This window comes from Nonomuraea monospora, from assembly GCF_039531895.1.
GTDB lineage: Bacteria > Actinomycetota > Actinomycetes > Streptosporangiales > Streptosporangiaceae > Nonomuraea > Nonomuraea monospora.
This window is the reverse complement of the sequence record NZ_BAAAQX010000002.1, coordinates 568395-625507: the sequence shown is the minus strand read 5'-3', so window position 1 is coordinate 625507 and position 57113 is coordinate 568395. Positions and strand designations below refer to the sequence as shown.

The 57113-nt window shown below is 71.6% G+C and carries 54 protein-coding genes (2 of these 54 cut by a window edge); 30 read left to right on the top strand and 24 right to left on the bottom strand.

Translation table 11 applies throughout. The features are described 5' to 3' along the window. A protein-coding gene (gene miaB, locus ABD331_RS06180; RefSeq protein ID WP_344471396.1) for a tRNA (N6-isopentenyl adenosine(37)-C2)-methylthiotransferase MiaB crosses the window boundary here: on the top strand, window positions 1–120 show its 3' portion. 1377 nt of this gene lie to the left of the window's left edge; the window shows 120 of its 1497 coding nt (coding positions 1378–1497); the start codon falls outside the window, past its left edge; it ends in the stop codon at window positions 118–120. Window positions 121–216: 96 nt separating this feature from the next. Here the strand turns inward: miaB and ABD331_RS06175 are convergent, their stop codons facing one another. Next, window positions 217–663: a hypothetical protein gene (locus ABD331_RS06175; RefSeq protein ID WP_344471394.1), complete on the bottom strand. Its 447-nt coding sequence runs from the start codon at window positions 661–663 to the stop codon at window positions 217–219. Between the two features lie 385 nt (window positions 664–1048). On the opposite strand from ABD331_RS06175, the gene ABD331_RS06170 reads away from it, so the two are divergent. The 3 genes from ABD331_RS06170 (at window position 1049) to ABD331_RS06160 (ending at window position 3223) form a co-directional block, all read left to right on the top strand. Continuing rightward, entirely contained in the window at window positions 1049–1633 is a 585-nt protein-coding gene (locus tag ABD331_RS06170) for a hypothetical protein (RefSeq protein WP_344471392.1), read from the top strand. Window positions 1634–1746: 113 nt separating this feature from the next. Continuing rightward, the gene (locus ABD331_RS06165; protein WP_344471390.1) at window positions 1747–2490 is read left to right on the top strand and encodes an isocitrate lyase/PEP mutase family protein; all 744 of its coding nucleotides are present in this window, start codon (window positions 1747–1749) and stop codon (window positions 2488–2490) included. A gap of 79 nt (window positions 2491–2569) precedes the next feature. Beyond that, window positions 2570–3223, top strand: coding sequence for a class III extradiol ring-cleavage dioxygenase family protein (locus ABD331_RS06160; protein ID WP_344471388.1), 654 nt, complete (start codon window positions 2570–2572; stop codon window positions 3221–3223). On the opposite strand, the gene ABD331_RS06155 is transcribed toward ABD331_RS06160, so the two are convergent. Next, window positions 3196–4113 carry a ribonuclease Z gene (locus ABD331_RS06155; protein ID WP_344471386.1) on the bottom strand — a complete coding sequence of 306 codons (918 nt, stop codon included), beginning with the start codon at window positions 4111–4113 and terminating at the stop codon, window positions 3196–3198. The genes ABD331_RS06160 and ABD331_RS06155 overlap by 28 nt on opposite strands. A gap of 1 nt (window position 4114) precedes the next feature. Between ABD331_RS06155 and ABD331_RS06150 the strand changes: the two genes are divergently transcribed. From ABD331_RS06150 to ABD331_RS06125, 6 genes are all read left to right on the top strand, one after another. Continuing rightward, window positions 4115–4633, top strand: coding sequence for a methylated-DNA--[protein]-cysteine S-methyltransferase (locus ABD331_RS06150; RefSeq protein ID WP_344471384.1), 519 nt, complete (start codon window positions 4115–4117; stop codon window positions 4631–4633). A gap of 12 nt (window positions 4634–4645) precedes the next feature. Further along, window positions 4646–5551 carry a tRNA (adenosine(37)-N6)-dimethylallyltransferase MiaA gene (gene miaA / locus ABD331_RS06145; protein ID WP_344471382.1) on the top strand — a complete coding sequence of 302 codons (906 nt, stop codon included), beginning with the start codon at window positions 4646–4648 and terminating at the stop codon, window positions 5549–5551. 9 nt (window positions 5552–5560) lie between these two features. Continuing rightward, window positions 5561–6373 carry a diaminopimelate epimerase gene (dapF, locus tag ABD331_RS06140; protein ID WP_344471380.1) on the top strand — a complete coding sequence of 271 codons (813 nt, stop codon included), beginning with the start codon at window positions 5561–5563 and terminating at the stop codon, window positions 6371–6373. 48 nt (window positions 6374–6421) lie between these two features. After that, on the top strand, window positions 6422–7183 hold the full coding sequence (locus ABD331_RS06135; protein ID WP_344471378.1) for an SCO6745 family protein: 762 nt from the start codon (window positions 6422–6424) through the stop codon (window positions 7181–7183). A 19-nt stretch (window positions 7184–7202) separates the two neighbouring features. Further along, complete coding sequence (locus ABD331_RS06130; RefSeq protein ID WP_344471376.1) at window positions 7203–9479, top strand: tetratricopeptide repeat protein; 2277 nt, start codon at window positions 7203–7205, stop codon at window positions 9477–9479. Window positions 9480–9650: 171 nt separating this feature from the next. Continuing rightward, window positions 9651–10439 carry an SDR family NAD(P)-dependent oxidoreductase gene (locus tag ABD331_RS06125; RefSeq protein ID WP_344471374.1) on the top strand — a complete coding sequence of 263 codons (789 nt, stop codon included), beginning with the start codon at window positions 9651–9653 and terminating at the stop codon, window positions 10437–10439. Window positions 10440–10443: 4 nt separating this feature from the next. Here ABD331_RS06125 and ABD331_RS06120 read toward each other — a convergent pair whose 3' ends face one another. From ABD331_RS06120 to ABD331_RS06110, 3 genes are all read right to left on the bottom strand, one after another. Further along, on the bottom strand, window positions 10444–10821 hold the full coding sequence (locus ABD331_RS06120) for a hypothetical protein (protein ID WP_344471372.1): 378 nt from the start codon (window positions 10819–10821) through the stop codon (window positions 10444–10446). Further along, on the bottom strand, window positions 10818–11060 hold the full coding sequence (locus ABD331_RS06115; protein ID WP_344471371.1) for a hypothetical protein: 243 nt from the start codon (window positions 11058–11060) through the stop codon (window positions 10818–10820). The genes ABD331_RS06120 and ABD331_RS06115 overlap by 4 nt, the downstream gene beginning before the upstream one ends. Before the next feature lie 72 nt (window positions 11061–11132). Continuing rightward, on the bottom strand, window positions 11133–12146 hold the full coding sequence (locus ABD331_RS06110) for a helix-turn-helix domain-containing protein (protein ID WP_344471369.1): 1014 nt from the start codon (window positions 12144–12146) through the stop codon (window positions 11133–11135). 31 nt (window positions 12147–12177) lie between these two features. Here ABD331_RS06110 and ABD331_RS06105 point away from each other — a divergent pair, with 31 nt between their 5' ends. The 7 genes from ABD331_RS06105 to ABD331_RS06075 all read left to right on the top strand — a co-directional run bounded on the left by ABD331_RS06105 (window position 12178) and on the right by ABD331_RS06075 (window position 21442). Continuing rightward, complete coding sequence (locus tag ABD331_RS06105; protein WP_344471367.1) at window positions 12178–12795, top strand: GNAT family N-acetyltransferase; 618 nt, start codon at window positions 12178–12180, stop codon at window positions 12793–12795. Window positions 12796–12877: 82 nt separating this feature from the next. Next, window positions 12878–15310, top strand: a complete 2433-nt coding sequence (locus ABD331_RS06100) for a GcvT family protein (RefSeq protein ID WP_344471365.1) — start codon at window positions 12878–12880, stop codon at window positions 15308–15310. Next, window positions 15307–16509, top strand: coding sequence for a sarcosine oxidase subunit beta family protein (locus ABD331_RS06095; protein WP_344471363.1), 1203 nt, complete (start codon window positions 15307–15309; stop codon window positions 16507–16509). Before ABD331_RS06100 ends, ABD331_RS06095 begins: the two co-directional genes overlap by 4 nt. After that, window positions 16509–16751, top strand: a complete 243-nt coding sequence (locus ABD331_RS06090) for a sarcosine oxidase subunit delta (RefSeq protein WP_344471361.1) — start codon at window positions 16509–16511, stop codon at window positions 16749–16751. Before ABD331_RS06095 ends, ABD331_RS06090 begins: the two co-directional genes overlap by 1 nt. Next, on the top strand, window positions 16748–19903 hold the full coding sequence (locus ABD331_RS06085; protein WP_344471359.1) for a 2Fe-2S iron-sulfur cluster-binding protein: 3156 nt from the start codon (window positions 16748–16750) through the stop codon (window positions 19901–19903). The genes ABD331_RS06090 and ABD331_RS06085 overlap by 4 nt, the downstream gene beginning before the upstream one ends. Window positions 19904–19960: 57 nt before the next feature. Then, window positions 19961–20638 carry an HNH endonuclease family protein gene (locus ABD331_RS06080; protein WP_344471358.1) on the top strand — a complete coding sequence of 226 codons (678 nt, stop codon included), beginning with the start codon at window positions 19961–19963 and terminating at the stop codon, window positions 20636–20638. 33 nt (window positions 20639–20671) lie between these two features. Continuing rightward, a complete protein-coding gene (locus tag ABD331_RS06075; RefSeq protein WP_344471356.1) occupies window positions 20672–21442 on the top strand; it encodes an endonuclease/exonuclease/phosphatase family protein in 771 nt (256 codons plus the stop codon). Window positions 21443–21477: 35 nt separating this feature from the next. Here ABD331_RS06075 and ABD331_RS06070 read toward each other — a convergent pair whose 3' ends face one another. From ABD331_RS06070 to ABD331_RS06060, 3 genes are all read right to left on the bottom strand, one after another. Then, the gene (locus ABD331_RS06070; protein WP_344471354.1) at window positions 21478–21840 is read right to left on the bottom strand and encodes a PepSY domain-containing protein; all 363 of its coding nucleotides are present in this window, start codon (window positions 21838–21840) and stop codon (window positions 21478–21480) included. Window positions 21841–21991: 151 nt separating this feature from the next. Further along, the gene (locus tag ABD331_RS06065) at window positions 21992–23230 is read right to left on the bottom strand and encodes a sensor histidine kinase (RefSeq protein ID WP_344471352.1); all 1239 of its coding nucleotides are present in this window, start codon (window positions 23228–23230) and stop codon (window positions 21992–21994) included. Beyond that, window positions 23227–23907, bottom strand: coding sequence for a response regulator transcription factor (locus ABD331_RS06060; RefSeq protein WP_344471350.1), 681 nt, complete (start codon window positions 23905–23907; stop codon window positions 23227–23229). Before ABD331_RS06060 ends, ABD331_RS06065 begins: the two co-directional genes overlap by 4 nt. 93 nt (window positions 23908–24000) lie before the next feature. On the opposite strand from ABD331_RS06060, the gene ABD331_RS06055 reads away from it, so the two are divergent. Both ABD331_RS06055 and ABD331_RS06050 read left to right on the top strand, forming a co-directional pair. Further along, complete coding sequence (locus ABD331_RS06055; protein ID WP_344471348.1) at window positions 24001–24420, top strand: hypothetical protein; 420 nt, start codon at window positions 24001–24003, stop codon at window positions 24418–24420. A 34-nt stretch (window positions 24421–24454) separates the two neighbouring features. Beyond that, window positions 24455–24895: an outer membrane protein assembly factor BamD gene (locus ABD331_RS06050; RefSeq protein ID WP_344471346.1), complete on the top strand. Its 441-nt coding sequence runs from the start codon at window positions 24455–24457 to the stop codon at window positions 24893–24895. A gap of 16 nt (window positions 24896–24911) precedes the next feature. Here ABD331_RS06050 and ABD331_RS06045 read toward each other — a convergent pair whose 3' ends face one another. From ABD331_RS06045 to ABD331_RS06035, 3 genes are read right to left on the bottom strand one after another with little or no spacing between them, the layout of a single operon-like run. Beyond that, window positions 24912–25712 carry an endonuclease/exonuclease/phosphatase family protein gene (locus ABD331_RS06045; RefSeq protein WP_344471345.1) on the bottom strand — a complete coding sequence of 267 codons (801 nt, stop codon included), beginning with the start codon at window positions 25710–25712 and terminating at the stop codon, window positions 24912–24914. A 15-nt stretch (window positions 25713–25727) separates the two neighbouring features. Next, window positions 25728–26165: a GNAT family N-acetyltransferase gene (locus tag ABD331_RS06040; RefSeq protein ID WP_344471344.1), complete on the bottom strand. Its 438-nt coding sequence runs from the start codon at window positions 26163–26165 to the stop codon at window positions 25728–25730. A gap of 8 nt (window positions 26166–26173) precedes the next feature. Then, window positions 26174–26923, bottom strand: coding sequence for a GntR family transcriptional regulator (locus ABD331_RS06035; RefSeq protein WP_344471343.1), 750 nt, complete (start codon window positions 26921–26923; stop codon window positions 26174–26176). An 83-nt stretch (window positions 26924–27006) separates the two neighbouring features. On the opposite strand from ABD331_RS06035, the gene ABD331_RS06030 reads away from it, so the two are divergent. Continuing rightward, window positions 27007–27372 carry a hypothetical protein gene (locus ABD331_RS06030; RefSeq protein WP_344471342.1) on the top strand — a complete coding sequence of 122 codons (366 nt, stop codon included), beginning with the start codon at window positions 27007–27009 and terminating at the stop codon, window positions 27370–27372. Continuing rightward, on the top strand, window positions 27369–27596 hold the full coding sequence (locus ABD331_RS06025) for a hypothetical protein (RefSeq protein WP_344471340.1): 228 nt from the start codon (window positions 27369–27371) through the stop codon (window positions 27594–27596). The genes ABD331_RS06030 and ABD331_RS06025 overlap by 4 nt, the downstream gene beginning before the upstream one ends. Here the strand turns inward: ABD331_RS06025 and ABD331_RS06020 are convergent. The 8 genes from ABD331_RS06020 to aceB form a co-directional block, all read right to left on the bottom strand. Continuing rightward, on the bottom strand, window positions 27591–29495 hold the full coding sequence (locus ABD331_RS06020; RefSeq protein WP_344471338.1) for a hypothetical protein: 1905 nt from the start codon (window positions 29493–29495) through the stop codon (window positions 27591–27593). The two genes, ABD331_RS06025 and ABD331_RS06020, sit on opposite strands and share 6 nt — an antisense overlap. Before the next feature lie 63 nt (window positions 29496–29558). Then, entirely contained in the window at window positions 29559–29771 is a 213-nt protein-coding gene (locus ABD331_RS06015; protein ID WP_344471336.1) for a DUF2277 domain-containing protein, read from the bottom strand. A 3-nt stretch (window positions 29772–29774) separates the two neighbouring features. Next, window positions 29775–30515: an IclR family transcriptional regulator gene (locus ABD331_RS06010; protein WP_344471334.1), complete on the bottom strand. Its 741-nt coding sequence runs from the start codon at window positions 30513–30515 to the stop codon at window positions 29775–29777. An 81-nt stretch (window positions 30516–30596) separates the two neighbouring features. Then, complete coding sequence (locus tag ABD331_RS06005; RefSeq protein ID WP_344471332.1) at window positions 30597–31337, bottom strand: IclR family transcriptional regulator; 741 nt, start codon at window positions 31335–31337, stop codon at window positions 30597–30599. Between the two features lie 79 nt (window positions 31338–31416). Next, on the bottom strand, window positions 31417–32619 hold the full coding sequence (locus ABD331_RS06000; protein ID WP_344471330.1) for a (Fe-S)-binding protein: 1203 nt from the start codon (window positions 32617–32619) through the stop codon (window positions 31417–31419). Then, complete coding sequence (locus ABD331_RS05995) at window positions 32619–33779, bottom strand: FAD-binding oxidoreductase (protein ID WP_344471327.1); 1161 nt, start codon at window positions 33777–33779, stop codon at window positions 32619–32621. The genes ABD331_RS06000 and ABD331_RS05995 overlap by 1 nt, the downstream gene beginning before the upstream one ends. After that, a complete protein-coding gene (locus ABD331_RS05990) occupies window positions 33776–35212 on the bottom strand; it encodes an FAD-linked oxidase C-terminal domain-containing protein (protein ID WP_344471325.1) in 1437 nt (478 codons plus the stop codon). The genes ABD331_RS05995 and ABD331_RS05990 overlap by 4 nt, the downstream gene beginning before the upstream one ends. 14 nt (window positions 35213–35226) lie before the next feature. Continuing rightward, entirely contained in the window at window positions 35227–36804 is a 1578-nt protein-coding gene (gene aceB, locus ABD331_RS05985; protein WP_344471322.1) for a malate synthase A, read from the bottom strand. 142 nt (window positions 36805–36946) lie between these two features. Between aceB and ABD331_RS05980 the strand changes: the two genes are divergently transcribed. The 7 genes from ABD331_RS05980 (at window position 36947) to holA (ending at window position 47965) form a co-directional block, all read left to right on the top strand. Then, the gene (locus ABD331_RS05980) at window positions 36947–37642 is read left to right on the top strand and encodes a DUF4097 family beta strand repeat-containing protein (protein WP_344471321.1); all 696 of its coding nucleotides are present in this window, start codon (window positions 36947–36949) and stop codon (window positions 37640–37642) included. A gap of 88 nt (window positions 37643–37730) precedes the next feature. Next, window positions 37731–39143 (top strand): GTPase HflX, encoded by a 1413-nt coding sequence (gene hflX, locus ABD331_RS05975; protein ID WP_344471319.1) that lies wholly within the window; start codon window positions 37731–37733, stop codon window positions 39141–39143. A gap of 480 nt (window positions 39144–39623) precedes the next feature. Next, window positions 39624–40832, top strand: coding sequence for an imidazolonepropionase (gene hutI / locus ABD331_RS05970; protein ID WP_148439280.1), 1209 nt, complete (start codon window positions 39624–39626; stop codon window positions 40830–40832). A gap of 82 nt (window positions 40833–40914) precedes the next feature. Then, a complete protein-coding gene (locus tag ABD331_RS05965; protein ID WP_344471314.1) occupies window positions 40915–42057 on the top strand; it encodes a DegV family protein in 1143 nt (380 codons plus the stop codon). 364 nt (window positions 42058–42421) lie between these two features. Beyond that, entirely contained in the window at window positions 42422–43753 is a 1332-nt protein-coding gene (locus ABD331_RS05960) for a ComEA family DNA-binding protein (protein ID WP_344471311.1), read from the top strand. Window position 43754: 1 nt separating this feature from the next. After that, the gene (locus ABD331_RS05955; RefSeq protein ID WP_344471309.1) at window positions 43755–46682 is read left to right on the top strand and encodes a ComEC/Rec2 family competence protein; all 2928 of its coding nucleotides are present in this window, start codon (window positions 43755–43757) and stop codon (window positions 46680–46682) included. A gap of 299 nt (window positions 46683–46981) precedes the next feature. Beyond that, complete coding sequence (gene holA, locus ABD331_RS05950; RefSeq protein WP_344471307.1) at window positions 46982–47965, top strand: DNA polymerase III subunit delta; 984 nt, start codon at window positions 46982–46984, stop codon at window positions 47963–47965. Window positions 47966–48380: 415 nt separating this feature from the next. Here the strand turns inward: holA and ABD331_RS05945 are convergent, their stop codons facing one another. Further along, window positions 48381–48866 (bottom strand): MarR family winged helix-turn-helix transcriptional regulator, encoded by a 486-nt coding sequence (locus ABD331_RS05945; protein ID WP_344471304.1) that lies wholly within the window; start codon window positions 48864–48866, stop codon window positions 48381–48383. Window positions 48867–48933: 67 nt separating this feature from the next. On the opposite strand from ABD331_RS05945, the gene ABD331_RS05940 reads away from it, so the two are divergent. Beyond that, complete coding sequence (locus ABD331_RS05940; protein ID WP_344471301.1) at window positions 48934–50187, top strand: MFS transporter; 1254 nt, start codon at window positions 48934–48936, stop codon at window positions 50185–50187. 174 nt (window positions 50188–50361) lie between these two features. Next, window positions 50362–50577, top strand: coding sequence for a hypothetical protein (locus ABD331_RS05935; protein ID WP_344471298.1), 216 nt, complete (start codon window positions 50362–50364; stop codon window positions 50575–50577). 291 nt (window positions 50578–50868) lie between these two features. Here ABD331_RS05935 and ABD331_RS05930 read toward each other — a convergent pair whose 3' ends face one another. The 4 genes in view from ABD331_RS05930 to ABD331_RS05915 are tightly spaced (each overlapping or abutting the next) and all read right to left on the bottom strand, a layout consistent with a single transcriptional unit that may run on beyond the window. Next, window positions 50869–51561: an ABC transporter ATP-binding protein gene (locus ABD331_RS05930; protein WP_344471295.1), complete on the bottom strand. Its 693-nt coding sequence runs from the start codon at window positions 51559–51561 to the stop codon at window positions 50869–50871. Beyond that, window positions 51554–52636 (bottom strand): ABC transporter ATP-binding protein, encoded by a 1083-nt coding sequence (locus ABD331_RS05925; RefSeq protein ID WP_344471292.1) that lies wholly within the window; start codon window positions 52634–52636, stop codon window positions 51554–51556. The genes ABD331_RS05930 and ABD331_RS05925 overlap by 8 nt, the downstream gene beginning before the upstream one ends. After that, entirely contained in the window at window positions 52633–55209 is a 2577-nt protein-coding gene (locus ABD331_RS05920) for an FtsX-like permease family protein (RefSeq protein ID WP_344471289.1), read from the bottom strand. Before ABD331_RS05920 ends, ABD331_RS05925 begins: the two co-directional genes overlap by 4 nt. After that, window positions 55206–57113 carry the 3' portion of an FtsX-like permease family protein gene (locus ABD331_RS05915; RefSeq protein ID WP_344471287.1) on the bottom strand. It continues 1146 nt past the right edge of the window, so only the last 1908 of its 3054 coding nucleotides appear in the window; the start codon falls outside the window, past its right edge; its stop codon occupies window positions 55206–55208. Before ABD331_RS05915 ends, ABD331_RS05920 begins: the two co-directional genes overlap by 4 nt.

The following is a 57113-nucleotide window of genomic DNA, read 5'->3' as shown; positions in this document are numbered from 1 at the left end:
GCCTGGGAGGCCAGGCAGGGCGGTTCGCCCGCGTCCGGGGCCGGGGTCCTGCTGGGGATGCCTTCCATCGGACGGCCCGCGCCGCTTCCCGCGGCCACCGGGGGATGCTCGGCGCACTGAGCGGTCCGCCCCCGCCAGGCGGCGGGGCGAGTCCGGTGGTCAGTGGAGGAGCTGGTCGGGTCCGCCCTCGCCAGGCGGCGAGGGCGGGCCCGATGGTCAGCGGAGGAGCTGGTCGCGGAGCTGCTCGCAGGGTTGCCGGCGGAAGTCGTTCATGGTGGCGCAGGGGTTCGGCAGCCCGCGCGCGGGCGGCGGGTCGGCGCGCCGCGTCGCGGAGCCGCCGATCGGACGGCTCGGCGCGGGCGCCTGAGGAGACACCTGCGGGGACGACCGGGGCGTCGGTGAGCCCGGCGCCCGATCAGCGCGATCCCGGGGCGGGACCAGCGGACGCCCCGGGTTCTTGGCGTGCCCGGGGGCGTGAGGCGAGCGCGCGGGGCGGTGCGAACCGGTGACGGCGGGGACGCCGAGGTCCACCGGAGGCACGAGGCCGGCCAGGGGCGGCATGGGCGAGAGCGGCAGCCCGTCCGAAGGCGAGGGGGTTGCCGCGTTCCACGGCGGAACGGCCTCGATCCACGGCGGTGACAGCGGCCCCAGTGCCAGGCCCATCGGCTGGGCCGACGGAAATCGGAGCGTTCCAGAGTTGGTCGCTGTTTGTGTCCTGGCCGATGCCGAGAGTGCCTTTGATCTTGCGGAAAGCGGAGTTTCCTGATCAATAACGCCGCGTCTTTGCGGGGCCGCATCTGTCGAGTTAGTGAATGCCAGGAATATTCCCAGCCCCGCCGTGGCGAGCACGCCCACCGCTCCCGCCAGCGGTCCGAGCGGCAGGCGACTACCTGGGGAAATGGTACGAAGGGGGGACAAGTCGTGATTCCTTTGTGATTGGTGTGCGAGCATTCAGCTGTTGCGGCTAGTGTGGTCCATCACCCGCGGAAGCCGGCGAGCTTTCCCCGATACGACCGCAGGGAGCTGTAACCCCATGCATGATCCGAACGTGACGGATCGTCAGGAGATCCTCTCCGGGCCGGGAGACACCCGCCTGGCATCGAGAAATAGACGTCCGAGAAAAGCGACGAACAGCAAGCCGCTCATCATCGCCGCGTCGGTGCTCGTCGCCCTGCTCGCGGCGGGCGGCGCGGGCTACCTGCTCGCCGCGAACCCCGGCGAGAGCGCCCAGCAGGGCGGCGGCCGTCCCGCGCCCGCGCAGACCACCGGCGGGACCGACGACCTCGGCGGCGACGACGCCACGACGGGCGACGTCACCGCGGAGTCGCCCGAGGACGGCGACCTGTCCACCAGCGCCCCCGAAGACGGCAGCATGGGCGACGTCGCCGACGCCCCCGGCACCGGCGACAGCGGCGACACGGGCAACACAGGCGACACGGGCAACACAGGCGACACCGGCTCGCGGCCCGCCACCCAGGCCAGCGGCGGCACCGGCAAGAAGCCGGCCACCACGTCGCCCACCAAGGCGCCCACCAAGGCGCCGCAGTCGTCCGGCAGCGACACCCCCGCCGACACCCCGGCCAACGGCCCCGCGGGCGAGGTCGCCGGCCAGTGCGCGACGAGCGGCTGCTAGGGGTCCGCCGGCGAATGATCCCGTAGGACCCGGCGGGCCCCGAAGGAGTGGCTTGCCGGTTATGTGGCGGACTGGCTCTACAGACGGTCGGCACCGCCTCCTAACGTCGAGGCATGACGAACGCCCCCGCCCTGCGCGCGCTGCACGTCCCCGGCACCCCGCTGGTGCTTCCCAACGTCTGGGACGCCGCCTCCTCCCGCGCCGTACGGCAGGCGGGCTTCCCTGCCATCGCCACCAGCAGCGCCGCCGTGGCGCACGCCCTCGGCTACGACGACGGTGAACGCACCCCGGTGGCCGAGATGATGGCGGCCGTCGCCCGCGTGTCCAGAGCCGCCGAGGGCCTGCCCGTGACGGCCGACGTCGAGCGCGGTTACGGCCTCAAGCCCGCCGAGCTCGTCGAGCGCCTGGCCGAGGCCGGAGCCTCCGGCTGCAACCTGGAGGACTCCCTGCCCGGCAGCGGCGACCTGGTGGACCCGGCGGCGCAGGCGGACTTCCTGGCCGAGGTGCGGGCCGCCGCCGGTGACGCGCTGGTGATCAACGCGCGGGTGGACGTCTACCTGCACGCGCGGGGCGGGGATCTCCGGCGGGAGGCCGTGGCCCGGGGCCGCAGGTACCTGGAGGCCGGGGCCGACTGCGTGTATCCCATCCTGCTGGCGGCCGAGGACGAGATCGCGGCGCTGGTGAGCGAGCTGGACGCGCCGGTCAACGTGTACTTCGGCGCGGGCGGCCCGAGCGTCCAGCGGCTGGCCGAGCTGGGGGTGGCGAGGATCAGCTTCGGGAGCGGCCTGCACCAGGCGTCCCAAGCCTTCACCGAGCGCCTGATCGCCGAGGTCCGCGAGGGCCGCGACCCCTTCTGAACGTGGACCGCGAGGTTCTGGGCCTGGCCCGTGAGGGGCGCGATCGCTGGTGGGCCTCCGGCCACGTACGCTTGCGCTCGTGCTTGTCGCCGCCGCCGTCTGCCCCTCGACCCCGCTGGTCGTGCTCGGGATGCCCGAGCTGCACGCCGCCTGCCGCGCCGCGATCGCCGCGCTGCGCGAGGCCCGTCCCGACGCGCTGGTCGTGGTGGGAGGAGGCGAGGCGACCCGTTCGTACGAGGCGGGCGCGGCGGGCACCCTGCGCCCGTGGGGCGTGGACCGGACGGCGGGCGACGGAAAGCCCGTGCTGCCGCTGTCGCTGACCGTCGCCCGCCTGCTCCTCGGCGACGACGCGCCGCAGGGCCTGCAGTCGGTGGCGTTCGACGCGGCGACGCGCGACTGCCTGGCGCTGGGGGAGCGGCTGGGCGGGAGCGGCGACCGGGTGGCGCTGCTGGTCATGGCCGACGGTTCCGCGTGCCTGAGCCCCAGGGCGCCGGGCAGGCACGACGAGGCCGCGGGCCCGTACCAGGAGGGGATCGCCAAGGCTGTCGCGACCGGCGAGCCCGCCGCGCTGGCCGCGCTCGACCCGGCGGAGGCCGACAGGCTGTGGGTGAGCGGGCGAGCGGCCCTCCAGGTGCTGGCGGGGGCGGCGGGCGGGAGGACGTTCCAGGGGCGCCTGCTGGCGGAGACGGCGCCCTACGGCGTCGGCTACCTCGCCGGGGCGTGGCTCTCCTGACGCTTCGGCACCGGGATCCGCATCAGGTCGCGGGCCGTCACCACCTCGCCGTCGAAGCTGCGCCGCACCTCCTCGACGAAGTACGGCTCGTCGGCGAAGCCGTACCGCTCGGAGAAGTGGGTGAGCACCAGCCTGCGCACGCCCGCGTCGGCCGCCACCACGCCCGTCTCGAACGCGGTCAGATGCCCGTACTCCTTGGCCAGCGCGCTCTCGGCGGACAGGAACGTGGCCTCGATCACCAGCAGGTCCACCCCTGAGGCCAGCTCGAAGACGGAGTCGCAGAGCCGGGTGTCCATCACGAACGCCGCGCTCTGGCCGGGCTTGGGCACGCTGCACTCCTCCAGCGTGATCCCGCGCACGGAGCCGGTGCGCTGCAGCTCGCTGATCTCGGGGCCGCGGATGCCGCGGGCGGCCAGCTTCTCGGGCAGCATGCGGCGGCCGGACGGCTCCTGGAGGCGGTAGCCGTACGACTCGACGGGGTGCGACAGGCGGCGCGCGAGGATCGGCCCGACGCTCGCCAGGTCGCCGGAGAGCGGATGCTCGGCGATGACGTCCGTGTCGGCGAACGCGGCGGCGTGCCGCAGCCGCCGCCAGTACGTCTCGCCCGAGCCGGGGTAGAGCGCGCGCACGGGGTGCCGCACCCGGTCGCGGGCGATGCGCTGCACGACGCCGGGCACGCCCAGGCAGTGGTCGCCGTGGAAGTGCGTCAGGCAGAGCCAGTGGACGTCGTTCGCGCTCAGCCCGGCGTGCACCATCTGCCGCTGCGTGCCCTCGCCCGGGTCGAACAGGAAGCCTTGACCGTCCCAGCGCAGGAGGTAGCCGTTGTGGTTACGGTGTCGGGTAGGAACGGCGCTGGACGTGCCCAGCACCACGAGCTCACGTGAGGACACGATGACCACCACGACGACGGTCTGCTACGCCGAGGTGCCCACGCCGGTGGGCACGTTCGTGCTGGCCGTCACCGAGACCGGCCTCGTCGCGTCGGGCTGGGGCTCCCGCGACGGGCTGGCTGCCCGGCTCGACCTGGCTGAGGTTCATGATGCGGATCGTACGGCCTCCGTCGTCGCCGAGCTGAATGCTTATTTCGCCGGTGAGCTGAAGACGTTCGGGACGCCGATCGACTGGCGGCTCATGTCGGGCTCGCGGCTGCGCGTGCTCCAGGCGCTGCACGAGGTCCCGTACGGCAAGACCGTCACCTACGGCGAGCTGGCCAGGCTCAGCAGCTCCGGCGTGCCCGCCCGCGGCATCGGCTCGATCATGGGCTCCAACCCGATCCCGATCTTCGTGCCCTGTCACCGGGTGATCTCGGGCAGCGGTCTCGGCGGGTTCAGCGGCGGCGAGGGCGTGGAGACCAAGCGGTGGTTGCTGACCCATGAGGGATATCTGCAGCCGACGCTGCTCGATCTCTAGCAAACTTGTCGTGTGCCTCAGCAGCAAGTCATCGCCGTCGTGGGCCCCACGGCCGCAGGAAAGTCCGATCTCGCCGTGGACCTCGCCCTCAGGCTGGGCGGCGAGTGCGTCAACGCCGACTCCATGCAGCTTTATCGCGGCATGGACATCGGCACGGCCAAGCTGACGGAGGAGGAACAGCGGGGGGTGCCGCACCACCTGCTCGACGTCTGGGACGTGACGGTCACCGCCAGCGTGGCCGAGTACCAGAAGCTGGCCAGGGCCGTCATCGACGCCGTCGAGGTGCCCGTGCTGGTCGGCGGCAGCGGCCTGTACGTGCGGGCGGCCATCGACGAGCTGGAGTTCCCCGGCACCGAGCCGGCGATCAGGGCCCGGCTGGAGTCCGAGCTGGCCGAGCGCGGCCCCGCCCCGCTCTACGAGCGGCTGCGCGAGCTCGACCCGGCCGCCGCCGCGGCGATCCTGCCGAGCAACGGCCGCCGCATCGTGCGGGCGCTGGAGGTGATCGAGCTGTCGGGCCGCCCGTTCTCGGCCACGATGCCGTCGTACGACGCCGTCTACCCGAGCGTCCAGATCGGGCTGGAGGTGCCCAGGCCGGAGCTGGACGCGCGGATCGAGCTGCGGGTCGGCCGCATGTGGGAGGCGGGCCTGGTGGACGAGGTGCGCACGCTGCTCGACCAGGGGCTGGCGGAGGGACGCACGGCGGGCCGCGCCCTCGGCTACGCGCAGGTGATCCGCTTCCTTGCGGGCGAGTGGAGCGAGGAGCAGGCGATGGCCGAGACGGTCAGGCTGACCAGGCGGTTCGCCCGGCGGCAGGAGTCGTGGTTCCGGCGGGATCCGCGGGTCTGCTGGCTGCCGTACGACGCTCCTGACCTGCTTGAGAGGTCCCTGGCGCGAATCGCCGGACAGCCGTGCGAATAAACTTCCACAATGCGCTTTCTCAAGGGGCACGGCACCGAGAACGATTTCGTCATCCTGCCCGATCCCGACGGCGTGGTCGACGTGTCGGCCGCGCTCGTCGCCAAGATCTGTGACAGGAGGGCGGGCATCGGCGCCGACGGCGTGCTCCGCGTGGCCCGTACCGAGCACAGCCACGAGGTGAGCGACCAGGCCGCCGAGGCCGAGTGGTTCATGGACTACCGCAACTCCGACGGCAGCGTGGCCGAGATGTGCGGCAACGGCGTGCGCGTGTTCGCCCGCTACCTGCTCGACTCCAAGCTGGTGGACGGCTCGGAGTTCGCGCTGGCGACCAGGGGCGGCCTGCGCAGGGTGCGGGTCGAGCCGAACGGCGACCTCACGGTGGACATGGGCAGGCCCGTCGTCCACGGGGAGAGCGCGGCCAGCGTGGGCGGTCACGAGTACCACGGGATCTGCGTCGACATGGGCAACCCCCATCTGGCCTGCGCGATCGGCGACCCGGTCGCCCAGCTCGACCTCTCGCACCAGCCGGGCTTCGACACGGTCGTCTTCCCGGCGGGGGTCAACATCGAGCTGTTCAACCCGGTGGGCACCAGCCGCGCCGTCATGCGGGTCTTCGAGCGCGGCTCGGGCGAGACGCGCTCCTGCGGCACGGGCGCGGTGGCCACCGCCGTCGCGGCGGCGCACCTGTCGGGCGACAAGACCGGCACGTGGACGATCGAGGTGGTGGGCGGCACGCTGACCGTCATCCTGGACGAGGACACCAGCTACCTGTCCGGCCCGGCGGTGATCGTGGCCAGCGGCGAACTGACGCTTGCAGAATGAAGTTCTAATGGGAGATGCTGGGTTCACTTCGCGAACTGAGAGGTGGACATGGCAGACCCACGCACCACCGCTGTACAGGTGAAGGGCCCGATCGGCCAGTTCGGCGGCGGCTTCATGATCTCCCGGGAGGTCAAGGCCGTCTGCGACGAGTACGGCCTCGGCGCCCGCGACGTCTACTTCAGGGGCCGCTGCGGCGTACTGGGCGAGTGCGACGCCGCGGTGGTCACCGCCGTCGCCGTCTTCTTCCCCGCCGCGCACGTCGAGGAGTGCTGGAACGCCGGCCGCAAGCTCCCCGTCGACAAGGCCGTCGAGCTCTACGCCGAGGCCTGCCAAGCCTGGGGCCGGCGCAAGCTGGGCGGCCAGCAGGGCTGCGCCAGGCTCGCCGAGCTGCTGGAGCCGGTCGTCGAGCAGGCCTCGCCCGTCGGGGCGCCGCTCTTCGCGGGCTGGCGGGCCGTGCCGCTGCCCGACGACCCGCCCGCCAGGGCCACGCAGCTCATGCACGTCGTCCGCGAGCTGCGCGGCGGCCTGCACGCCAACGCCGTGCTCGCCGCCGGGCTGCACCCGCTGGAGGCGACGCTGGCCGCCGACCACGCAGGAGCGCCGGTCGGGCTCGGGCAGGCGCGGGGCGAGGACGTCGCCCGGTTCTTCACCTGGCCGGAGCCGTACGAGAAGCCGGGCCCCGACGTGGTCGCGCGGCGCGCGGCCGTCGAGGAGACCACTGACGACCTCATGGCGCCGGTCTTTTCGGTCCTGACGGACAGCGAATCGGACGAGCTGATCGAGCTTCTGCGTTTTGGGCACGCTCGTTGACCTGGCAGACTGACTCCTCATGGACGTGGACATCTGGGCCTGGGTCGGCGAAACCCAGCAGCAGCTTTCCGAGGCGGGCAACGTTGGCCTCGCCATGGCGCTGGGAGACCTCCCCGCACAGGCCTATGAGGGCCGCTATCCGCAGCTCGACGTCATGGCTCCGGCCATCGCACAGCAGGCCGAAGCCCTGGAGCTGCCCTGGCTCGAGTTCTACGCCCGCTACTGGCACCTGATCGGCCGCATCGGCGACCGCGCCCAGGGCGCGGTCGCCATCGACGACGCCCAGCAGATTCTCGCGTTCGCCCAGCGCGAAGACGTGCGTGAGTGCCCCGCCGTACCGGCCGCCGTCGAGGCGCTGGCCATCGTCTGGGCCAACACCGACGGCCCCGGCTACGCCGGCGAGCGGCTGGAGACCCTCGGCGCCTACCTCGAGAGCACCACGCCGGAGAAGCCGGCCTTCTCCGGCCTCGTCACCCAGTACGTCGCGGCCCTCATCGACGCGGGCAAGCCCGGCGAGGCCGTGACCTACGCCGAGTCCGCCGTCGAGCGGCTGCGCACCGCCGGGCGCGAGGCGAGCTGGGAGCTGGGCGCCGAGAGCGCCCGCGCGCTGCTGGCCGCCGGCCGCGCCGAGGACGCGCTCAACGCGCTGCAGGCCGCCGCCGAGTTCCAGGCCGACGACCCGGTCGCCAAGGAGCACCGCGACGGCGTGCGCCGCGCGCTGATCCTGGCCACCCTCGGCCGGATCGCCGAGGCCGTCGACGCGCTGCCCGACCTCGACGTGGTCGGCGAGCACCCCCGGGTGTGGGTCGAGTGGGCGCAGGCCGTCAACAAGCTGGCCGGCTCCGCGCAGATCACCAACACCTGGCAGCTCGGCCGCGTGGTGCGTCAGTGGATGGACTACTTCGGCATGATGGGCGGCTACCGCTCCCGCGTCGAGCTCGCGCTCGTCGCCGGCGAGCTGGCCATCGGCAGGCAGGGCGTGTGGCAGGCCAGGCTGCTGGCCGACCTCGCCGAGTCCGGCAGCGCCGAGCTGCGCGACGCGGGCGACCTGAGTGAGCGCATCGCCGCGCTGCGGGCCACCGCCGACACCACCGCCGAGCCCGAGGCCCCCGGCCCCGTCGAAGAGCGCGTCGGCCTGTTCGACGCCGCCGACGGCTTCAACGCCGACCCGGAGCGGTGGGTCGGCTGGCTCTCCCCCCTGTCCGGCCAGGACATCGAGGCCACCCGCCGGCACACCACCACCCTCGGCTTCCTCGGCTACCCGGCCACCGGCGCCGACATCTACTGGAAGCTGCTCGTCGACAGCGACGACATCGCCACCGCCGACTCCGACGACATCGCCTACCTCACCACGCTGCTCATCGAGGCCCGCCAGGACGAGCGCCTGGAGCAGATGGCCGCGCTGCTGCCGCACGCCGCCCAGCACCTCACGCTGGCCAGGCTGCACAGCGCCCGCGAGCGCTGGCAGGAGACGGTCGACGCGGCCGAGCACGCCATCCACGCCGGCGCCGGCATCGAGGCCCGCCGCCTGCTGTCCGGCGCCGCCCAGCAGCTCGACGCCAACTCCAGGGCCGCCGAGGTGCTGCTGGAGGTGCTCGACGAGCTCACCGACGAGGACGTCTGGCGCATGATCGTCATGGCCACCTCGGCGGAGGACTGGGAGACCGTGCGCAAGGGCGCCGCCAAGATCGGCATGCCGATCAAGTCGGCGGAGGGCCCGATCGAGGAGGAGATGGGCCTCATCCGGCTCATCCTGCCCGCCCCCGACGGCGGCCAGCGCCAGGTCCTGTCCATCCGCACCGGCCCCGCCACCGCCCGGCTGGCCCTGCCGCAGCCGCGCGGCATGGAGTACAACGCCGGCGACCTGGTCGTCTTCGACCCGCAGCTCCTCGAGCCCGTCCCCGACGACCCGCAGGAGCAGCAGAACTTCGTGCCGCCGTTCGCCGCCGTGCGCATCCTGCGGCCCGGCGGCTACACCAGCTACTTCTTCGACGGCGCCGCGCCGAGCGAGGAGGACTGGGCCGAGTTCACCGAGGTCATGGCCGAGCGCGGCTGGCCGATGTGGGTCTACAGCGACGAGAACTACACCGTCACCCACCCGACCAGCAGCGAGCCGCTGCCGGGCGTGTTCGGGTGGGTCGCGGTGCCGCCGGACGTGTCGCCCTCCGAGGTCGACGCGCTGCTCGACGACGCGACCGAGCGGTGGGTGCATCCGCTGGCCTGGCTGGATCTGGCGCGTGAGATCGACGTCGAGGTCGAGCGGCACGAGCGGATCGTGAAGGAGTACGGCCTGTAGGTCGGCTCTGCTGGAAGGGGGCGGTTCGCCGATGGCGGGCCGCCCTTTCGCATGGGGAGCAGGGCGGCTCAGGCACGCATGTGGCGTGAGGGAGACCCGGCGGTGCGGAGCAAGCCCTTGGTGTGCCATTCTCCCCCAGAAGACCAACACCGGCGGGAAGGAGCGCGGTCAGTGGGCGACGTGCGAGGTACGGATCCAGGCGTGCTGGAGCGGTTCCGGCTCGACGGCAAGGTGGCGATCGTCACCGGCGCGTCCGCCGGGCTGGGGGTGGCGTTCGCGCGCGGCCTGGCCGAGGCGGGCGCCGACGTGGTGATCTGCGCCCGCCGCAAGGAGCGGCTGGAGGAGACGCGCAAGCTGGTCGAGGAGGCCGGCCGCCGCTGCCTGGCCGTGCCCGCCGACGTATCACGGCCCGAGGACTGCGAGGCGGTCGTGGCCGCCGCCGTCGAGGCCATGGGCGCGGTGGACGTGCTGGTCAACAACGCCGGGGTCGGCACGGCCGTGCCCGCGCTGCGCGAGACCCCGGAGGCGTTCCGCCAGGTCGTGGAGATCAACCTGCACGGGACGTACTGGATGGCGCAGGCGTGCGCCCGCGTGATGCGGCCGGGCTCGTCCATCGTGAACATCGGCAGCATCCTCGGCGAGACCACCGCGGGCCTGCCGCAGGCCGCCTACAGCGCGTCCAAGGCGGGCGTGGTCGGCCTGACGCGCGACCTGGCCCAGCAGTGGACCGGCCGGCGCGGCATCCGGGTCAACTGCCTGGAGCCCGGCTTCTTCGCCTCGGAGATGACCGAGCAGTACAAGCCGGGCTACCTGGAGCAGATGATGGAGGCGCGGGTGGTCATGAAGCGGGCGGGCGATCCGGCCGAGCTGGTCGCGGCGGCGGTGTTCCTGGCGAGCGACGCGGCCTCGTACATCACCGGGGTGGCCCTGCCGGTGGACGGCGGGATCCTGATCACGTAGGCCGTCAGGCGCTGACCTTGAGCTGGTGGACGCGCTGCTTGGACAGGCCCATCACGCGCGCCGTGTCGGGCTCCGACCAATGGTCGGTCAGGGTCTTCGCGACTCTGACGGCCAGCTCGGCGGCGCGCTTGGTGTGCGCCTCGGCCAGCTCCTTCTCGTGGTAGTACTCGGCGACCATGCCCGCCACCTCCTCGGGCAGGTCGAACACGAACTTCACGCCGGGGGTGTCTTCGGGCCAGGCCCACGCGTGGACCTCCGTCAGGTCCCTCTCCAGTTGCGACAGCGAGCCGGCCACGCCCACGCCCTCGGTCTCGCCGGTGGGGCAACGCGACACCCATCGGCCGTGCTCGTAGGTGATGACATAGGTGATCGTCTTGCTCATCGGCTCATCCTCTCAATGACTGTCTTCAGGCGCTTGAGCGCCTCACGGAACAGCTCGGGGTCGCGATCCGGGCTCGCGGGGATCATGACAGGAACCGAGACGATGCCCTCTTTGATCACGCGCAGTGCGCACATATCGCCCCTGAGGTGGTAAAGCCAGTCAGCAGTGGCGCCTGCCGCTGCCACGATCACCGCGACCTCGGCGAGCTGTCGCATGTGCGGAGGAAGATCCTCGGTCATGCATCGAGGATACTCGGATAGGAGGGGCCCTCCTAGCAAGATAGGAAGTCGCGTGGCTTACTCCGCCCGCGATCACTTGGGCAGCAGGTCGTTGTGAGCGGCCAGGAAGCCGGCGTGGAAGCGGGTCCTGGCGCCGAGTTGCTCGCACAGCACCTGCACGCGCCGCTGCACCGTGCGCGGGCTGAGCCCGAGCTGGCGGGCGATGGCGTCGTCCTTCATGCCGGCCGCCAGCAGCGCCAGCACCTCCTCGTCCGGCCCGTGCCGCTCCTGTTCCAGCCCGTCGGGGGTCAGGCGGAGGGGGACGGCGGCCCGCCACAGCGTCTCGAACAGCCCCACCAGGGCGTCGAGGAGCGCCGACGGGTGGACGACGAGGGCGCTCTCCACGGCGCTGTCCACGGCGCGGTCCTCGTCGGAGACCAGGGGGAGGATGGCGGTGCGGGCGTCGGCGATGGCGAGTTTGACGGGGACGGAGCCGAGCCTGGCGTGCTCGCCGTCGGCGATGGCGCGGCGGGTGTGGGCGAGCATGCCCGGCTGTTCGAAGGCGAGCGGGCTGTAGATGCCGCGCGTGACGGGGGCGCCCTGGCGGGCGGCGCGGCGGCGGTTCTCGCGGTCGTCGCTGATGTCCACCGCGTACGGCGGATGCACCAGCACCAGCATCTCCTGGGTGGCGTTGCGTTCGAGCTGGAGGTAGCGCCTGGCCACGGCGTCGCGGCCGGTCACCACTTCCAGGACCTCCTCGGGGTGCGGCCCGCCGCGGTCGGCGACCTCGGTGGCCAGGAGGGCGGCGGCGGCGCGGCTGTGGGTGAGCTCCTCCTGGCGGCGCGCGACGAGGATGTCGATGGCGATGTTCGGGGGCGTGGAGACGAGGCGGAGGGGGCGGCCGGCCACGCGGGAGATCAGGCCGAGGTCCTCCAGCCTGGGCAGCATGCGGCGGATGGCGGCGGCGGACGAGCCGGTCTCGGCGGCCAGCTCGCTCAGCGTCGCGGGGCCGTGCCTGAGCAGGGCACGGTAAGCCGTCTCCTCGGCGACGGTGACGCCGAGGCCTTCGAGTAAGCGCCGCTGTTGCGCCATGTGTCCCTTTCCCACGCCAGCTCAGCGTACTGGTACGTTGTCGCGAATGATCTCCCCTTATGTGCGTTCGTACCAGTCCCAGGATCTGGACGCCGTCTACGACATCTGCGTGCGCACCGCTGACGCCGGAGGCGACGCCCGCGGCCACTACGCCTCCGACCGGCTGATGGGTGACCTGTTCGCCGCCCCGTACGTGATCCTCGAACCAGAGCACGCGCACGTGGTGGACGACGGTGCGGGCAACGCCGTCGGCTACATCGTAGGCACCGCCGACACGGAGCGGTTCGTGCGGCGTTACCGCGAGGAGTGGATCCCGCGCGCGGCGCTTCCCGCGCTCGCCGATCCGCCCGTGACGCCGGACGACGCGATGCTGGCCCTGCACAACCGGCCGGAGCGGATGATCCTGCCCGAGCTGGCCGAGCACCCGGCGCACCTGCACATCGACCTGCTGCCGGAGTGGCAGGGCAAGGGGTGGGGGCGCAGGCTGATGGGCGCTTTCGTGGCCGGGCTGCGCGAGGCGGGGGTGGCCGGCCTGCATCTGAGCATGCTGACCAGCAACGTGGCGGCGCGGGCCTTCTACGACCGGCTGGGGTTCGAGGAGCTGGCGGTGCCGGACGCGGGTGTGGTCACGTATCTCATAAGGGACACCTCGCCGGTGCGGTAGCTCTTGTTCCGGCGGGTTCTGGAATCTATGGTCGTTGCGTAGTCCGGTGCGTGTTGCGTATTAAGGAACAACCGGAGGCGCCATGAGCCGACCTCGTCTGGTGATCGTGGGAGCCGGGATCGTGGGCTGTGCCCTGGCCGACGAGCTCACCGAGCGGGGGTGGACGGACGTCACGGTCGTGGACCAGGGCCCGCTCTTCGCCGCCGGAGGATCCAGCTCCCACGCCCCCGGCCTGGTCTTCCAGACCAACCCGTCCAAGACCATGACCGAGTTCGCCGCCTACACCGTGGCCAAGTACACGGCGCTGGGCGGCGACTGCTTCAGGCAGGTCGGCGGGCTGGAGGTGGCCACCACCCCGCAGCGCTGGGCCGACCTGCACCGCAAGCTCGGCTGGGCCGAGTCGTGGGGCGTCGAGGCGCGGCTGCTCGACGCCGCCGAGTGCGCGGAGCTGTGGCCGATGCTCGACAGGGACCGGGTGCTCGGCGGGCTCCACGTGCCGAGTGACGGACTGGCCGCGGCGGTGGCGTGCGGCAGGGCGCAGGCGGAGCGGGCGGTCGAGCGCGGGGCCAGGTTCCTGCCGGGGCACACCGTGGTCGGCGTCGAGCAGCGGGGCGGCCGGGTCACGGGCGTGTCCGTCGTGGTGTCGGGGAAGCATCGGACGACCCCGGCGGACACGAACGAGTCGGGGGAGTACCGGACGATTCCGGCGGACGTGGTGGTGTGCGCGGCCGGGTTCTGGGGACCGTCGGTCGGGAAGCTGGCCGGGCTGACCGTGCCGCTGCTGCCCCTGGCCCACCAGTACGCCAAGTCCGGGCCGCTGGGCGAGCTGAGCCCCGGCCCGATCCTCCGCCACCAGGACCGCGACCTGTACTTCAGGCAGCACGGCGACCGCATCGGCATCGGCTCCTACTCCCACCGCCCCATGCCGGTCGCCCAGCACGAGATCGGCCCCAGGTCCACCACGATGCCGTCGGTGCAGGCGTTCACCGAGGAGGACTTCGACCCCGCCTGGCGCGACGCGGTCGAGCTGCTGCCCGCCCTGGCCGAGTCCAAGTACGAGGACGGCATCAACGGGATCTTCTCCTTCACCCCCGACGGCTTCCCGCTGATCGGCGAGGCCCCGCACCTGGACGGGTTCTGGCTGGCGGAGGCCGTCTGGGTGACGCACTCGGCGGGGGTGGCGCGGGCGCTGGCCGAGGTGCTGGTGGACGGGCGTTCGACGATCGACCTGCACGAGTGCGAGCTGAGCCGCTTCGAGCGCACGCAGCTCTCGCCCGCCTTCGTCGAGGAGCGCGGCAAGCAGAACTTCGTCGAGGTCTACGACATCATCCACCCGCTGCAGCCGATGGAGTCGCCGCGGCCGTTGCGCACCAGCCCGTTCCACCCCCGGCAGCGGGAGCTGGGCGCGTTCTTCCTGGAGGCGGCGGGGTGGGAGCGGCCGCACTGGTTCGAGGCGAACGCGCCGCTGCTGGCGGAGCTGCCACGGGACGCCGCGGGCGCGGAGCGGCGGGACGAGTGGGCGGGCCGCTACTGGTCGCCGATCGCCGCGGCCGAGTCGCACGCCGCCAGGGAGGGGGTGGCGCTGTTCGACATGACCCCGCTGAAGCGGATCGAGGTCAGCGGGCCCGGCTCGGCGGCGTTCCTGCAGCGGATGACCACCAACAACGTGGACAAGAAGCCGGGCTCCGTGACGTACACGCTGCTGCTGGACGTCAGGGGCGGCATCAGGTCCGACCTGACGGTGGCGCGGCTGGACGAGGAGACCTTCCAGGTCGGCGCGAACGGCAACCTCGACCTCGACTGGCTCACCAGGCACGCGCCCGGCGGGGTGCGGGTGCGCGACCTGACGCCGGGGACGTGCTGCGTCGGCGTGTGGGGACCGCAAGCCAGGGAGCTGGTGCAGGGGCTGACCGACCTGGACCTGTCGCACGAGAACTTCCGCTACTTCGGCTGCAAGTCCGGATATGTCGGGCAGGTGCCGGTGCTCGCGATGCGCGTCTCGTACGTGGGCGAGCTGGGCTGGGAGCTGTACACCACGGCCGACCTGGGCCTCAAGCTCTGGGACACGCTGTGGGCGCCGGGGCTGGCGGTCGCCGGGGGCCGGGCCGCGTTCAACAGCCTGCGGCTGGAGAAGGGCTACCGGCTCTGGGGCGTGGACATGACGACCGAGCACACCCCGTACGAGGCGGGGCTGGGCTTCGCCGTCAGGGACGACAAGGACTTCATCGGCCGTGACGCGCTCACCAAGAACGTCACCCGCAAGCTGGTGCCGCTGCTCAGCGCCGAGGTCGTGATGGGCAAGGAGCCGGTCGGGCACGGCGGCCGGACGGTCGGGTACGTCACCAGCGCCGCCTACGGGCACACCATCGGCGCCCCCATCGCCTACGCCTGGCTGCCGGCCGAGCTGACCGAGCCCGGGACGAACGTCGATATTTCCTACTTCGGCCGCCGCGTGCCCGCGGAGGTCGCCGCCGAGCCGCTGTTCGACCCAGGGATGGAGAAGATCAGGCGTTGACCCACCCCGACTTCCTCTGGCGCAACCCCGACCCCAGGCCCGCCTACGACGTCGTCATCGTCGGCGGCGGCGGTCACGGCCTGGCCACCGCCTACTACCTGGCGAAAAATCATGGCATCACGAACGTGGCCGTCCTGGAGCGCGGCTGGCTGGCCGGCGGCAACATGGCCCGCAACACCACGGTCATCCGCTCCAACTACCTGTGGGACGAGAGCGCCGCGATCTACGAGCACTCGCTCAAGCTGTGGGAGGGGCTCAGCGCGGAGCTGGACTACGACCTGCAGTTCAGCCAGCGCGGCGTGCTCAACCTGGCGCACAACCTGAGCGACGTGCGCGAGGGCAGGCGCCGGGTCAACGCCAACCGGCTCAACGGCGTGGACGCCGAGTGGCTCGACCCTGACGAGGTCAGGAAGTTCTGCCCGATCATCAACGTGTCGAGCCGGGCCCGCTACCCGGTGATGGGCGCCACGCTGCAGCGGCGCGGCGGCATCGCCAAGCACGACCACGTGGCCTGGGCGCTGGCGCGCGGGGCCGACGCGTACGGGGTGGACCTGATCCAGGGATGCGAGGTCACAGGCTTCGAGATCACGGACAACCGGGTCGTCGCCGTGGAGACCTCGCGCGGCAGGATCGCCGCGGGGAAGGTCGCGCTCGCGGCGGCCGGGCACACCTCGGTGCTGGCCGCGCGGGCCGGGATCCGGCTGCCGCTGCAGTCGCACCCGCTCCAGGCGCTGGTGTCGGAGCTGCTGGAGCCGGTGCTCGACTGCGTGGTCATGTCGAACGCCGTGCACGTGTACGTCAGCCAGGCGCACAAGGGCGAGCTGGTCATGGGGGCGGGCATCGACGCGTACAACTCCTACGGCCAGCGGGGCGGGATCCAGGTGATCGAGGCGCAGATGGCGGCGGCGCTGGAGCTGTTCCCCGTCTTCAGCCGCGTCCGCGTGCTGCGGACGTGGGCGGGCATCGTGGACGTCTCGCCCGACGCCTCGCCGATCATCGGCCGCACGCCGGTGGACGGCCTCTACATCAACGCGGGCTGGGGCACCGGCGGCTTCAAGGCCACCCCCGGCTCCGGCTGGGTGTACGCCGACACGATCGCCCACGGCCGGCCGCACCCGCTGGCGGAGCCGTTCGCGCTGGAGAGGTTCACCACGGGGGCGCTCATCGACGAGCACGGCGCGGCGGCGGTGGCGCACTGATGATGCTCCTCGACTGCCCGCACTGCGGCCCCCGCGACGAGAACGAGTTCCACTACGGCGGCCAGGCCGGGATCTCCTACCCGGACGGCGAGACCACCGACGCGCAGTGGGCCGCCTACCTCTTCCTGCGCGACAACCCCAAGGGCTGGTTCCACGAGCGCTGGTTCCACGCGCACGGCTGCCGGGCCTGGTTCACCGTCGAGCGGCACACGGTCACCCACGAGGTCAGGAAACCCGCATGAGATTCACGTTCGACGGCGTCGAACTGCGCGGCGAGCCGGGCGACACGCTGGCCGCCGCGCTGCTGCGCAACGACGTCAGGGTGGTGGGCCGCAGCGCCGGGCTGGGCCGGCCGCGCGGCGTCTTCACCGCCGGCCCCGAGGAGCCGAACGCGCTGGTCAGGGTGGGCGCGGACCCGATGCTGGCGGCCACCGTGGTGGAGCTGTACGACGGGCTGGAGGCGTGGAGCCTGCGCGGCAAGGGGCGGGTGGACCTCGACGCCGCCGACGAGCGCCGCTGCGACAAGGGGTACCTGCACTGCGACGTGCTGGTGGTCGGCGGCGGGCCCGCCGGGCTGGCCGCCGCGGCGGCGGCGGGCCGCTCGGGCGCGCGGGTGATCCTCGTGGACGAGCAGCCCCGGCTCGGCGGCGACCTGCTGAACTCGCGGCTGCTGCTCGACGGCGCGCCCGCGCTCGACTGGGTGGCGGGCCTCGACCTGCCGGGACGCGTGCTCACCCGCACCACCGCCGTCGGCTACCACGACCACAACTACGTGGTGGCCGTGGAGCGGAGGGCGCGCGGGGAGCGGCTGTGGCACATCAGGGCGCGCGAGGTGGTGCTGGCGACGGGGGCGCACGAGCGCTCGCTCGCCTTCCCCGGCAACGACCGGCCCGGCGTGATGCTGGCCGCCGCCGCCCGCTCCTACGCCAACCGGTACGGGGTCGCGCCGTGGCGGCGGGCCGTCGTCCTCGCCTGCGCAGACTCCGGGTACGAGGCGGCCAGGGACCTGGCGGCGGCCGGGGTGGAGATCGCCGCCGTGGTGGACCCGCGCGTCGCGGGCGAGGTCGTCACCGGCACGACGGGCGACGCGGACGGCGTGCTGAACGGCGTCCAGGTGGGCGCGCGGCACGTCGAGGCCGACCTGCTGGCCGTCGCGGGCGGCTGGAACCCGGCCGTGCACCTGTTCAGCCAGTCGCAGGGCCGGGTGCGCTTCGACGACACGCTGCAGGCGTTCGTCCCGGGCGACTCAGCGCAGGCCGAGCGGTCGGCCGGGGCCTGCCGGGGACTGTACGGCACCCGCGAGGCCATCGCCGACGGCTACACGGCCGGCACGGAGGCCGCCGCACGCGCCCTCGCCTCCTCTGAAGGACCCCAGCCGGAGTACGGCGGGGAAGGGGCGGCCGGAGCCCGGCACGTCAACGGGTTGCGCGTCCCGGAGTGCGACGAGCAGCCGCTGCGCCCGCCCGCCGCCCTGTGGCTGGTCGAGGGCGACCTGGCGTTCGCGGACCTGCACAGGGACGTGACCGTGGCCGACCTCGCCAGGGCCGCCGGGACGGGGATGCGCTCGGTCGAGCACGTCAAGCGCTACACCACCGCCGGGACCGGCGCCGACCAGGGCAAGACCTCGGGAGCGGTGGTCGCCGGCGTCATGTCCGCCCTGCTCGGCGCGGCGCCCGGCCAGGTCGGCACCACCACGTTCCGCCCCCCGTACGTGCCGGTGTCGTTCGCCACCATGGCCGGGCGCGACAGGGGCGAGCTGTCCGACCCCGTCAGGACCACCGCCATGCACGACGCCCACGTGGCCAGGGGCGCGGTGTTCGAGGACGTCGGCCAGTGGAAACGCCCCTGGTACTTCCCGCACGACGGCGAGCCGATGGAGGAGGCCGTGCTGCGCGAGTGCCGCGCGGCCCGCACCGGCGTGGCCGCCATGGACGCCTCCACCCTCGGCAAGATCGACATCAGGGGCGCGGACGCCGGCGCGTTCCTCGACCGCGTCTACACGAACCTGTACTCCACGCTCGCCGTCGGCGCCTGCCGCTACGGCCTGATGTGCGGGGCCGACGGGATGGTGCTCGACGACGGCACCACGACCAGGCTCGCCGAGGACCACTTCCTGATGACCACGACCACGGGCAACGCCGCCGCGGTGCTCGACTGGCTGGAGGAGTGGCACCAGACGGAGTGGCCCGGCCTCGACGTGTCGTTCACGTCCGTCACCGACCACTGGGCGACCGTCGTGGTGGCCGGGCCGCACGCCAGGCGGGTCGTCTCGGCCGTCGCGCCGGGCGCGGCCGAGCTGGCGTTCATGCGGTACGCGGCCACCGACGTGATGGGCGTGGCCGGGAGGGTGTTCAGGATCAGCTTCTCCGGGGAGCTGGCCTACGAGGTGAACGTCCCGTGGGCGTACGGGCGGGCGCTGTGGGAGGCGGTGCTGGAGCTGGGGGCGGTGCCGTACGGGACGGAGGCCATGCACGTGCTGCGGGCCGAGAAGGGGTTCGCGATCGTCGGCCAGGAGACCGACGGGACCGTCACCCCGCAGGACCTGGGCATGTCGTGGATCGTCTCCCGGCGCAAGCCCGACTACGTCGGCAAGCGCTCGCACGCCCGGCCGGACACCGCGAGGAGCGATCGCAAGCGCCTGGTGGGGCTGCTACCGGACGATCCGGCGGCGCTGGTCGAGGAGGGTGCCCAGCTCGTCGCCCCGGACGGCGGGGTCGCGGACGGCGTGGTGCAGGATGGCGTGGCGCCGATGCTGGGCCACGTGACCTCCAGCTATCGCAGTGCCGCGCTCGGCCGCACGTTCTGCCTGGCGCTGGCCAGGCAGGTGGAGCCGGGGGACCGGCTGACGGCCGTGTCCGGGGCCGTGGCGCGCCCGGTGACCGTCGTGGAGCCCGTCTTCTACGACCCGGACAACGCCCGTCGCGACGGCGAGCCGCTGACCGGAGCGCCCGTCACCCGGGTCGCCGAGGCGTATGCCGAGAGCCCCGCCGCCGCGTTCGCGGGCCGGTTCGCGGCGGTGAGCGGTGAGCGGGTGCGGCTGCGCGAGGTGCCGTTCGAGCCGATGTGGGAGGTGCGGGGCGCGGATCCGGGCGTGGGGCTGCGGCTGGGGCCGTCCTGGTGGCTCGTGTCCGGAAATATCGGGACAGGAGGGCCGGGCTGGGTGGACGTCTCGGGGCAGCGGACGATCCTGGAGCTGTCAGGACCGGGGGCCGAGGACGTACTGATCACCGGCTGCCCCCTCGACCTGCACCCGGACGTCTTCCCCGGCCACGCCCAGACGCTGCTCGGCAAGACCGGGGTCATCCTGGAACGCCGCGCGCCCGACCTGTACCGCATCTACGTACGCTCATCTTTCACCCGATACCTCGCCGAGTGGTTGATCGACGCAATATAGATCCATATCTGGGCATTACTTAGACTTTACGAACCTACGAAAGTCTGAGGAGCGGGCGTGCGGGTGCGGGCGTTCATAGCGGGTCTGGCCACGGCGACGATGCTGACCGGCTGCGGCGGGCTCGACGCCGTGCAGCAGTCGGACGGCGGCGGCAAGGCCGCCAAGGCCGACCCGGCGTCGGTCTCCGACGCCAAGAAGAAGCTGGCCAAGCTGACGGTCAAGGGCCGTGCCCCGCGCACCGGCTTCGAGCGCGAGAAGTTCGGCCCGGCGTGGGCGGACGTGGACCGCAACGGCTGCGACACCCGCAACGACATACTCAAGCGCGACCTGGAGGACGAGACGTTCAAGTCGGGCACGCACGACTGCATCGTCCTCACCGGCACCCTGCACGACCCGTACAGCGGCAAGACCATCAAGTTCAAGCGCGGCCAGGACACCAGCACCGAGGTGCAGATCGACCACGTCATCCCGCTCTCGGACGCCTGGCAGAAGGGCGCCCAGCAGTGGTCGGCGACCAAGCGCAAGGAGTTCGCCAACGACCCGATGAACCTCATGGCCGTGGACGGGCCGCTGAACGGCCAGAAGAGCGACTCCGACGCCGCCACCTGGCTGCCGCCCCGCAAGTCCTACCGCTGCACGTACATCGCCAAGCAGATCGACGTGAAGGCCAAGTACGAGCTGTGGCTGACCTCGGCGGAGAAGGACGCCATGAAGGGCATCCTGGACAACTGCTGACGATCACAGGTTCATAACGTAAGATCACGAGTCATGCGTTGTCATGTGATCGCAGGCTTCGCCCTGTTAGCCGTCATGGTGGCACCCGCCGCGCAAGCCGAGACCGCGAACGTGGTCGTGCTCGACTGGAACATCCACGGCGAGAACGCCGACATCAAGGCCATGGCCAAGGTGATCCGCGACAGCGGCGCCAACGTGGTCACGCTGCAGGAGATCCACCGCCGTCCGGACGCCGACCAGGTCCGCATGCTCGCCGACGAGCTGGGCTGGGACATCACCGACAACGCGCACTTCGGCGCGGGCGACGACGTGGGGCCCTGCGACGATCCGCAGCCGGGCAAGGCCGGTAACGCGATCCTGTCCTCTTACAAGATCGTCGAGCGGGTGACGATCAAGCTCAGCGACTTCGCGACCTGCCCCGTCAACCGGTCCATGGCCGGGGTCAGGCTCGACCTCGGCGGCGGCGCGCAGCTCCGGGTGTTCACCACCCACCTGTCGCCAGGCCTGTCGGCGACCTCGGTCAGCCGCCGCGAGGCGCAGGCCGCCAAGGTGCTCGACTACTTCGGCACCAGGACGGGGATCGTCCTCACCGGCGACTTCAACGCGCTGCCGACGGACGCGCTGTCCAAGCGGTTCGTCAGCGCCGGTTGGACGGACACCGGCGCCCGCCACGCCAACAAGCCCACCCACGGCGACGCCCGCATCGACTACGTCTACACCCGGGGCGTCACCACGACCAGCGGCTCGGTGCTCACCTCCACGCTGTCCGACCACCGGCCGCTCGTCATGAGAATGGTGCGCTGACGGCGCCGGCCTCACGGGCCGGCGCCGTAATGGGATCAGTCGTCGTCGCCGTCGTCACCGTCGTCGTTCTGGTCGTCGTCGTCCTGGTCGGCCTGCTGCTTGGTGACCTTGCCCGAGGCGGCGTCCACGTCCACCTCGTGGCGCTCGGCGCCCTTGGTCAGCTCCAGCTCCCAGACGTCGGCCTGCTGGCCCCGGCTGTCGAAGTCCAGCTCGCTCACCCAGGAGCCCGGCACCTGCTTGAGCGCGATCCCGATGGCCTGCTCGGCCGTGACCTTGGGGGCGACGGCGGGGAGGGGCTGAGCGGCCTCGGAGGCATAGGCGGCGGTCGCGTAGACCGCACCGCCGGTGGCGGCGACGGAGACGATTCCGGCAACGATGAGCTTCTTCGTGATTCGCATGCCTTTACGAAACCGCCATCTGGGGTAATCGCGCGCTAAAGGCCGGTTAAGGCGACGAGAAGGCGCCGAGGGCCACGCGTCAGGGCGGGCGAGGGCCACGCGTCAGGGGTGGGGCGAGGGCCACGCGTCAGGGTGGGGCGAGGGCCACGGGTCAGGGCGCGCCGAGAGCCAGCTCCACCCGGGCCCCGCCCTGCGCCGACCTGGAGACGGCCAGCCCGCCGCCCGAGGACTCGGCGGTCCGCCGCGCGATGTCCAGCCCCAGCCCCGTCGAGCCGCCGCCGCTGTTCCCCCGCTCCAGCAGCGCGGGCTCGAACCCCGGCCCGGCGTCCTCCACGGTCAGCAGGGCTCCTTTGGCGCGGGGCTGGAGCCGTACCGTCATGGACACCCCCTCGGGGGTGTGCGCGAAGACGTTGCCGAGCAGCGCGTCCACACAGGCCGCCAGCTCCTGCGCCCCCACCGCGACCGGCAGTTCCTCCTCGGGCACCGAGACCGACACCTCCCGCCCCTGGTCCTCCGCCAGCACCGACCAGAACAGCACCCGCTCCCGCACCACCGCAGCCGCGTCGCACGAGTCGCGCCCGGCCGAGCGCCGCCGCGCCTCGGTGATGACCGCGCTCACGGCCCGCTCCAGCGCGTCCACCCTGGCCTGAACGCGCGCCGCCTCCTCGGGGTCGCGCAGCGACTCGGCGTCCAGCCGCAGGCCCGTCAGCGGCGTGCGCAGCCGGTGCGACAGGTCGGCCACCGACTCCCGCTCGGCCGCCAGCAGCTCGTCGATCCGCCCGGCCAGATGGTTGAGCGCCAGCGCCACGGAACGCACCTCGGGCGGCCCGCCAGGCTCGGCCCTGGCCGTCAGATCGCCGCCGGCCAGCCGGTGCGAGACCCGCGCCAGCCCGTCCACCGGCCGCGTCACGGCCAGCGCCAGCCGGTCGGCCAGCACGATGCCCAGCGCCACCAGCCCGATCCCAAGCAGCGCCAGCGCCAGCCACGCCTCCCGCACGCCCCGCATCAGCTCCGAATCCGGCACGAACACCCTGATCACGGCCGTCCCGCCCGGCGACTGCGCCGAGACGAGCACCTCCCTGCCCCCGCCGGCCTGCGCGGTGACGCTGCGGCCCGTGGCGGCCAGCCGTACGGCATCGGACCGATCGGCCTTCTCTCCGACCGTCCGCCCGTCCGGCAGGAACACCGTCACGGGACGCGACACCTGCTCCACCGCCAGCCCCAGGTCGGGCGTGCCCACCGCGACCGCCACGGACTCGGCGGCGGCCGTGGCCCGGCTCATGGCCCCGTTCTCGGCCACCGCGCGGATCAGCAGCGCCATCGGCACCAGCAGCGCGATCAGCACCAGCGACGTCGTGGCCGCGACCAGCAGCGCCAGCCACCGCCTCACGACGGATCCACCAGTTTCACCCCGACCCCGCGCACCGTGTGCAGGTAACGCGGCTCAGCGGCCGTCTCGCCCAGCTTCCTGCGCAGCCACGACAGGTGCACGTCCACCGTCTTGTCGGCGCCGCCGTAGGGAAGCTGCCACACCTCGGTCAGCAGCTCCCGCTTGGTGACCACCTCGCCCGGCCGCGCCGCCAGATAGTTCAGCACGTCGAACTCGCGCGGCGTCAGATCCAGCGCCGCCCCGTCCAGCGTCGCCGTCCGCGCCCGCGGATCCACCCGCAACGCCCCCACCTGCAACGGCTCCTCGGGCGCCGCCCCGCCCGCCCGCCGCAGCACGGCCCGCACCCGCGCATCGAGCTGCGCCGCACTGTACGGCTTGACCACGTAGTCGTCGGCCCCCGCGTCCAGCACGGGCACCATCTCGGCGTCCCCGTCGCGGGCCGTGGCCACGATCACCGGCACCCGGCTGACCGCCCGCAACATCCGCAGCAGCTCCACCCCGTCGAGGTCCGGCAGCCCCAGGTCGAGCACGATCAGGTCCGGCCGGTCCTGCACGGCCAGCCGCAGCCCCTCCAGCGCCGTGGGCGAGGAGGAGACGGCGTGACCCAGGTCCCGCAGCCCCCGGCTGAGCGCCGTCCGGATCGCCACGTCGTCCTCGATGAGCAGGATGTCCGCCATATACAAGAACGTAGACGGTCATCGGCGATGCCCCGGGCAGCCTTAGCGTCGCCTTAACCTGGCCTTAGCCGTACGTGGGGAAACCTGAGTGGCATGAAGAAGCTCGTCGTCGCGTGGGTGGTCACCGCGCTCGCCGCCACCGGCGCCGCCGTGGCGGTGCTCGGCCTGCTCGGCAACGGCCTGACGGGCACCGACAGCCACGTGCTCAGCCGCGAGGACGTCCGCGCGGCCCTCGCCACCGCCACCACCCGCGCCGCCGCGACGGCGAGCGCGGCGCCTTCGCAGGCCGCGCAGGGCAAGCTGATCCGCAGCGCGGGCGGCACGGTGATCGCCTCCTGCGACGCCGCCGGCCTGGTGGCGCTGCGCTCGTGGAGCCCCGCCCAGGACTACTCGGTGGACGAGGTCGAGTCGGGGCCGGCACGGGAGGCGAAGGTGGAATTCGAGCCGGACGAGGGCGAGGAGCTCGAACTGACCATCACCTGTGCCGGCGGGATACCGGTCGCCCGGAGCTGACCAGGATCCGCGCGCCGGACCTAGACTGCGCGACATGAGCCGCGTCAGCTCAAGCCCCGGGCGGGTCTTCGGCGTGATACTCGCCGGATGCCTCGCCCTGGGCGGCTGTGCCGGGGCGGAGCCAGAAACGGGAGCGCCCGATCCGCGAACCGCCGTCGACGTTTACGTGAGAGGGCTGAACGACAACGACTACGAGGCCATCGCCCGCCTCGCGCCGCCACTGAACGACCCGTCGGAGGCGATCCGCGGACGGCTGGCGGCGTACGGGGGGAAGGGCATCACGCTCGCGACCGTCGACATCAGCAGCGAGATCACCCCCAAGGTCGCGAAGGCCCGGCTGGAAGGCGCCGGAGCCGGCGGACGGTACGCGGAGACGCTGTTGATGGAGCGCAAGGGCGAGCGGTGGTACATCGCGCTCGGCAGGAACCCGGCCCTGCCGAGCGACCGGGTGACCGCCTCGACGACCCGTCCTTGACAGGGCCGGTCCTCGCTCAGCGCTGGAGGTCGAGTATCAGGGCGCGGTGATCGGACACCTCGGGCGTGGCCATGATCTCGAAGTGCTTGACGGCGGCAGGGTCGGAGACGAGCAGGTAGCTCGCGTGCCGTACGGGCTTGGGATAGCGGGAGGTCCTGGTGTCGGCGCCCAGCACCAGATCGGTCAGCCCGAGCCCGGCGAGGACCCGGAACGTCTCGCTGCCGGGCAGCACGTTGAAGTCACCGCACACCACGGTCAGGTCGCCGTCCTCCCGCACGCTCCCGACGAGGCCCGCGAGCCGTTCGGCCTGGGCGAGGCGCTCCGGGGTGTCGGCCTTGCCCGCCGGGTCCCGCAGGCCGTGCAGGTTGACGACGGTGACGAACCGCCGCGCCGGCCGGTCGAAGACCCGTACGGCCAGCGCGGCGCGGGGCCGGCCGCCGCTCGGGTAGCGGTCGTGTTCGAGGTAGGCGCCGTGCACGAACGCCGACCGCACGCCGACGAGCGGCAGCGCCGTGGCGGCGAAGGTGGCCAGCCCGAAGTCCTCACGGTGCGTACGGCCCTCCTGGTCCTGGACCGGCCCCGAGTCGCTCACGGCGAACAGGCCGTGGTGGCGGGGGAGCAGCGCGCGCACGTCGCCGAGGAGGTCGGCCCGCTGTGGCAGGGACCGCTCGTCGTCCTCGAACCTGGTCCAGCCGCCGGCCGTCGGGGTGTGGGTCACCTCCTGAAGGCACAGGACGTCGGCGTCGCAGGTGTCGAGCCAGCGGGCGAGGTCGTCGAACATCGCGCCGCCCCACGCGTTGAGAGAGATGATCCGCACGCGTACGACGGTAGATCATGTTCGCCGGGCGACGTACGCGGTCTTGGCGTCGCCCGAGAAGCCGCAGGCCCGGTAGAAGGCGTGGGTCGCGGGCGTGCGCGAGCCCGTCATCAGCATGACCTTGTAGCAGCCGGCGTCCCAGGCGGCTCGCAGAGTGGCGGCCATGATCTGCTTGCCGAGGCCGGTGCCGCGCAAGGTCTTGTCGACGACGACGTTCTCGATGACGGCGTAGGGGGAAGCGGCGCGGGTGAGGTTGGGGATGACGTTGAGGTACGTCGTGGCGACGACCTGCCCGTCCTGTTCGAGCACGAAGAGATGCAGGCCCGGGGTGTCCAGGATCCGCCGGAAGGTCGCTGAGGCGGATCCGTCCTCCGGTACGGGGTCGTGGGGGTGGAGCTGGCCGTAGAGGTGCATGATCTGGTCGAAGTCGCCGGGTCTGGCCTCGCGGAACATGCCGGTGATCAGCGCTCGCCGACGGGGCCGTTGTAGAGGAGTTTCGTCGATTCGGCGGGCACGATGATGTCGGCCACCTCGACCACCTGATCTCCGGCATGGTAGGCACGCTCGATCGCCACCACGACCGCGCCCGCACCGATGCCGAGCTGTCTCGCCTCCTCGGGCGAGGCAGGCCGTGCGGACACCTCCTCCTGCCAGGAGTCCACAGTGATGTCGACGGCGGCCATGCGATGCGGGATACCGAGCCCCGCATGCGGGCCGGCCTCGGGAAAGGCGATGGCGGTGCCCTTGGTGATGCTCAAGGGTTCCCAGCTGGTGACGAGCATCCATGGGCCTTCGTCGTCCGAGGCGAACGTGTAGGCGGTGCGCATCACGTCGTGGTGGTGCCCGTCCGGTGTCCCCAGTCCCAGGCGCTCCCGGATCTCGGGCGGGGCCTGCATGGTGTCGGACGCGTAGGACCGTGTGCCTTGGCGGCCCTGTTCTTCGAGTTGTTGTGCGAGGCGATCCTGGTACCAGCTTCGGACGAGAGGGCGACGCTCAGGACGTGCGCGGACGAACATCCCGGCGCCTGGACGGCTGAGCAGAAGAGCTTCCCGGATGAGGATCCTGGTGGCTTGCTGAATGACACCAGGGGCTGCCTTGTACTCGGCTGACAACTCCTCGCGAGTGGGCAGGCGACTGCCTGGTGGGAAGTCGCCGCTCACGATGCGACGTCGGAGATCTGCGGCAATCCGGACATACAAAGCCTCGGTCACGCTATCCAGCTTGACGGCGTGGGCATTCAGCTCCCTATATGGCTATACAGATACCGAGCTGAGTATTCAATTGCGGAGGTCCTGTGACGGCCTGGAGTCAGAAGTACCCCGTCCGGGACGAAAGCGGTGCAACGGCCGCGCGTCACGTGAGAGCCCTCCTCGAAACGCTCCTACCGGCCCGTGCCGACGACGCTCACGAACTGGCCCGGGAGCTGTTCGCCTGGGCTCTGGCACGTTCCAGGGCAAGCGGAAAGCTCAATCTCGTCACCATGATCGAGCGCACTCCGTCCGGCCTGAAGGTGCGTTTCGAGCTGCACTACCCTGACGACCTGCCCTCAGCCGATACCCGCCAGGCCTGGAGTGCGATGTCCACCCTCGCTGACGCCTATGGCGAGTGCCCGACAAGGCGGGGCCGGATGACCTACGGAGAGCTTTGGGAGAGCAGATGACCCGCATCCAGTGGCAGCCGCACCAGCCCCACACCGCCGTCACCCGCGTCATCGAAACCTCATGCTGCGGCGCCCTGGAATGGTGCTCCGAGGGCGGCAGATTCCTCGTCCTGCGCCGCTGCGGCGACCACGGCCACGAGGAGACCGGGCGCGGCCGCTACCCCGACGCCCGCCGCGTATGGAATGCCCTCCTCGCAGCCCACGCATGCACGACACCCTCATGACATCTCGGCCCCCAGCGCGGCCTTCGTCAGCTCCGCCTGGCGGCGGATCTGCCCCAGGACGATCTCGTTGACCCCCTTGGCCTCGAACGTGGCGACCATCTTGTCCATGACCGCGTTCGCCCGCACCATGTCACCCTGCCGCGCCTCCGCCCTGGCCAGCCGCCGCATCGCCAGGTTGAGCGTGATGTTGTCGATGCTGGCGTCCCGCGCCACGGCCGTCAGGTGCTCGATGCCCTGCTTCGGGTCCGGTGGGCGGATGCGCAGCCGGTTGCCCGGCGTCAGCTCCTTGAACTCCCGCTCGGCGTTGAGCCCCTTGACCAGGCGGGCGTAGACGGCAAGGGGGTGGTCGCCGTACCGGCTGATGACCTCGTCCAGCGCCTCGTTGCCCGAGCGCAGCGCGGGCGAGTCGGAGCCCATCAGGGAGAACAGCTTGCCCTGGTCCTCGCCCAGCATCAGCTCGGCCACCAGGTGGTCGTCGCGGCTGACGGGCAGGCGCACCCTGATCGGGCAGGCGGGGGAGACGATGCGGGAGCCGTCGGCGGCGATGTACTGGGCGCGGAGCTGGTACTCGCCGGGGAGCTGGAAGTAGTGGCCGTCCCGGCCGTGCCCGATGTACGCGCTGCGGTAGATGGCTGGGTTGCCCGGGTCGAGGCGGATCTCGGGGGAGGTGTCGACGCAGTGCCGCATCATCGGCCGGTACAGCACGGTCCTGCCGCCCGGCTGGGTGATCGAGATTTGGGTGAACTCGGTGTCGGGGTGCAGGTGGCCGTGCGTGGTGCGCGGCTCGGCCGTGTACGCCAGCTTGAGCTCCACGACGACGGGCTCGCCCAGCTCGTACGACTCCTTGGCCCGCAGCTCAAGGCGCAGCCCTGAGCGGTCCTCGACGGGCTGCTCGAAGGCGTCGATCTCGGCGGCGCCGGTGCCGAAGGCGTTCGCGCCCATGGCGACGTCGCGGTAGAAGCCGTGCCGCAGGTGGATCAGCTCGGCGTCGGTGAACTGGAAGGGGAAGGCGGCCCAGTAGCCCTGCTCGCCGCCGGGCCGGTAGTTCTGCACGTAGTTCATCCACGACAGGTCGCCGAAGCCGCCGCTGGGGCCGAGGGGCTGGGGCGGGGTGGCGAGGTTCTTCTGCCAGGAGTGCAGGAGGTTGAAGGCGTGCCCGAGTTCGTGCACGTACGTGCGGAGCTGCGCCCGCTGTGCCTGTGGCGTGTCACCCTTGATCGCGTCGTAGAAGACGGCGGCCCCCTGCCGCTGGTGCGCGTCGTTGTAGTCGAACATGATGCCCCGGTAGCCGCCCACGTGCTTGCTGGCCACCAGCAGCCACAGCCGCCACGCCACGGCGTCGCCGAACGCGCTGAAGTGCCGGGTCATCGCGTGGTGCAGCTCGGCGTCGTCCCAGGCCAGGTCCATGCCCGACCCCTCGACGGGGATCACGCCGGGCTCGGCCAGGGTCAGCTCGATGCCCGCCTCCGCGTACGCCGACACCACCGTCAGGTCCCTGGCCGGCGACCCGCCCGGCCCCGGCAGCGACCCGGTGGGGTAGGCCGCGAACGGCACCGTCCCGATCACGGAGTCCACCTCCAGCAGCGCGCTGCGGAAGTGCGGCGAGACGAACGAGACCTGGTAGGTGCGCCCCGCGACCGCGGCCGTCGCGGACTCCTCGGTGATCGTGATGCTCACGTCGTGCACCGGCGTGCCGAACGTGAACTCCCCGATCCCCTGGATCCGCCCGTCCTGCACGGCGGGGTTGTGGGTCACGAACGAGCCGACGTAGGAGGTGGTCGCCCCGGCCACGGTGAACAGGTCGCCGCTGACCCGCCCCATGGGCCTGGCGCCGTCGACGTCGACGCGCAGCGCCAGCCGGGAGTCGCCGTCCTGTCCCTGGTACAACCCGCTGATCATGGGAGCTCCCTGGGGGATCGCTGGGGGTTACACCGGGGAGACTTCTCCGACGGGCAGGCCCTGTCAACGACTCCCGCGAACTTGGAGCGCCCCCAGCAACTCCTCGGAGGCCCTGGTGATCGCCTCGACGGCCTTGTCGAACGCCTCGGCGTTGTGCGAGGCGGGCGCGCGGAAGCCGGAGATCTTCCTGACGTACTGGAGTGCCGCTGCCCGCACGTCCTCCTCGGTCACGCTCTCGGTGTACGGCGGGCGGAGGGTCTTGATGCTTCTACACATGTCTCAACCGTAATATCCGATGCGCTGGCTTATCTCCTGTGCGCCGGAGATCAGCACGGCGCCGACCTCCGCCAGCCGGTCGGGCGTCAGCCGGTAGGACGGCCCCGAGGCGCTGACCGCGGCCACCACCGACCCGTCGGCGCCCCTGATGGGCGCCGCCACCGCGTTCAGGCCGACCTCCAGCTCCTCCACCGCGGCGGCCCAGCCGCGCTCCCTGATCTCCTCCAGGCGCAGCGACTCCGGCGCGGTGATCGTGTGCGGCGTGTAACGCTCCAGGACGGGGCCGAGCCGCAGCGCCCCGTAGGCGAGCAGCACCTTGCCGCTGGAGGTGGCGTGCGAGGGGGTGCGCTGGCCGACCCAGTTGTGGCCGCTGATCGCTGCGGGGCCGCGCACCTGGCTGACGTTGACCGCGTCGCCGCCCCGCCCCACCGCGATGTTGACGGTCTCGCCGATCTCCTCGGCGAGCCGCAGGCACACGGGACGGCTCTCGCGCGACAGGTCGAGCTGCGCGGTGGCGGCCCCGGCCAGCCGTACGACGCCGAACCCGAGCCGATAGCGCCCGCGATCACCGGTCTGCTCCACCAGCCCGCCCTGCTCCAGCGCCGCCAGCAGCCGGAACGCCGTGGACTTGTGCACGTCGAGCGCGGCGGCCAGGTCCGTCACCCGGGTGGCGCCGTCGCGGGCCAGGATCTCCAGGATCGCGATGGCACGATCGACCGACTGCACCGACGTGCTGTTGCCCATGGCGCAACTCTAGCCGGGCGCGAGCTGATGGCCGAAGTCAGCGCTCTAGCCGGGCGCGAGCTGATGGCCGAAGTCAGCGCTCTAGCCGGGCGCGAGCTCGTGGCCGAAGTCCAGCGCGATCTTCCGCATGCGCTCGGCCAGGTGGTCGCGGTTCAGCGCGTCGATCCGCTCGGCGGGCCCCGACACCGACATCGCGGCGACCACCCGGTCGCCGTCCTGCACCGGCACGGCCAGGCAGTGCACGCCCAGCTCCTCCTCGCCCAGGTCCATCGCGTAGCCGCGGCTTCGCACCGCCCCCAGCTCGGTGAGCATGGCGGACACGTCGGTGATCGTGTTCGGGGTGCGGCGGGGCATGCCGGTGCGCTCGAACACCGCGACCGCCTCGGAGGCGGGCCGCCCCGCCAGCAGCACCTTGCCCACCGCCGTGCTGTGCGGCAGCACCCGCCGCCCGACCTCGGCGAACATCCGCAGCCTGCGCGGCGAGGGCACCTGCGCCACGTAGACGACGAAGTCGCCTTCGAGCACGGCCAGGTTCGCGGTCTCGCCGGACAGCTCGACCATCCTGGTCAGGTACGGCTGCGCCCACACGCCGACCATGCTCTCCGCGATGCCGCCCAGCCGCACCAGGCCGCCGCCCAGGGCGTAGCGCCGGTCGGACTCCTGCCGGACGTAACCGCGCGCGAGCAGCGTCTGCAACAGCCGGTGGATGGTCCCGTACGGCAGCCCGGTCCTGGCGGCGATCTCCGACAGCCCGGCCTCGCCGCCGTGCTCGGCCAGCGCTTCGAGCACGTCCAGGGCACGCTCGACCGACTGAACGCTCACCGGCTCTCCTCCGCCGCTCCGGCGAGCGGCCTCGTCACAGCAGGACCGCTCTCCTCCGCCGCTCCGCCCAGGGGCCCCGTCACAGCAGGACCCCGCGCAGGGAGGCGTCCAGCACCTCGGCCGTGTGCGCGACCCTGATCGTGGCGCCGGAGCGCCGCATGGCGGCGGCGATCTGCATCGTGCAGCCGGGGTTGGCCGAGACCAGCAGCTCGGCGCCGGTCGTGCCGACCGCCTTGGCCTTCCTGTCGCCGAGGTCGCGCGCGGCGTCGGGCCGCAGCAGGTTGTACGTGCCCGCCGACCCGCAGCAGATCGCCGACTCGGGGATCTCGCGCAGCTCCAGCTCGGGGATCGCGCCCAGCAGCTCACGCGGCTGCGCCCGCACCCCCTGGGCGTGGGCCAGGTGGCAGGCGTCGTGGTAGGCGACGGTGACCGGCAGCGGATGCCGCTTGGCGACGGGGCCCAGCTCGGCCAGGTACTCCGACAGGTCCACGACGCGGAACGCGGGCTCGTGCTCCAGCAGCTCGGCGTACTCCTTCATGGAGGAGCCGCATCCGGCGGCGTTCACCACGACGGTGTCCACCCCGGCCCGCTCGAACGCCCTGACCGTCCGGCTCGCCAGCCGCCTGGCCTGCTCGTCGCGCCCGGAGTGCACGCTGAGCGCCCCGCAGCAGCCCTGCTCGGGCGGGACGACCACGTCGCAGCCCTCCAGCGCGAGCACCCGCGCGGTGGCCGCGTTGACCTGCGGGAAGAACTCCCGCTGCACGCAGCCGGTGAGCATGCCGACCGTGGCCCGCCGCTCGCCCCTGGCCCTGACCAGGCGCGGCAGGCGCTGACGGCGCGCAACGCGCGGCGCGAGCGCGGCCATGGCGCCCAGGCTCGGGTTCACGCGGGCGAGGAACGGCGCCATCCGCTCCGCCAGCCACATCGTCGGCCGCAGCAGCCGCAGCCGCCGCGGGTAGGGGAACAGGCTGAACACGATGCCGCGCACGGCCCTGTCCTCGGGCTCGCGCACGTGCTGCCGCTCCACCTCCACCCTGGTCAGCTCGATCAGCCGGTCGTACTGCACGCCCGACGGGCAGGCCGTCACGCACGCCATGCAGCCCAGGCAGGCGTCGAAGTGCCCGGCCATCTCGGGCGTGATGGGGGTGCCCTCGACGTGCTGCTTCATCAGGTGGATGCGGCCGCGCGGGGAGTCCATCTCCTCGCCCCACAGCGCGTACGTGGGGCAGGTCGGCAGGCAGAACCCGCAGTGCACGCAGTCGTTGATCAGCTTCGGGTCCATCAGATGCCTCCCACGAACCGTCCGGGAGACATCCTGCGCCCGGGGTCGAACCGTTCCTTGACCCGCCGCATCAACGGCAGCCCGCTCACCTGCCCCCACCGGTCGAGCCCGTCGTACGGGGCGGCGAGCACGCTCACCCGCGCCCGTTCGCGCAGCCGCGCCACGGCGGCGGCCAGCTCGTCCCCGGTCGTCTCCCGCCACGCCGCCAGCAGCACCCGCCCGGAGGCGAGCGAGCCGCGCAGCGCCAGCCCGGTCGTCGCGACCGCGTCGAGCACGCCGGCGGTGTCCTGCGGCAGGAAGCGCGCCTCGACCAGCACCTCGTCGCTGTCGATCAACCCCCACCAGGACGGCCGCTCCCGGGTGACGGAGCCGCCGGCCAGCTCGCGCAGCGCCTCGGCCCTGGCCTCGGCCGCCGAGCCCTCCACCAGCACCGCCAGCGTGAGCGGGCCCTCGGGGTCCGGCCAGTCGGCCTCGACCGCGCTCGGCTCGGCCTGCGAGGCCGTCAGCGCCGCCGCGACCGGCGCCGCCTGGGCGCGATCGAGCCGCGCGACCACCCAGCGGCGGTCGGCGGGCAGGGGGTGCAGGCGGAACGTGGCCTCCGCGATGACGCCGAGCGTGCCGTACGAGCCGGTGAACAGCTTGCCCAGGTCGTAACCCGCGACGTTCTTGACCACCTTGCCGCCTGAACGGGCGATCGTCCCGTCGGGCAGCACCACGGTGATGCCGATGAGCAGGTCGCGCGCGGCGCCGTACCGGAAGGAGCGCGGCCCGTGCAGCGCGGTGGCCAGCGTGCCGCCGACCGTCGTGCCCTCGCTGAACGGCACGTCGAGCGCCAGCTCCTGCCCCTTGCCTGCGAGCGTGCCCGCCAGCGCGTCCATGGTCACCCCGGCCTGCGCGCGCACCACCAGGTCGCCCGCCGCGTGCTCCAGGATCTCGTTCATGCAGCACAGGTCGAGCAGCACGTCGCAGCGCTCGGGCGGCGGGCCCCAGTGCAGCTTGGTGCCGCCGCCCACGGGCACCACCGCCAGGTCGCGCTCGGCGCAGGCCCGCAGCACGGCCGCGATCTCCTCGACGGTCTCCGGCAGCGCCACCCAGCGGGGCGGCACGCCGAGGACGGCGTCGTCCTCGCCCGCCTGCCTGACCGTCACCCCCTCGATCAAAACTGCTCCGCCTTCCCCGACTCGACCAGCGGATGCACGCCCTTGCGCACGCCCGGCACCTCGCCGCACAGGCGCGGCGTGGGGAACACCTTGCCCGGGTTCGCCAGGCCCCGGGGGTCGAACGCGCACCGGACGAGCTGCATGGTGTCCAGGTCGTCCGCGCTGAACATCTTCGTCATATATCGGGACTTGTCCACGCCGACCCCGTGCTCGCCCGTGATCGAGCCGCCGTGCTCGATGCACAAATCGAGGATCGCGCCCGACACCACCTCGGCCCGCTCGCCCGCCCCCGGCTCCTCGTCGTCGAACAGCACCAGCGGATGCAGGTTGCCGTCGCCGGCGTGGAAGACGTTGGCCACCCTGATGCCGTGCTCCGCCGACAGCCGGTCGATGGCGGCCAGCACGGCGGGCAGCGACGTGCGCGGGACCACGCCGTCCTGCACGATGTAGGCCGGGCTGATGCGCCCGACGGCGGCGAACGCCGACTTGCGGCCCTTCCAGATCGCCGCCCGCTCGGCCGCGCCGGCCGCCACGCGCAGCTCGAACGCGTTCGCGCAGATCTCCTGGAGCTGGGCGAACTGGAGGTCCACCTCGGCGGCGGGCCCGTCCAGCTCCACGATCAGCACCGCGCCCGCGCCCTCCGGGTAGGAGCAGGCCACCGCCGCCTCGGCCGCCTCGATGGCCAGCGCGTCCATCATCTCGATCGCGGCCGGCACGATGCCCGCCCCGATGATCGCCGAGACGGCCAGCCCGCCCTGCTCGATGCTCTCGAACGCCGCCAGCACCGTGGTCACCGCCTCCGGCGCGCGGCTCAGCCGTACCGTGACCTTGGTGGCGATGCCCAGCGTGCCCTCCGAGCCGATGAACGCGCCCAGCAGGTCGTAGCCCGCGTCCAGGCGGTCGAGCGTGACCAGGTCGCCGTCGGGGGTGACGATCTCGCAGGCCTCCACGTGGTTGACGGTGAAGCCGTACTTCAGGCAGTGCGCGCCGCCGGAGTTCTCCGCGACGTTGCCGCCGATCGAGCAGACCTGCTGGCTGGACGGGTCGGGCGCGTAGTAGTAGCCGCGGTCGCGCACGGCCTCGGTGATGGCCAGGTTCGTCACGCCGGGCTCCACGACCGCGCGGCGGTTGGGCAGGTCGATCTCCAGGATCGCGCGCATCCTCGACGTGACGATCAGCACGCCGTCCTCGCGCGGGAGCGCGCCCCCCGACAGGCCGGTGCCCGAGCCCCTGGCCACGAAGGGCACGCCGTGCTCGTTGCACAGCCGTACCACCTGGGCGACCTGCTCGGCCGTGGCGGGCAGCACGACCACGCCGGGGGTCGCCCGGTGGTAGGTGAGGCCGTCGCACTCGTACGTGCGCAACCGCACCGGATCGGTGATCACCGAGTCGCCGGGCAGAAGCGAACGCAGAGCCGCTACGAGCTTGTCCATCATCATCAGATTTTCTACGGCATCTGGGCGTACGCGGGAAGAGTCAGGAACTCGGCGAAGTCGTCGTCCAGCGCCACTTCCTTGAACAGCGCCGTCGCCTGCGCGAACAACTTCTCGTCGTAGCCGGGCTCCATCGCGATCTTCGCGACCTCCTCGGTGATGATCCGCTCCACCAGCTCCTTGGTCACCTGCTGCGCGGTGTCGGCCAGGGTGATGTCGTTGTGGATCCACTGCCAGATCTGGGAGCGGGAGATCTCCGCGGTGGCCGCGTCCTCCATGAGGTTGTGGATGGCGACCGCGCCCAGCCCGCCCATCCAGGCGGCCAGGTAGCGCAGCGCCACGTCCACGTTGTTGCGCAGGCCCGCCTCGGTGATGTCGCCCGGCGTCTCGGAGACGGCGAGCAGCTCGGCGGCGGTCACGCTGACGTCCTCGCGCAGCCGGTCGAGCTGGTTCGGCCGCGAGCCGAGCACGCCGTCGAAGACCTCGCGGCAGATCGGCACCAGGTCGGGGTGCGCCACCCACGACCCGTCGAAGCCGTCGCCCGACTCGCGCGTCTTGTCCGCCCGGACCTTCTCCAGCGCCACCGCGTTGACCTCGGGGTCCCTGCGGGAGGGGATGAACGCGGCCATCCCGCCGATGGCGTGCGCGCCGCGCTTGTGGCAGGTGCGCACCAGCAGCTCCGTGTACGCGCGCATGAACGGGGCCGTCATCGTGACCGCGTTCCGCTCGGGCAGCAGGAACTCGCGGCCCCGCGTGCGGAACTTCTTGATCACGCTGAACAGGTAGTCCCAGCGGCCCGCGTTCAGCCCGGCCGAGTGGTCGCGCAGCTCGTAGAGGATCTCCTCCATCTCGAACGCCGCCGGGTACGTCTCGATCAGCACGGTCGCCCTGATCGTGCCGTGCGGGATGCCGAGGAGCTGCTGCGCCCTGGTGAACACGTCGTTCCAGAGCCGCGCCTCCAGGTACGACTCGATCTTGGGCAGGTAGAAGTACGGGCCCTTGCCCTTGTCGATCTGCCGCTGGGCGCAGTGGAAGAAGTAGAGGCCGAAGTCGAACAGCGACCCGGCGACCGGCCGCCCGTCGACCTGGGCGTGCTTCTCGTCCAGGTGCCAGCCGCGCGGGCGCACCACGACGGTGGCCAGCTCGCTGTCGGGCTTGAGCGCGTACGCCTTGCCGCCCGTCTCGAAGTCGATCGTGCGGTCGAGCGCGTCGCGCAGGTTGAGGTGGCCGGAGACGCAGTTCTCCCACAGCGGCGAGTTGGCGTCCTCGAAGTCGGCCAGCCACACCTTGGCGCCGGAGTTGAGCGCGTTGATCGTCATCTTCTTGTCGACCGGGCCGGTGATCTCGACGCGCCTGTCCTCCAGGCCGGGCGCCGGGGGCGCGACCTGCCAGTCGCTCTCCCTGATCTCCTTCGTCTCGGGCAGGAAGTCGAGCATGCCGCCCGCCGACAGCTCCGCCTGGCGCGCCTGGCGGGCCTCCAGCAGCTCCAGCCGCCTGGCGCCGAACTCCCGCTGGAGAGCGGCCACGAAATCGCGCGCCTCCGGCGTGAGGATCTCGTCGAACCGGTCGTGCATCGGGCCGGTGATCTCCATGGGACCTCTTTCCATATCGTGGAAAACAAGTTCTGGATGGTGGAAGTGAAATTACTCCCCTGATGTTCGGGGGTCAAAGGGTGGGGTTCCCCTGGGGGCATCCCCGATGTCACCGCAGCGCGTCCCGCGACAGGATTTCCGCATGAAGACGATTGCGATCGCGGGCGGACTGCTCGCCGCCGCGGCGCTGCTGACGGGGTGCGGCCTCGGCGACATCGCCGGCCCCTCGAACGAGGACACGGTCTCGTACCAGGTGACGGACAAGGTCACCAAGCTCCAGCTCAAGAACGACTCGGGTGAGGCCGTGATCACCGAGACCGACGGCACCGCCGTGCGGGTCGTCGAGACCCTGCACTGGCGCGGCGACTCCGACAAGCCCAAGCCGGAGCACAAGGTCGAGGGCGAGGCGCTGTTCCTCACCTACGCCTGCCCGTCCAGCTGGGGAAGCTGCAGCGTCGACTACAAGATCGAGATCCCCAAGGGGCTCCCGGTCGACCTGGAGGCCGGCTCCGGCAACCTCACCCTGCGGAACCTGACCGGCCAGATCGACCTGACCGCCGGCTCGGGGGACGTGGACGCGGCCGGGCTGTCGGGCAAGAAGGTTTACGCCGACCTGGGGTCGGGCAACATCGAGCTGACCTACACCGCCGCGCCGGAAACCGCCGAGCTGAAGACCGGATCGGGGGACATCACGCTGCACGTCCCCGACGGCGCCTACGACGTCAAGACCGACGTGGGCTCCGGCGACGCCACCGTGACGGTCAAGAAGGACGCCACGTCGGCCCACAAGATCTCGCTGACCGCGGGGTCCGGCGACATCACGGTCAAGCCTGCTTGATTAACCAGGTGATTGCGTAACGGATGTCATGCCACCATCGTGGGAAGACACCGAGGTGTCCAGACGTTCCCTAATAGAGATGACACGTATGCACGAATACTCCGAGCTCGACGCGTTCGAGACCGGCGACATGGACCTCGAGGATCGCCAGGCGCTCCGCCGCGTGGCGGGCCTCTCCACCGAACTCCAGGATGTCTCCGAGGTCGAGTACCGGCAGCTGCGGCTCGAACGGGTCGTTCTCGTCGGCGTCTGGACCTCCGGCACCGCGGAGGAGGCCGACAACTCCCTGCTCGAGCTCAAGCTCCTGGCCGAGACGGCCGGATCCGAGGTGCTCGACGGGCTCATCCAGCGCCGCCAGAAGCCCGACCCGGCCACCTACATCGGCTCGGGCAAGGCCCTGGAGCTGCGCGACGTCGTCGAGTCCAGCGGCGCCGACACCGTGATCTGCGACGGCGAGCTGACCCCCGGCCAGCTCCGCCAGCTCGAGGACATCGTCAAGGTCAAGGTCATCGACCGGACCGCGCTGATCCTCGACATCTTCGCCCAGCACGCCAAGAGCCGCGAGGGCAAGGCCCAGGTCGAGCTGGCGCAGCTTTCGTACCTGCTGCCGCGCCTGCGCGGCTGGGGTGGCAACCTGTCCCGGCAGGTCGGCGGTCGCGCCGCCGGCGGCGTCGGCATCGGTGGCCGCGGCCCCGGTGAGACGAAGATCGAGCTGGACCGCCGGCGCATCCGCGAGCGCATGTCGAAGCTGCGCCGCCAGATCAGCGGCATGTCCACCTCGCGCGAGACCATGCGCCACCGGCGCCAGCGCCGCGAGGTGCCCGCCGTGGCCATCGCCGGCTACACCAACGCGGGCAAGTCCTCGCTGCTCAACCGCGTCACCGGCGCGGGCGTGCTGGTCGAGGACGCGCTGTTCGCCACCCTCGACCCGACCGTGCGCCGCGCGCGCACCCCGGAGGGCAGGCTGTTCACGATCGCCGACACCGTCGGTTTCGTCCGGCACCTGCCGCACCAGCTCGTCGAGGCGTTCAGGTCCACGCTGGAGGAGGTCGCCGACGCCGACCTGATCCTGCACGTGGTCGACGGCTCGCACCCCGACCCCGAGGGGCAGCTCGCGGCCGTACGGGAGGTGTTCGCCGACATCGACGGCGCCGCCGAGATCCCCGAGATCGTCGTGATCAACAAGGCCGACGCGGCCGACCAGGAGGTGCTGGACCGCATCGCCAGGCGCGAGCGCGACAGCATCGTGGTCTCCGCCCGCACGGGCAAGGGCATCCCCGCGCTGATGGACCTGATCGAGGAGCGGCTGCCGCGGCTGGATCACGAGGTTCATCTGCTGGTGCCGTACGAGCGGGGCGACCTCGTCTCGCGGGCCCACAAGGAGGGCGAGGTGCTCTCGGTGGACCACGTGGGTGACGGGACGATCCTGCACGCCAGGGTGCTGCCCAGCTTGTCGCAGGAGCTGCTGCGGGTGGGCAAGCCGGTGGAGCGCGTAGCCTGACCTTCTTCTCTGGATGGCCCGGTGTCACTTGCCGGGCCATCCCGTCATTTTTGCTTGGTCGGGCAGCACCCATCACAAAACGCACACACTCGCCCAAAAGCGGCAGTGGTCCCCGAACCCTGGGATTGCTAGGATTGGCCAGACGTTGGTCTCGTTTTGGGTTTGGGTTCTGGGTTCGATGATGACTGTGAGTGTTGACGTCGTCAGTGGGAGCCGTGGGGACAAGGCAGGGCTGCGTGATGTTTGGGATGAATGGTCTTTCTTCCGAATAACCCTGTACAGCAGCCCAACATGTGAAATAACGTAACTGAACTGAAATCGCCGGATCATGGGTCCGGCGGTACGGTCACCGCACAACTCGATGCGGAAGAGCAGGAGACCCCCCATGTCGTCCGGACCCGGAGCGGACTCAGTGGGCGCGGCACAGGCCGTGCGCTGGGCTGCGCGCTCGTGCGGGGGGTCATGCTGGGTGGTGATGCGGTGACCGTCCGACTGCTGACCAACATCGGCCGCCTCTGGACCGGCAACGAGGTCCTCAGCAACGCCGCCATCCTCGTGCACAACGACCGCATCGCCTGGGTCGGCCGCGCGCCGGACCTGCCGCAGAGCGTGCCAGGCGTGGTCGATGACATCGTCGACGTCGACCACGTCGAGAACCTCGGCGGCGCCCTCGTCACGCCCGGCCTCATCGACGCCCACACCCACCCCGTCTACGCCGGCAACCGCTACGCCGAGCTGGCCATCCGCACCGGCGGCTCCACCTCCGCCTCGATCACCGCGGCGGGCGGCGGCGTGGGCTCCACCGTCACCGTGACCCGCGGCACCGACCCGTGGACCTTGTGCAACGGCGTGCGCGAGCGGCTGCGCAGCTGGCTGCTCAGCGGCACCACCACCGTCGAGGCCAAGACCGGCTACCACCTCACCCGCGACGGCGAGCTCGCCGACGTGCGGCTCCTGCGCGAGCTGGAGAAGGAGCCGATGATGCCGCGGGTGCACGTCACGTTCCTGGCCGCGCACGTGGTGCCGCCCGAGTACTTCGGCAGGCAGCGCGAGTACGTCGAGGCCGTGGGCGCCTGGTGCGCCGACGCGGCCGCCGCCGGTGCCGACAGCGTGGACGTCTACTGCGACGAGGGCTACTTCACCACCGAGGAGTCCCGCTGGGTCCTCGCCTCCGGTCGCAACGTGGGCCTGCTGCCGCGCATCCACGCCGGCATCTTCAGCCGCCGCGGCGCCGTCCAGCTCGCCGCCGAGCTCGGCTGCGCCTCCGCCGACGGCCTGCACCACATGTCCGACGAGGACATCGCCATCATGTCCCGCTACGGCGTCCCCGCCGTCGTCTGCCCGGCCACCGCCCTCCAGCGCGGCCACCTCCCGCCGGTCCGCCAGATGATCAAGCACGGCGTGCAGATCGCCCTCGGCAGCGACCACAACCCCGGCTACTGCGGCATCACCTCGATGTCCCTGGTCGTGGCCATGGCGGTGTCGGCGTTCGGGATGAGCGTCAACGACGCCCTGCGCGCGGCCACCCTCGGCGGCGCCACCGTCCTCGGCGCTCCCGACCGCGGGGTGCTGGCTCCCGGGCGGCTCGCGGACATCGTGCAGTGGGACGCCGACCACGAAGGCGCCTTCGCCTGGTCGTTCGGGTTGAAGCCGCGGCGGGTGTGGCGGGGTGGAACGCCCGTTCAGTAGTTAATCTCGGGGTATGGCGGCCTTGGTTGCGGTTGTTACGGATTCGACTGCTTATTTGGGGGCTGTGGCTGGGGTGACTGTGGTGCCCGTACAGGTGGTCGGGCACGGCGGCCCTGGGACGGGCGGCGGTGTGTCGCGCGGCGGCCCAACCTCCGGCGGGAAGCCCTCGCGCGGCGATCGCACTTCCGGCGCAGACGAACCCCCGCGCTCCGACCTCAACTCCGGCGCCGGGGATACTTCCCACGGCGACACCACCAGTGAGTCTTGCCGCGGCGACTCCACCCGTGAGTCTTTCCGTGGCGACTCCACCTCCAGCACCAGGGAGTCCTTCCGCGGCGACTCCACCTCCAATACCAGGGAATCTTCCGGCGGCGAGTCCACCTCCAGCGACCGCATCTCGCCTAGTGACCGCATCTCGCCCAGCGACCGCCGCCCCCCACGCATCGGGGGGCGCACATCACCCGGCAACCGCACCTCCCACCACCCCCAGGGCCGTTTCAGCAGCGCCCTCACCTTCGACGAAGACTCCTTCACCGGCGACCTGGCCTCCGCCACCACCTCCCGCCCCGCCCCCGCCCGCTTCGCCGCCTGCTACTCCGCCCTCGCCGCCGCCGGTGCCACCGCCATCGTCTCCATCCACGTCTCAGGCGAACTGTCAGGCACCATCGAATCCGCCCGATCCGCCGCCCGAGACGCCCCCGTACCGGTGGAAGTCATCGACAGCCGCTCGATCGCGATGGGCCTGGGCTACCCGGTCCTCGCCGCCGCCCGAACCGCCGCCACCGGAGCGTCCCTCGACGAGGTCGTGGCCGCCGCCCGCACCAGCATGCGCACCACCCGGACGTTCTTCTACGTCGACACCCTCGACTACCTCCACCGCAGCGGCCGCATCGGCACAGCCGCCTCCCTCCTCGGCTCCGCCCTCATGATCAAACCCCTCCTCCACCTCGCCGACGGCCGCATCTCCCTCCTGGAGAAGGTCCGCACGTCGTCCCGCGCCATCGCCCGCCTGGAGGACCTGGCGGTACAGGCGGCGGGGAAGGGGCCGGTGGAGGTGGCGGTGCAGCACCTGGCGGCCAGGGAACGAGCCGACGCACTGGCGCAACGGCTGCACAAACGGGTGCCCGGCCTTCGGGATCTGCGGGTGGTCGAGGTAGGCGCCGTGATCGGCGTACACGTGGGGCCCGGCATGCTCGGCCTGACGATCACCTCATCCGACACCTGATCACGCCTCGCGCCCTTCCGCTCCGAACGGCACCGCCCACGCCCCGCCTCTCTCATTCACAGCTAGCCCCGCCCCGCCTCTCTCATTCACAGCTAGCCCCGCCCCGCCTCTCTCATTCACAGCCAGCCCCGCCCCGCCTCCCTCATTCACAGCCAGCCCGCCGTCCCTCTCCTCCATCTCCCCAGCCAGCTCCAGCGTCGCCCTCCTCGATCCACAGCAAGCACAGCTCCCTTGCGCCCCCATACACAGGCCCCCACACCATCCTTCTGCACCGCCCACAAGCGCGCCTGCCCATCTCCCCTCCCATCCACAGAACCCCGCTCGGTCCCTTCGCCGACCCCACCCAAGCCGTACGTTCTTGGCCGTGCGAACCCCCGACCCCACGGCAGAACGCGCCATAGCCGAATCCCGGCTACGGTCGATCACCGCTCCTGCCCGTCGCCCCCGCCGCCTCCCCTGGGGCACGGGACCCGCCCCAGGGCGGACAGCACACCGCCACGTCCCCTCGCAGGAGTCATCAGCCGACAGGCCGGTACTTGAGGAAACCACAGACGGCTGGCCGCGAGCCGAGACAGCAGCGGTCGGGCGCTCAGCAGGCAAGCGTCCGTACGCCCAGCAACCAGCGGCCGGTCAGCCAGCGGATGACCGACCCGTGGATGAGCCGCGGTCGGACCCGCCACGGACGCCTGAACCCCCACCAACCCAGCAGCGTCCCCCCGAGCCGTGGCTCCCCGAACAGCGTCCTCCCGAATCGCGGCCACCAGTACAGCTTCCACTCGTACAGCGCCCATCCGGATCATGGCCACCCGAACTGCGCCCACCCGCGCCGTTGCCACCTGACCAGCGCCCACCCGTGTCGTGGCTCCCCGAGCTGCGCCCACCTGCGCCGTTGCCACCCGAACAACGTCCGCCCGCGCCGTTGCCACCCGAACAACGTCCGCCCGCGCCGTTGCCTCCCGAGCAGCGCCCACCTGCGCCGTGGCTCCCCGAACAGCGCCCATCCGAACCGTGGCCTCCCGAGCCGCCACCGAGGCCCGAACACCCTGCGCCCCTACCCCGAGCCCTTCAAGCCCTTCGAGCCGCCGTCACCTCCCAGGCCCCGGCCACCCTCGACCCAGGCAAGCCGGGCCTACGCGTACTCCTCGCCGTAGGCGTACTCGCGACAGCCCTGGCGATCTTCTTCGTCTGGCAGTCGGCCCCTTCCCCGCAACCCCTCCCACCCCCCACCCCGACAACCCCGATCACACCCCCGCCCTCACCCTCACCGGCGAGCACAACCAAGGTCACCGTCCACATCACCGGCAAGATCCGCAAACCAGGCGTATACCTCCTCCCATCAGGCGCCCGAGTAACCGACGCGGTGGCAGCCGCAGGAGGAGTGTCCCGCAGCGCCTCCACAGGCTCACTCAACCTGGCCAGACGCCTGATAGACGGCGAGCAGATAGTGGTAGGCGCCAACCCCGGCCAAGTCTCGCCGATCTCTCCTGCGACGGACCCCAACGGCGCCATCCTGGACCTCAACGCCGCCACCCCGGACCAACTGGAGCAACTACCGGGCGTGGGCGAGGTCTTGGCAGCACGCATAGCGGAGTTCCGTACCAGCCGCGGCGGCTTCACCAGCATCGACCAACTCCGCGAAGTCTCAGGCATAGGCCCAAGAAAGTTCGAGGAGATAAAGCCGAAGGTCCGTGTCTGACATGCCCACCCCCCGACTCGACGAACGCCACCAAGCCTGGGCCGACCCCGTCCAGGAAGCCAACGGACGGGCTGGCGCTGCGGAGGAAAGCAGAGGACGAGCCAGCGCCCACCGGGAGCAGCACCGAAGCATTGCCGCCACGGACCGAAGTATCGCCACCACGGACCGAAGTATCGACACCACTCAAGCAGATCAAGACACCCACAACCGCGTGCACGCATGGCCCCTCACCCTCCCCGCCCTCGCAGCCTGGGCCAGCGCCCTGATCCTCCTGGCCTGCCCACCCCTCGCTGGGACGATCGTCGCCACCATCGCAGCCCTGAGCGCCGCAGCAACGGCCTGGCTCACCCGCTCACCCTCATCACCAGCACCGCCCAAAGACCCCAACACCGCACCCAAGGCTCGCCGCGATCCCGAACAAGCCGACGACCGCCGCGATCCTGGACAAGCCAGCGATCGCCGCGATCCTGGACAAGCCGACGATCGCCGCGATCTCGGACAGGCCGGCTGGCGCAACATCCTCCTAGCCACCCTCATCTGCACAGCAGCCGCCTCAGCCTCAGCCGCCCTCCGCATCCACGCCCTGACCACAAGCCCAGCAGCAGAACTCGCCAACCACAACACCTTCATCACCGCCGAGATCACCCTGACCAACGACCCAGAACGCAGACCGACCCGCTTCACCCAGGAAAGCTATGTGATCTCCGCCGACCTCAAGATCATCCGAACATCCACCACCAGCCAAGCCGTCAACATCCCCATCACCGTCTTCGCCACCGGCCAAGCCTGGGGCCCCCTCCTGCCCACCCAAACCGTGGAAGTCTCCGGCCGCCTGGCAAGTCCATCCCCCGGCACCCTGGTAGCAGCCACTCTGCTGGCCCGAACCCCACCACGGGTCCTCACACCCCCATCCACCCTCCAAACAGCAGCAGGCACCCTCAGAGCAGGTCTACGGGCCGCCGCCGACGTCCTGCCACCCGACCAACGTGGCCTCCTCCCGGGCCTGGTCGTCGGCGACGTCTCCCGCATGGACCCCCAGGTGACCGCAGACCTCAGAGAAGCCGGCCTGAGCCACCTAAATGCCGTTTCGGGAGCCAATTTGGCGATCGTCGCAGGCGCGACCCTCGCACTCTCCCGCCTGATAGGCATCTCCCTCCCTATGAGGGCGCTCTTCGCCGCCGTCGCGATGCTCGCGTTCACGGTGGTCGCCCGCCCGTCCCCGAGCGTGCTCCGCGCCCTCCTCATGGGCCTGGCAGCAGCCATCGCGATGGGCACGGGCCGCTCAAAGGACGGCCTCGCAGCCCTGTCCGCCACGGTCCTCTTCCTGGTGCTGTTCGCCCCGGAACTGGCCCGCTCCTACGGCTTCGCCCTCTCTGTCACAGCGACCGCCGGCATCCTCCTTCTCGCCCCACGCTGGAGAGACAAACTGTCAGGCACAAAGGAGGAGAACACACCACCAGACGAGCCGATCCACACTCCCGGCAAGGAGAGAAGCACACCACCGGACGTGCCGAACCGTGCGCCCGGCAAGGAGAGGACCACACCACCGGACGTGCCGAACCGTGCGCCCGGCAAGGGGAGAAACACACCACCGGACGAGCCAGATCGCACTCCCGGCAGAGAGGAGAGCACATCATCGGAGGAGCCAAGCGGCGCCCTTAGCCCCGCATCTCGCCACGCCAATCCCGAAAGACCCCCGTACCGGCTTCCCCGCTTCCTGGCTGAGGCGGTGGCGGTGCCGGCAGCGGCTCAGCTGGCCGTGACACCGGTACTGGTGCTGATGTCGGGCCAATTGACGCCCATCGCCGTGATAGCCAACATCCTCGTCGCACCAGCGGTGGCACCCGCGACCCTGCTCGGTTTCGGAGCCGCCTTGGTAGCCCCCATCTGGCCCGACGGCGCGCGGCTCCTGGTGATCCCAGCGGGGTACGCGGTCGGCTGGATCGTCACGGTCGCCCGCTGGGCGGTGAACCTTCCCTTCGCAACCCTGCCATGGCCAGCAGGCCTTCCAGGACTAGGCCTGCTCCTTCTTGCAACCATCGCGTCGATCCCCGTCCTGAGACGCCGCGCCTGGCGCACCGTCGCACTGACGGCGGCCATCGCCGCCCTCGTGGTGGTCCTGGTGGTCCGGCCCATCGCGGCCCCATGGCCGCCCAAGGGATGGCTGATGGTGATGTGCGACGTGGGCCAGGGCGATGGCCTCGTACTCGCGGCAGGGCAGGGCCGGGGAGTCGTGGTCGACACAGGACCAGACCCGGTCACCATGGACCGATGCCTGCGCAGACTCGGCATCGAAGACGTGCTCCTGATCGTCCTCACCCACCCGCACGCCGACCACACCGACGGCCTGCCGGGCGTACTCAGAAACCGGCGGGTAGGAGCCGTGCTCGTCAGCCCCCACCGCACAGGCGCACACTCCAGCGCACGACTCTCCGCCCTCCTGACCCGCGACCGAATACCCGAATGGACGACCCCACCAGGGACACGCTGGCGCTTCGGACCCAGCGAAGTGACCGTACTGGCTCCCGACCCCTCCCACGCCGAGATGAACGGGGCGGGCGAAGGCAGCGCGATCAACAACGCAAGCGTGGTCCTCCACGTACGCTGGCGTGCCGGCTCCATCCTGCTCAGCGGCGACCTGGAAACCGAAGCCCAGGACGAACTCCTGCACCGGCTCCCGATACGGGCCGACCTCCTCAAAACCCCGCACCATGGATCGAATCGACAGTCGCCGGCATTCCTGGCTTCGCTCGGCGCACGAGCGGCACTGATCAGTGTGGGATCCGACAACACCTACGGTCACCCCGCCATGTCCACGCTGAGCCTGCTCCACCGCCTCGGACTCGCCGTGTACCGAACGGATCAGTCAGGAGACCTGGCAGTAGTCGAAGGAAGGGGAAGGCTGGCTGTGATCCCGCGCGGACCGTAACCAGGAGATAGAGCGCACGGCAAGCCGGGCCATACGAACAGATGGCGATTGGCCTGGCCTCAGACCAGTCTTCGGCCGAGGTCGTTGCGGTGGCCGCCAACGATCAGCCGACCTGGGACTGGTGGTGGCTAGCATCGGCGAGACGGTACACCTGCTGAATACCGTCCTGTTGAACGTGTAGTCGTGTCCGCGGCTGAGGGTGGCAATCTCTTGGCTGCAGCGACGCCGTTTGTCGTGCGCAGTCGTGCCAGTTCCAGGAGAAGACGGCATCGAGTACCAGGTTGTCGGCAGCGCATGGCATGCTGCCTGACATGGCGGGAACCGATCCAGCACCTGTGACCTTGGTTGTCGGCGACGAGGAGTTGCTGGCTGAGCGGGCGGTGAGTGGCATCGTGGCGGCGGCGCGGGCGGCCGACTCCGGCGCTGAGGTGCATGACCTGCTCGGCGGCAAGGTCACCACTGGTGAGCTGACGCAGCTGACCTCGCCGTCGCTGTTCGGGGATCGCTCGGTGGTGGTGATCAGGTCCGCTCAGGATCTGGCGAAGGAGGTCATCGCCGAGATCGTCGCGTACACCAAGCAGCCCTCGGAAGACACCGTGATGGTCCTGTCGCATCCGGGCGGCGTCAAGGGCAAGGCGCTGGTCGATGGGGTGAAGAAGGCCGGAGCCAAGGTGATCACGATCAACAAGGTCACCAAGGCGGGGGAGCGGCTGGAGTTCATCAAGGGAGAATTCAAGCGGGCCGGGCGGAACATCGCTGGAGACGCGGCGCAGGCGTTGCTCGACGCGGTGGGGAACGACCTGCGGGAGCTGGCCGCCGCCTGCAGCCAGTTGGCCTTCGACACCGAGGACAAGACGATCAGTGCGGCCGCGGTGGCGCGGTATCACAAGGGACGGGCGGAGGTCACCGGCTTCAACGTCGCCGACTCGGCCGTGGAGGGGCGGCTGGCGGAGGCGCTGGAGCAACTGAGGTGGGCACTCGGCACCGGGGTCGCGCCTGTGCTGCTGGTGAGTGCGCTGGCCGGTGGGCTGCGGTCGCTCGCCAAGGTCGGCAGCGCGCCTCGTAATCTGCGGGGTGGGCAACTGGCCAGCCACGTGGGCATGCCGCCGTGGAAGGTCGATCGGGTGAAGCGGCAGCTCAACGGGTGGGGGCCGGAAGGGCTGTCACGGGCGATCCAGGCTGTGGCCAGTGCGGATGAGCAGGTCAAGGGCGGGGGAGCGGACCCGGCTTACGCGCTGGAGCACACGGTGCAGGTCATCGTGGCCAGTCGTACGGGGCGGTAGGGCTCGCCTTTCCTGGGCGCGTGTGACCTTGGCATGGGGCGGTTTAGAGCGGGCCTTGCTCTGGTGTTGGGTGGCCTAGCGAACGGGCCTGGCCCTGGCGTGGACATGCGCGGAGGGCGTCAGTGGGTGGCTGCAGCGCATACTCGACCTGGGCGAGGGCGAGGGCGAGGGCGAGGGTATGGCGGTGGCGCAGGGCAGGCCTGGCTCTGGTGTGGGGCATACGCGGAGGACGTAGTGGGCGGCTTCTGCGCACACGCAATCTTGGTGTGGGGTGGCCTAGAGGCGGGCCTAGCTCGGGTGCGGGGTGGCGAGGAGCGGGCCTCGCACGGGGTGGGGGTGATCCAGGGGGCTGGCCCGGATCGGGCGTGGGGGTGGTCCAGGGGGCCTGGATTCGGTGGGGCCTGTGCGGAGGGCGTCAGCGGGTGGTTTCTGCGTTGAGGAGGAGTTGCTTGAGCAGGGTGTCCAGGACGGCTTGATCCGCCGGCGCCAGGGCGCTGACCATGGCCGCTTCCACCTCGGCGCGGATCGTCATTGCCTCCGTCCACAGCTCCTTGCCTTTGGCGCTGAGTTCCACGTCCACGCGGCGTCGGTCCTCGGCGCTGCGTATGCGGCGCACCAGGCCCGTGCGTTCGAGGGTGTCCAGGCGGCCGGTCATCCCCGCGGGTGAGAGCAGCAGGTCGGCGGCCAGTTCGGACGGCGTTGCCGAGCCGCCGCGGGCCACCAGGCGGTGCAGCGTCTCGAACTCGTAGTCCTGCATCCCCATCTCCGACAGGGCCGCTTCCTTGGTGTGGGACAGGTGCTTCACGAGGAACTGCATGCGCGTCACGATCGCCTCCACCCGCTCGTCGAAGGGTGCTTTGCCGCGCCAGCGGGCCAGGTGGCGGTCGACTGAGTCCTCCATGGCAGGGATCATACGTCAGCGAGTATTTTGTTGACGAAACATTCGCTGGCGAAATATCGTCCCGGGCATGACATATCGGCTTTTGATCGGGCGTTGCCTGTCTGTCCTGGCGACGGCGCTCATTCCGACGACGATCACCTTGGCTGTGTTGCGGGTCGGTGGTGGGGGTGAGGCGCTGGGGGTTGTGCTGGCGAGTGAGTTGGTGCCCTTGCTGGTGTTGCTGCCTGTGGGTGGGGTGGTGGCGGATCGGGTGAGGCCGGAACGGCTCGCGTTGGCCGCCGACCTGGTCCGTTGTCTGTCGCAGGCCGCCATTGCCGTGGAGTTGCTGCTCGGGTTGGAGCGGCTGGTCGATCTGGCGTTGTTGTCCGCGGTGGCGGGAGCGGCCATTGCGTTCGGCAGTCCGGCGGTGCCCAGGCTGGTGATCGCGGTGGTGCCAGGGCCGGGCAGGTTGCGGATGAACGCGCGGATCGGTGTGGTGACGAGCCTGTCCAGTGTTGCGGCTCCGGCCCTGGCAGGGACGGTCACCGTGGCGGCTGGGCCGGGGTGGGCGGCGGCGCTGACGGCGGTGTTGTTCGCCTGCTCGGCTCTGACCCTCGGCGGTATTCGATCGGCGGCCGGTGTTCGGTCGTTGGTCGCGGCCACGGCTTCCTCCGCTGGAGGCCAGGTCTCCGGCGGTGTTGTGGAGCCGGTGGCGGCAGGACGCGCTCAGCGCCGCGATCGCGGAGCTGTGGCGTCGTTCGGGGACGATCTTGTGTATGGGTGGCGAGAGGTTAGGAAGCGTCCCTGGTTTCTGGCCTGTGTCATCGGTCACGGCGTCTGGCACTTCGTGGCCGGATTGTTCCTGACGCTTGGGCCCGTGACCGCCGTTCATCAGTTGGGCGGTGAGATGGGCTGGATGGTGATCGTGCAGAGCGGGACCGTGGGGATGGTGCTGGGCGTATTCGCTGCTCCCAGGTTGCCGATCCGGCGGCCGTTGGTCATGGTTCAGGTGGGTGCGGCGGGCTATCTGCTGCCCATGCTGGCCTTGGCTATTACGGCGCCGCTGCCGGTGCTCGCGGGGGCGTACTTCGTGGCGATGTTCGGGTTGGGGCTGCTCAGTCCGTTGTGGGAGACGGTGGTGGCGGAGGAGGTTCCGGAAGGGGCGTTGGGGCGGGTGCGGTCGTTCGATCAGCTGATCTCGTTCGCGTCGCGGCCGTTCGGGCTGGCGGTGGCCGCGCCGCTGGCCGGGGTTACCGGGGTGGCGGTGCTGGCGGTGGTGGGCGGTGTGCTGGTCGCCGCCGCCAATCTTGTGGCGATCGCCTGGCAACCCCGTGACAGGTGACCGGGCCTTGGGGGGCGAGGTTGTGGTGGTGGTCGAGGCTCTGGTGGTGGTCGGGTGGCCGTCTTCGGATGCCCATGAGCTGAGCTGAGCTGAACGAGCGGGCGCAGCGGGATGCTGCTGGAGTTGGGGCCCGTACAGGTACGCGGCGGGCGCGAAGGTGCGCGCAGATACGGGGTGAGGCGCAGGTTCGTGCGGCGCGCAGGTTCGTGGCGGGGCGCGCAGATGTGTGGCGAGGCGCAGGTGCGCGGCGGGGCGCGCAGATACGGGGTGGGGCACAGGCTCGTGCGGGGCGCAGGTTCGTGGCGGGGCGCGCAGGTGCGTGGCGAGGCGCGGGTGCGGGTCGGGGCGCGCAGATACGTGGTGGGGCGCAGGTTCGTGCGGGGCGCGTAGGTACGTGGTGGGGTGCAGGTTCGTGGCAGGGCGCGACGGTTCACCAGCCGCCTGGGCCGATGGATCAGGGCGCCGATCGAGCCGTCGAAGAGCGCGCCCTGCTGTGGTCGGTTATGAGCGGTCCGGTTCGTGCAGGTAGAGCGGCGGCGGCCCGTACAAGGACGGTTGCGCATGAGCCGGCGCACCGGGGTGCCGAGGGACGCGTCCAGCCCGAGCAGGCCGTGCGGCGAGGTCCTGAATCGCGCGGCGGGAAAGGCGCCCGCAGCCCGAACGCCGCGCCGCAAGCCGCTCTCAGGCGCGCGCCCCCTCCCGCACCACCCCATCGCTGATCTCCAGCACCCGATCCGCCAACGTGATCAGGCTCGGATCATGCGTGGCCACCAGCGCCGTAACCCCCTCACTCCGCACGACCGCCCGCAACAACTCCATGATCTGCCGCCCCGTCTGCGAATCGAGCTGCCCCGTAGGCTCATCCGCCACCAGCAACCGTGGCCGGTTGGCCAGCGACCTGGCAATGGCAACCCGCTGCCGCTGCCCCCCGGACAACTCGTACGGCCGCTGGTTGACGTGCTGTTCCAGCCCCACGAGCGCGAGCAGCATCCGCACCCGGGCGTCGCGCTCCTCGACCGGCGTGCGCAGCAGGCGCATGGGCACGCCCACGTTCTCGGCGGCCGACAGCACGGGGATGAGCCCGAACGACTGGAACACGAACCCGACGACGTCCCTGCGCACGGCGAGCAGGTCGTCCTCGGACATGGACGTGATCTCGCGCCCGTCCACCACCACCCGCCCGGCGTCCGGTTTGTCCAGGCCGCCGATTTGGTTGAGCAGGGTCGTCTTCCCGGAGCCGGACCGGCCGCGGATCGCGACGAGTTCGCCGGGCAGGACGGAGAAGGACACGTCCCGGAGGGCGACGACCTCCTTGGGCCCCGTCCGGTAGACCTTGCGCAGGCCCTCCACGACGACCAGGGGCGAGTCAGTCATTCGAGGGGTCCTCTCGGGCGGGCCACACGCCGATGTGGTCGGATTCGAGTTCGAGGCGCACCCGGCGTTCCATGTCGAGGGCGTTCATGAAGTCGCGGGGGAGTTGCAGGCGGCCGACCCGGTCGAGCACGGCGTACTCCTCGGCGATGATCTGTCCCTCGGCGCCCTCCCGGCGCAGCGTCTCGCTGCTGGTGCGTCCGTCGCGGATGCCGATGGTCCGGTCCACCTGCTCCGACACGAGCGGGTCGTGCGTGACGATGACGACGGTAACGCCCAGCTCCCTGTTGGCCTTGCGCAGCGCGTCGAAGACCTGCTCGGACGTCTCGCTGTCGAGCTCGCCGGTCGGTTCGTCGGCCAGGATGAGCTGCGGGGAGTTGGCGAGGGCGACGGCGATGGCCACACGCTGCTGTTCGCCGCCGGATATCTCGGGCGTCCTGCGGTGGGCGCAGGAGGCGACGCCGAGCAGATCGAGCAACTCCAGCGCCCGCCTCTTGCGAGCGGAACCGGAAAGCTTCGCGGCACCGGCGACAGGCGGTGCGGGGGCGACAAGCTCTGTGGGGCCGGAAAGCTTCGCGGCACCGGCAACAGGCGGTGAGGAGGCGACAGGCTCTGCGGGGGTGACAGGCTCTGCGGGGCCGGAAAACTTCACGGGGCCGGCGAGCCTGCCCGCCAGTTTCATCGGCAGCTCGACGTTCTCCCGAGCCGTCAGGTACGGCAGCAGGTTCCGCGCCGTCTGCTGCCAGATGAACCCCACCACCGACCGCCGATACCGCAGCCGATCCTTGGCACTCATGGCCAGCAAATCCATCCCGGCCACCCTGGCCACCCCGGCCGTCGGCACATCCAGCCCGGACAGCACGTTCAGCAACGTCGACTTGCCGGACCCCGACGCCCCGACGATCGCCACCAGCTCACCCTTGTCGATCACCAGGTCCAGCCCCTGCAACGCCACGACCTCGACGCCCTCGGTCTTGTAGATCCGCACGAGGTTGTCGCACACGATGTGCGCGTCGCCGCCGAACGTGGCGGCGGGCCGCCGGGCCTTGGCTTCCAGCTCTGACAGGGTCGGGTTCATGAGAGGTCCCCCACTCGGAGTACGGCGCCGAGGCTGCGGCGCCGGCTGATGGCGGTGTGGGCGTACGCGCCGAGCAGGGCGACGGCGGCCAGCCCGGCCGTCAGCGCGCTGGGCAGGAACAGGTCGAGCGAGTACTCGCCGACGGGCAGGTCACCGGCGTAGGAGGACAGGTCGACGCCGGGCCCGAGCGCGGCGGGCAGGACGAGGCCGAGGCCGAGCCCGACCAGCGCGGTGACGAGGATCATGGGCAGGATCTCCAGCACGGTCAGTCGCTGCGCCTGCCGCTCCGACAGGCCGAGCGTGCGCAGGAACGATACTGCCCGCGCCCGTTCCGCGGCCCCGATGACCAGCGACAGGACGACGGCGATGAGCGCGTACGCGGCCAGCGCGGCCGTTACGATCAGCAGCGTCCAGCGCACCGTGCTCGTCAGCGGGTCGTCCTGGATGGCTCGCAGAGCGCTCTCCTGGGAGGTGACGACGGCGGCCGGGACCAGTCGCGCCAGCTCGGGCAGCGGGACGTCACCGGCGATCAGCAGCGTGTTCACGGCGGGCCTGATCTGCACCCCGATGGGCACGACCAGGAACTTGCCCTCGGTGAAGAAGCCGGGCACCGACGCGACCACGCCGCGCGTGGCGAGCTTCACCCGCGACTGCCAGCCGATCTCGAACGTGCCCCGCCCGCGCAGCTCGGGCGAGACGAGCGCGCCGTCGGACAGCGGGGGCAGCGCGACGGGGGCGCCGTCGAGGAGCCGCCGCCACTGGGCCACGTCCACGGCGATGGCCTCGGCCTGCTCGGCGCCGTACCCGACCTGAACACGTCCCGTCTGGGCGAGGACGACCTGCTCGACGCCGGCGAGGCGGCGCACCCGCTCGATCGCCTCGGCGGGGATCTCGCTCTCCGCGGTCACCCTGATCGGCGCGCCCACCTGCTGCCAGGACGCGGTGCGCTGCGTGGTGGCGATCCCGTCGGAGACGACGGCGGCGAACACGGACACGCCCAGCGCGGGCAGCAGGATCAGCACCGGCAGCAGACTGCCGGAACGGGCCCTGGCCGCCCTGGTCAGCCCCAGGAACGGCACCGCGGCCCGGCCGCGCGAGGCGAGCCGGACGAGCAGCCGCAGCGGGTACGGGTAGCACCGCAGCGTGATCAGCGCCGCCGCCACGGTCAGCGCGATCGGCACCACGAGCAGGAACGGGTCCTGCCCGCCCGATGCGCTCAGCCCGCGGGCCCGCAGCAGGTACGCCCCGGCGAGCGCGAGCCCCACGACCAGCACCTCCAGCGTGATCCGCCTGGCGGAGGGCCGGGCGGTGGCCACGTCGCCGCGCGAGCCGTGCAGCGGCGTGCGGTGCGCGAGCCCCGTCCGGACGGCGGCGAACCCGACGGCCACGACGACCACGAGGGCGGGTCCGGCGTGCACGATCGGCAGCGCGGGCCCGGGCACCAGGAAGGACACCGCGTACCCGAGCAGCGCCGCGGGCAGCACGGCCAGCGCGGCGAGGGCCGCGGCCGTGCCCGCCACCTGCGGCAGCGACCCGCCGCGCGCCCGCGCCAGGGTCAGCGGGTGGTCCAGCTTGTCGGCCAGGAGCTGAACGGCCAGCACGATCACGCCGAGGCCGACGGCCAGCAGCCCGCCGAGCACCAGGTACATCACGGTCTGCGCGGTGGACAGGGCGGCCAGGAAGTCGCCGAGCAGCTTGGGCAGCGCGGTCTCGACGTGGTACGGGCTGCCGGTGGTCTGCAGCCCCACGACCCGGGCGAACTCGGCGACCGCCGCCCGTAGATCGGGCACGTCCAGCGCGCCGGCCGCCCGCGGGTCCAGGGGCAGGATCCACCGGTACGACAGGTTCCGTCCCTCGCCGCTGAGGGCCGTCAGCCCGGCGTCGGACATGAGTGTGGTGATGTGGTTGACGTGGTCCTTGCCGCCGGGCGGCTTCTGCTGGATGACGTGCAGGAGGTCGGCGTCGTGCGACCAGGCGCGGTCGCCGGGGTCCTTGGCGCGGAAGACGCCGACGATCTTCACGGCGGCGTAGTCGTTCTCGCCCAGCATGATCGTCTGGCCGAGCCGCAGCCCCATCTCGGGCAGGGCCTCCTCGACGATCCCGACCTCGAAGACCGGGATCGTTTCGCCTTCGTACCGCGTCGTGGCGGGCGCGCCGGGAGCGCGTCCGCCGACCCAGTCCACGCGCCGGTCGGCGTCGGAGAGCCAGCTCAGGTTGACGTACATGCCGCCGCCCGTGCCGGTGACGGGCGTCAGCGAGGTCTTGGCGCTCATGTGCCCGGCGCCGGTGGTCAGCGGGCGCAGCCCGGCGGGCGTGATCTCGCGCCAGAGGCGCTCGCGGGTGTCGAACTGGGCGCGTTCGCGCAGGTCCTCGCCCTGCCCGTGGGACTCCACGGTCACGGTCAGGTCGGTCTGCGCGGCGGGGGCTGCGTTGAGCGCGCGGCGCAGGGCTTCGTCGTACGAGCCCTGCGTCGCCCTCGGCAGGCCCGCGACCAGCAGGCACGCGCTCAGCGTGAGCACGGACAGCACGGCCATCGTGCCCAGGTGCATCCGGGCGAGCAGCCGGATCCTCACTGTTCCTCCCGGAGGCCGTGACCCTGGCGGCGCAGGTTGCGCGCCAGCCCGGCGACGATCGCGAACAGCACCGCCGTCACCAGCGCCAGCATCAGCCCGGTGGCCGCCCACGGGATGTCGAGCAGCACGCCGGGCGTGACGGCCGCGGCCTGCCCGGTCAGCACCACGTGCGGCACCACCAGCACACCGACGACGACCGCCAGCCCGGTGCCGGCGACCAGCGACAGCCCCACCACGAACGTCTGCTCCACGGCCAGCATCCCGAGCATCTGCCGGGGGCCGACCCCGAGCGCCCGCAGGATCGCGAACTCGGCCAGCCGCTCCCGCGCCGCGACCGTGGCGTTGACCAGGAACCCGAGCACCGCGAACACCAGCGCCGCCGCGAACCCGAGCATCAGCGCCCCCTGCAGCCCGCTGGCCAGCGGGTCGTCGCGCAGGGTGGCGGCCAGCGCGCGCTGGTCGAGCGCGGTGACGTCCCACTCGGGACGGCCCGCGAGGGCGGCCACGGCGGCGGTGGTGTCGGGCGCGGCCAGCCACCACTCCGTGGCGGGGCGGGGGAGCCGCGCGCCGGCCAGCTCGCGCGCCTGCATGGTCGCCCAGTCGAAGAGCACCGCCTGCTGCCCGGCCGCGGTCGTCGGCATCGTCTCCACCACGCCGACGACCTTGACCGGCATGACCCGGCGGTCGATGGAGGCGCGCCCGCTCTGCCCGACGCCCAGCTTGAGCGAGGCGGCCAGGTCGGCGGTGAGCACCACGGGCAGCGGGCCGGGCTCCGGCTGCTGAACGAAGGGGGCGGTCGTGTCGCCGCTGACGCTCATCGTGATCGGGCGCGCGGGGACCGGCTGCCCGTCGGCGGTGAGGGTCTGGAGTGTGAGGTTCGCGGGGGTGTCCTGCGCGCTCGCGACCAGGCCGAGCAGGGTGATCGGGTACGTGATCGTCCCGCTTCTGCCGGCCAGCGCGCGAAGGTCCACCTCGACCTGGTTCGTGCCCTGTTCGAGCATGCCGAGCGACACGTCCCGCCAGACGCCGAGACCGTCGGACAGCACCAGCCGCAGCGGGAGGTCCGCGCTCGCCTCGGCGGTCATGACCAGCTCGGCCGGACGTCCGGGCAGGTCCAGGCCCTTGGCCCGGTCGCCGGCCAGCGCCCGCGACAGCTCGCCGACGCTCTGCGCCGACAGGTCGGGGCGCAGGTGGAACAGCTCGTCCAGCTTGCCCGCGTCGAGCGCGAGCAGCAGCGCGTTCTCGCCGCTCACGTCGCTCTGCCCGCGGAAGCCGGGCGAGGCCGCGGTGACGCCGGGCAGCGCGGTGAACGCCGTGCCGCGCCCGAGCGCCCCCAGCTCGGGGCCGTCCGCGGGCCCGGACAGCCGCAGGTCGGCGCCCGCCTGGTGGCGGGCCTGGTCGAGCTGCGAGGAACGCCAGGTGGAGGCGGTCGCCAGGGAGACGATGCCGATCGCGATCGCCATGGTGAGCAGCAGCGCGGGCCCGGCGTACTTGAGCGGCCGCCTGCTCACCTGCCACGCGCCGAGCGCGGGGGCGAGCGTGGGCCGCCTGGACGTCACCCGCTCGGCCAGCCGCGACAGGCGGGGCACCAGCCGCAGCCCGAGCATGCCGCCCGTGAGCAGGGCCAGCGCGGGCCCGGAGATGATCAGCGGGTCGATGCCCAGCCCGCCCGCCGCCGTCGTGGTCACGGGCGCGCCGTACCGCTGGAGCTGCCAGATCGCCAGCCCGGCCACGACCAGCAGCGCCAGGTCCGCGCCCGCCCGCTCGATCAGCCCGCGCCCGCCGCCTCGCCCGCGCGCCGACTGCTCCTCCACGTAGGTACGCCGCGCGCCCGCCAGTGCGGGCAGCACCAGCAGGACGGCCGCGGCCAGCGCCACCCCGAACGACACGAGGAACGTCCCCGC

Coding starts and splice junctions, on each gene's coding strand:
- ABD331_RS06175 (WP_344471394.1), bottom strand. CDS start 663: ATGGGCCTGGCACTGGGGCCGCTGTCACCGCCGTGGATCGAGGCCGTT.
- ABD331_RS06165 (WP_344471390.1), top strand. CDS start 1,747: ATGACGAACGCCCCCGCCCTGCGCGCGCTGCACGTCCCCGGCACCCCG.
- ABD331_RS06150 (WP_344471384.1), top strand. CDS start 4,115: ATGACCACCACGACGACGGTCTGCTACGCCGAGGTGCCCACGCCGGTG.
- dapF (WP_344471380.1), top strand. CDS start 5,561: ATGCGCTTTCTCAAGGGGCACGGCACCGAGAACGATTTCGTCATCCTG.
- ABD331_RS06135 (WP_344471378.1), top strand. CDS start 6,422: ATGGCAGACCCACGCACCACCGCTGTACAGGTGAAGGGCCCGATCGGC.
- ABD331_RS06130 (WP_344471376.1), top strand. CDS start 7,203: ATGGACGTGGACATCTGGGCCTGGGTCGGCGAAACCCAGCAGCAGCTT.
- ABD331_RS06120 (WP_344471372.1), bottom strand. CDS start 10,821: ATGAGCAAGACGATCACCTATGTCATCACCTACGAGCACGGCCGATGG.
- ABD331_RS06115 (WP_344471371.1), bottom strand. CDS start 11,060: ATGACCGAGGATCTTCCTCCGCACATGCGACAGCTCGCCGAGGTCGCG.
- ABD331_RS06105 (WP_344471367.1), top strand. CDS start 12,178: ATGATCTCCCCTTATGTGCGTTCGTACCAGTCCCAGGATCTGGACGCC.
- ABD331_RS06100 (WP_344471365.1), top strand. CDS start 12,878: ATGAGCCGACCTCGTCTGGTGATCGTGGGAGCCGGGATCGTGGGCTGT.
- ABD331_RS06090 (WP_344471361.1), top strand. CDS start 16,509: ATGATGCTCCTCGACTGCCCGCACTGCGGCCCCCGCGACGAGAACGAG.
- ABD331_RS06085 (WP_344471359.1), top strand. CDS start 16,748: ATGAGATTCACGTTCGACGGCGTCGAACTGCGCGGCGAGCCGGGCGAC.
- ABD331_RS06075 (WP_344471356.1), top strand. CDS start 20,672: ATGCGTTGTCATGTGATCGCAGGCTTCGCCCTGTTAGCCGTCATGGTG.
- ABD331_RS06070 (WP_344471354.1), bottom strand. CDS start 21,840: ATGCGAATCACGAAGAAGCTCATCGTTGCCGGAATCGTCTCCGTCGCC.
- ABD331_RS06060 (WP_344471350.1), bottom strand. CDS start 23,907: ATGGCGGACATCCTGCTCATCGAGGACGACGTGGCGATCCGGACGGCG.
- ABD331_RS06055 (WP_344471348.1), top strand. CDS start 24,001: ATGAAGAAGCTCGTCGTCGCGTGGGTGGTCACCGCGCTCGCCGCCACC.
- ABD331_RS06050 (WP_344471346.1), top strand. CDS start 24,455: ATGAGCCGCGTCAGCTCAAGCCCCGGGCGGGTCTTCGGCGTGATACTC.
- ABD331_RS06040 (WP_344471344.1), bottom strand. CDS start 26,165: ATGTTCCGCGAGGCCAGACCCGGCGACTTCGACCAGATCATGCACCTC.
- ABD331_RS06025 (WP_344471340.1), top strand. CDS start 27,369: ATGACCCGCATCCAGTGGCAGCCGCACCAGCCCCACACCGCCGTCACC.
- ABD331_RS06020 (WP_344471338.1), bottom strand. CDS start 29,495: ATGATCAGCGGGTTGTACCAGGGACAGGACGGCGACTCCCGGCTGGCG.
- ABD331_RS06015 (WP_344471336.1), bottom strand. CDS start 29,771: ATGTGTAGAAGCATCAAGACCCTCCGCCCGCCGTACACCGAGAGCGTG.
- ABD331_RS06010 (WP_344471334.1), bottom strand. CDS start 30,515: ATGGGCAACAGCACGTCGGTGCAGTCGGTCGATCGTGCCATCGCGATC.
- ABD331_RS06000 (WP_344471330.1), bottom strand. CDS start 32,619: ATGGACCCGAAGCTGATCAACGACTGCGTGCACTGCGGGTTCTGCCTG.
- ABD331_RS05990 (WP_344471325.1), bottom strand. CDS start 35,212: ATGGACAAGCTCGTAGCGGCTCTGCGTTCGCTTCTGCCCGGCGACTCG.
- aceB (WP_344471322.1), bottom strand. CDS start 36,804: ATGGAGATCACCGGCCCGATGCACGACCGGTTCGACGAGATCCTCACG.
- ABD331_RS05980 (WP_344471321.1), top strand. CDS start 36,947: ATGAAGACGATTGCGATCGCGGGCGGACTGCTCGCCGCCGCGGCGCTG.
- hflX (WP_344471319.1), top strand. CDS start 37,731: ATGCACGAATACTCCGAGCTCGACGCGTTCGAGACCGGCGACATGGAC.
- ABD331_RS05955 (WP_344471309.1), top strand. CDS start 43,755: ATGCCCACCCCCCGACTCGACGAACGCCACCAAGCCTGGGCCGACCCC.
- holA (WP_344471307.1), top strand. CDS start 46,982: ATGCTGCCTGACATGGCGGGAACCGATCCAGCACCTGTGACCTTGGTT.
- ABD331_RS05945 (WP_344471304.1), bottom strand. CDS start 48,866: ATGGAGGACTCAGTCGACCGCCACCTGGCCCGCTGGCGCGGCAAAGCA.
- ABD331_RS05940 (WP_344471301.1), top strand. CDS start 48,934: ATGACATATCGGCTTTTGATCGGGCGTTGCCTGTCTGTCCTGGCGACG.
- ABD331_RS05930 (WP_344471295.1), bottom strand. CDS start 51,561: ATGACTGACTCGCCCCTGGTCGTCGTGGAGGGCCTGCGCAAGGTCTAC.
- ABD331_RS05925 (WP_344471292.1), bottom strand. CDS start 52,636: ATGAACCCGACCCTGTCAGAGCTGGAAGCCAAGGCCCGGCGGCCCGCC.